The following is a 52,253-nucleotide window of genomic DNA, read 5'->3' as shown; positions in this document are numbered from 1 at the left end:
CGCAGCGCGAAATCCGGCGCTTTCTTTCGGTCTGGACCCAGACCGTTCTGGCGCCTCTGGTCACGGCTGGCCTGTTCCTGCTGATCTTCACCATCGCCATTGGGCCCAGCCGCCCTGACGTCATGGGCGTGCCGTTTGTGGTCTTTCTGGCACCGGGGATCCTGATGATGACTGTGATCCAGAACGCCTTTGCCAATACCTCCTCTTCGATGGTGATTGCCAAGGTGCAGGGCAATATCGTCGACACGCTGATGCCGCCGCTGTCCCCGCTCGAGATCCTGCTGGGGTATCTCGCCGGTGGCATCGCCCGTGGCCTGATGATCGCGCTGGTGATTTCAGTTGCGTTGCTGGTTTTGCTGTCCATCGCGCCCCAGCACCCGTTGATTGCACTGATCTTTGTTGTTCTGGGGGGCGCCTTCATGGGCGCACTGGGCCTGTTTGCCGGGATCTTTGCAAACAAATTCGATCAGATGGCCGCGATCACCAACTTCATCGTCACGCCATTGGCCTTCCTGTCGGGCACCTTCTATTCGGTCGAGGCGCTGCCTCCTGTCCTGAACCGCCTGACCCATCTGAACCCGGTCTTCTACCTGATCGATGGGCTGCGTTACGGCATGATCGGCGTGTCCGACAGCTCACCGTGGTTGGGCATGGCGGTTTGTGGCTTTGCCACGCTGGCCATCGGGTTGATCACCTGGCAAATGCTGCGCACCGGTTATCGGCTAAAGGCTTAACCGGTCTCTGCCAACCTGTCGGGCGGCAGGGAAGGCTTGGATTCGCCCAGCCGCGGATGCAAGCGGGCCGACACAGCCCAAGCGCCAAACAGGGCAATCCCGCCTGCCGCGAACACACCGGCCACCGGCGCCACCAACAAGACCAGAGATGCAACACCGGGCGTCAGAATGCCCGAGACATCGCGGTAACTGGAATAAATCGCCGACATCTCGGTTCGCTCAGACGGTTTAACGGCCATAAGGAAGGGCAATCCGGCGCAGATATCCAGAACGATCAGCCAGACAGACCCCAGAACCAGCGCAGCCACCGAGGCAACCGGCCATCCCGCGACCAATCCGGCTGCGAAAAAGCAGGCCCCCGCGGCGGCAAACCCGATGCGAACAGCCGACCTGAGCGACCGCGTCTGGACCCAGCGCAGGATCAACGGGGCGGCCAGCAGCATGGCGTTAGTGCATGACAGAAGGATGCCGCCCAGTTGTTCTCCCAGCCCGTTTTGGATGGCGAAAATGGGCAGGTAGACCACATATATCCACCACCCGCAGGACCGGATCATTGCAAACAGATATCCGGCAACCAGTCGGGGTTGGACAAAGAACCGGGGAAGAAAGGCCAACGGGTTCTTGGCCGGACCACGAGCCTTGGTGATCAGCTTGCCATTGCCCAGACGCATGCGCCAGAACTGCGCCAGCATGACCAGCGCCGCTCCGGCACTGATGACAAACGGGGCAGGGCGCCAAAGCTCCATCAGCAGAACACCGGCCATTGGGCCGCCCGTCCATCCCAAAGCGCTGTAGAACATGCGGCTGGTCTCGCACCGGCCAAGTTCGATCTTGCTGATGTAATCCAGCACATAGGTGTTGAAGCAGATGAAAGTGACAACCGCGGCCATGGTATTCAGGGCCAACGCGCCGACCACGGCCTCGGGGCTGCCCACGATCGCCAGCGATGCACCGCAGATGAACATGACGCAACCGGTGGAATAGGCCCATCTGCGCGGTACAAAACGGATCAGGAACGGCACCATCAACCCGACCAGCAGGGACAGGATGCCAATCAGGAAATACAGGAATGACACGGACGAGGCATCGCCCAGCGCCCGGTACATCGCCAGCGGAAAGACCGAAATCAGAATACCGCGCACCACGGCTTCGATTCCGGCCAGAATCCCGAAATCGCGCACCGATGGGGCAGGCGCGTGGCGTACCCATTCAGGTATTCGGCGTTCATGCATAACAAACTCGCAAATCAACTCAGCCCAGAATGCGCCGGTCACCTCGCCATTCATGGGGATTTGCGACACAAAGGTCGCCCCTGAACCGCAAGGGCGGTTTTTTCTGTCAGGTCCGGCGGTTTACCGCCTCGCGCCAGACCAGGATCAGCCCTCCGGTCAGGATCGTGACCGCGCCAATCAGGCTGATCCGGTCGGGGATCACATCAAACACCGCAAAATCGTACAGCGCGGCGAAAATCAGTGTGGCATAGCTGATCGGGGCCACGAATGACGCGTCCGCACGTGCCATGCCGTTGATGAAACAAACCTGCGCGCAGGCCATCAGCAGGCCGATCCCCACCAGCGCAACCCATTGCTGTGGCGTAGGCATGTGAAACACAAAGCTGACCGCGACCGTGGCGATCACCAGCCCCATCGTGTTGTTGATCAGCAGAATCTGGATCGGGGCCTCGCGCCCCGACAGTTTCTTGATAAAGATCAGCTCCATCCCGATAAACGCCGCCGCAGCCAGCGCCAGAAGGGCGGCGGGCTGAAAACTTGCAGGTGTCGGGCGCAGCAGGATCACCGCACCCACAAGGGCCACGGCCGCCGCCAGCCAGCGCCACGGGCCGACGCGTTCCCCCAACAGCGGAATGGCCAGAACCATGCCAAAGACCGGGTTCAGAAAGGAGATCGCCGTCGCATCCGCCATCGGAATGAACGCAACAGACGCGAACATCAACGTCACCCCGGCCCAGCCAAAGCTGGTTCGCCCGACATGCAGCCCCCAATGGGGCCGCCCCAGCCGGGGACGAAGCACTGCGACCGCCGACAGGATGGCAAGCAGGGCAAACAGAAACCGCCCGTGACTGATTTGCATCGCGTGCAAGGGTGGCCCGAGTGTATCCGTCCCCAAGGCCTTGGCCAACAGCGTCGTCGCCGCGATAAAGGCGGTCGCGACAAAGATCAGCCCTGCGGCCAAAGCAGGATTTTGCGCCTTCGGGGTGAACATGGGCGAAAGCGGTGCGCCAAAACGGGTGCCTTGGCAAGACGCAATTCTGCGCTCAGCGCAAAACCGGTGGGGCCGCCAGCGCCGCCTTGGCTTGTTTGAGGCTGTCCAGAAACCGCTCTGCCCGCACAATCCGCGCTTCGACCTCGTCAATCCGGTCCTGCAAAAACGCCTCGCCGTCAAAGCTGTCGGGATCGGCGGCTTCCAACTGCCCCAGCAACATGACCAGTTCTGCAATGCTGATGCCTGCCGCCTGTGCATCGGCTACCTGTTCCAGCGTGATCAGCGCGTCTTCGGGATAGTCGCGATAGCTGTTTGTGTTGTCCGGCCCCGGGCCTGACCGGATCAGCCCTTGGCGTTCATAAAACCTCAGCGTGTCACGGCTCAGCCCGCTGCGCCGCGCAAGTTCCCCGATCCGCATGTTTCAAAACCGTTGACTCAACTCCATGGTTTTGATCCTATGTCAGACAGTCATTCTCTGCAAGGACATGCACCATGGGTCCCAAATGCCAAAGTTGCGGCATGCCGCTGTCAAAAGATCCCCAGGGCGGCGGGTCCGAAGCTGACGGCGGGCGCAGCACGCGTTACTGCTCGCTGTGTTACGAAAACGGTGCATTCCGCCATCCCGACGCTTCGCTGGAAGAGTTCCAGTCTCATTGCGTCGATGCCCTCGTCGCCAAAGGCATGCCCCGCATCCTTGCCTGGGCTTTCACCCGCGGTATGGGCAAGCTCGACCGCTGGCGCCCGGCGAAATGATCCGGCGGTAATTTTGACGCGGCGGCAATAATAGGGTTTTCAGGCTGTCTTTTCACGTCTATAGAGCGGCCATGATCAAACGCGCACATATCCAGCTGCTCCGACGCCGACGCCTCTTTGCGTAATCGGCCTGTTTGATCCCATGTGCCTGCCAAATTGGCACAAATCTCACCAAATCTGTTGACGAACCGGGCCTTCGTGTATCACTCACGAGGCTCAAACGACCCGAAAAGGATGATCCCATGATCCCGTCCGTTCTGCCGACCTATAACCGCGCGCCCCTGTCATTTGTAAAGGGCGAAGGCGCCTGGCTGACCGAGGCGGATGGCCGACGTTTTCTGGACCTTGGCGCAGGGATCGCGGTGAACGCACTGGGCCACGCCCATCCGGCACTGGTGGCCGCCCTTACGGAACAGGCCCACGCGCTGTGGCATGTCTCGAACCTCTACAACATCCCGCAACAGCAGGCACTGGCAGACAAGCTGGTCGAACACACCTTTGCGGATACGGTATTCTTTACGAATTCCGGTACCGAAGCCTGTGAACTGGCCGTGAAAATGGCCCGCAAGTATTTCTATGACAAAGACCAGCCCGAACGGGTTGAGATCATCACCTTCGACGGCTCCTTCCATGGCCGGTCGTCGGCGGGCATCGCAGCGGCCGGGTCTGAGAAGATGACCAAAGGCTTTGGCCCGCTTCTGCCGGGCTTTGTCCACGTCGCCTTCGGTGATCTCGACGGTGTCACCGACGCCATCACCGAAGATACCGCAGCCATCCTGATCGAACCGATTCAGGGCGAGGGAGGCATCCGCCCCGTGCCTGACGCCGAACTCAGGGCCCTGCGCGCCATTTGTGACGAACACGGTCTGCTGCTGATCCTGGACGAGGTGCAATGCGGCGTCGGTCGTACCGGCAGGCTCTTCGCCCATGAATGGGCCGGGATCACCCCGGATATCATGATGGTCGCCAAAGGCATCGGCGGCGGTTTCCCTCTCGGTGCCGTGCTGGCAACCGAAGATGCGGCTTCCGGCATGACCGCAGGTACGCATGGCTCCACCTATGGCGGCAACCCGCTGGGCTGCGCCGTGGGCTGTGCTGTGATCGATCAGGTCGCCACACCCGCCTTTCTCGAAGGTGTCAACCGCAAGGCCGGCCTGTTGCGCCAGAAACTCGAAGGCTTGGTTGCCGATCACCCCGAGGTCTTCGAAGAGGTGCGCGGATCGGGCCTGATGCTCGGCCTGAAATGCAAGGCGCCGAATATTGATGTGGTCAATGCGGGCTATGACAATCTGGTCATCACCGTCCCCGCCGCCGACAACGTCATCCGCCTGCTGCCGCCCCTGACCCTGACCGAGGATGACATCGCCCAGGCCATGATCCGCCTCGAAAAGGCCGTCAATCAGATCGAAACCCAGCTCGCAACTGCCTGAGCTTCATCTTTTCCCAAATACTCCGGGGGTGTGGGGGCTGGCCCCCACCGCCCGACCAGCCAAAAGCGAAGCGATATGAACCATTTTCTCGATATCCACAAAACCGATGCCACCGCGCTGCGGTCCATGATCGATCAGGCGGGCGCGATGAAACTGGCGCGTCTGGGCCGTCCCAAGGCCGCCCCTGACGACGAACAGCCGCTGAAAGACCGTATGGTCGCGCTGATCTTCGAAAAGCCCTCGACCCGGACGCGCGTGTCCTTTGACGTGGGTGTGCGCCAGATGGGTGGCCAGACCATGGTGCTGTCGGGCAAGGACATGCAGCTCGGTCACGGCGAAACCATTGCCGATACCGCCCGTGTGCTGTCGCGCTATGTCGACATGATCATGATCCGCACCTTCGATGAAACCATCCTGACCGAGATGGCCGAATATTCCGACGTGCCCGTCATCAACGGCCTGACCGACCGCACCCATCCCTGCCAGATCATGGCCGATGTTTTGACGTTCGAGGAGCACCGCGGCCCCATTGCGGGCAAGAAAGTGGTCTGGACCGGCGACGGCAACAATGTCTGCGCCTCCTTCCTGCACGCCGCCGGTCAGTTCGGCTTCGATCTGACCTTCTCCGGCCCGGCCCAGCTTGATCCGGAAGAAGAGTTCATGGGGTTTGCCCGCCAGAAGGGGTCCCGAGTCGTCATCGAACGGGACCCGCACAAAGCGGTCGAGGGCGCTGATCTGGTGGTGGCCGACACCTGGGTTTCGATGCATGACAGCCAATCCGCCAAAGAACGCCGCCACAACATGCTGCGCCCCTATCAGGTCAACGCGGAACTCATGTCACATGCCAAACCCGACGCGCTGTTCATGCACTGCCTGCCCGCGCATCGTGAGGAAGAAGCAACCTCCGAGGTCATGGACGGACCGAACTCGGTCATCTTCGACGAGGCCGAAAACCGCCTGCACGCACAAAAGGCCGTCATGCGCTGGTGTCTTGGCGTTTAGGATCACCTTGCAGTTTCGAGAGGGCCATCAGGCTCTCTCATGACCTTCGGAGCATTCAATGCCTCACGTCACACTGGAATTTTCCAAATCTCTGGACGACACTCATGATTTCCAGATGATTTGCGAGCGGCTGCATGCTGTTCTCGCAAAACATGATGAAATCGACGCCTCAGCGCTCAAGATCCGCGCCGCACCGATTGCCTATTCCTACATCGGAACGCAACCACAGACCTTCGTGCATGCCACGCTGCTGTTGATGCGTGGCCGGGATGAGGCCACACGGGCCGAGCTTAACGCCATCATTCTGGACGTTCTGGCCCAGACCTTGCCCGAGGTCGGCAGCATCACCGTGCAGGATGTCGAGATGACCCGCGCCACCTATGCAAAGCGCCTGGCAGGTTGATGGCGCGGGTACTCTCCGGGTCCGTCAGCCGTGTATCGGCGCGTTGTTGATCGCGCTGAGGTCTTCCATGATATCAAAGACATGATCCGAGGTCACTGCGACCCCGATGGCCTCAAGGCGTTTCAGGTGCATCGCCTTGTAGGTCTCCAGACTGGCGCGATCGCGAAACAGATAGGTCGATCCGAAATGGTTCGTGCCTTCTTCGACGGTCCAGATTTTCCAGACGACACCGGGTTCCTGGGCGATGCTTTCAGCCAGTTCCTTTGTTCCGGCCAGAAACTCTGCGGTTACGGGTCCGTCATAGGCCAGATGCAGATCCCAGATTTTCATCGTACTCATGGTCAAATGCTCCACGTTCAGGGGGGGAGGGGGTGTGATCAGCGGTTCTTGCCAAGCTGCACAAAGCTCAGAATGGCAAGCAGCGCAAAGAAGATGGGGTCGGACCAGCCAAAGCCGGTGAACACCCCGGTCAGACAGGCATAAAGCGTGATGACAACGCCCAATATGTTGGTCCCCATCAGACCTTTCAGGATGTTCTGTGCCGTCTCGGTACCGGTTTCAGTGTTTCGAAACAGGAAGCTGATAAGGCCGATGCCACCCAGAAAGATCGCATTATGCTGCGACAGAAACACGGCATACCGATCGTTCAGTTGCAGTCCATAGTTGGGCCAAAGGATGGTTGGCGCAAAAAACAGCGCCAATGCGAAAAACATATAGATCACACCATGCGCGGTCAGGAAGGTTTTGTTGGTCATGTCTCGCCTTTCTGTGGTTGGGGCAGCTTTTTGCGAAGCTGGTTGAGCGTTCTGATTGTCTCGCGTCTGGTTTCGGTGCTCAGGCGTCCGAATATCTGCTCCAGCGCCTGATTGTGGACGGGCATGAACGCGGCCACTTTCTGTTTTCCGGCTTCTGTCAGGCGTAAAACGCGGGCGCGCTTGTCGGTTTCATCAACGGTCTTTTCCACCAGACCGGCCTGAATCAGGTTTTTGACGACAACATCCAGATTGCCGGATGTGGACAGCGTCAGGCGCAACAGGTCATTGATCGACAGCGCGCCTTTGGTGTTCAGGGTTTCCAGCGCATCCCACTGAGGTGCCGTCAGACCCCCGGCGCGAAACACCGGTCCCATGGCACGCATGAACAACTGCTGGCTGCGCAACAGGGCCAATACCAGGGCCTGATTTTCTCGGTTTTGAGTCTCGTGTGTCATGGCAGTCATTTATCCCTAGTTAGGGGTTATATCAATATGCACCACCACGCGCGAATGCCGCAAATATGCACGTCCCCCGTGCAGGGCTGCACTGACGCCGGGCCCGGGCCTGCATATATTTTGACTTAGCGAATGCAGACCTGCTTTGGATGATCAAAAAGGCCGAGGATACGAATGTGAGCTGGAACCCGTCCCACACCACCGACGCAGCTGAAAACGGCGCGCTGGAAACACTCATCATTCCCCGCGCCCGCGATCTGGGCGGGTTCGAGGTGCGCCGCGCGCTGCCCTCGGTCAAACGCCAACTGGTTGGCCCATTCATCTTCTTCGATCAGGTCGGCCCGGCAGAATTCGTCACCGAAGGCGGCATTGATGTGCGTCCGCACCCGCATATCGGGCTGGGAACCGTCACTTACCTCTATCAGGGCGAATTCGAACACCGCGACAGCCTCGGCACTCACCAGATGATTTACCCCGGCGAGGTCAACTGGATGGTTGCAGGCCGTGGCGTGACCCATTCCGAGCGCACCAGCGAAGAAACGCGCGGCAAAGGCCACAAGCTGTTCGGCATTCAGACCTGGCTTGCCCTGCCCGAAGCGCAGGAGGATATGGCCCCCGAGTTCGAACACCACAAGCAAGGCGCGCTGCCCCATATCCAAGACAAGGGCGTCAGCGCACGGCTGATCCTCGGCAACGCTTATGGCGAAACCAGCCCCGTGACGATGCTGTCCGAGACCTTCTATCTGGATGTTCAGCTTGCCCCCGGCGCGTCCTTCCCGCTGCCCGACGACCACGAGGATCGCGGTGTCTATGTCACGCAAGGATCGATCGAGATTGCAGGCGACATGTTCGACGAAGGCCGCATGATGGTGTTCCGCCCCGGTGACAGGCTATCGGCCCGGGCAGGCCCGCAGGGTGCGCGGCTGATGCTGCTGGGCGGCGCGACCCTGAATAAGGATCGCTATATCTGGTGGAACTTCGTCTCATCCTCGAAAGAAAAGATCGAGACGGCGATTCATGAGTGGAAAAGCGCCGATTGGGTCAATGGCGCCTTCCACCTTCCGGCAGGGGATGACCGCGAATTTATCGCCATTTCAGAACAGTTTGAGCGTACTAAGCCCCGGCTGGCCCGCCCGCGTACGGCGTCGGGGCCGGGTGGGCTTGTGTAACCGTCCGTTTGCGGTGATCCTTTCTGGTATACCAGAGGGGGTATCATGAAACTTGTCATCGCAGGCGCGGGCAGCATCGGCTGCTACTGCGGCGGTTTACTGGCCCGCTCAGGGCATGCGGTGACCTTGCTGGGGCGTGCCCGTGTACTGGACCCGATTCGCGAACATGGGCTGACGGTCACGGATTACGATGGCCTCAATGCCCATGTTGCGGCGGAAGCCCTGACACTCAGCGCCGATCCTGCCTGCCTGGATCAGGCCGAGCTGGTCATTGTCACCGTCAAATCCGGGGCGACGGCGGATATGGCCGGTCATATCGCGGACGCCGCCTGTCGGGACGCGCCCGTCCTGTCCTGGCAAAACGGGATCGAGAATGCGGCAACCCTACGCAAGGCCCTGCCCGGTCGGGATGTGCGCGCGGGCATGGTCCCCTTCAACGTGGTCCCGAACGGCCCCGCCACCTATCACCGGGCCACATCAGGCGAAATTGTCATCCAGAACGGCCCAGGCGATCTGGCCACCGCCCTCAGCAGCCCGGACCTGCCCGTTATCGCGACTGACCGGATCGAGGCGGTGCAATGGGGCAAGCTGGTGATCAACCTCAACAACGCGCTGAACGCACTGTCGGGCCTGCCACTTGTGGATCAGCTGCTCAGCCGTGACTGGCGCAACCTCATGGCCGATCAGATGGCCGAGGCGCTGTCCGTTCTCAAGGCGGCCGGGCATCCGGTGGCCTCGACAACGCCGCTTCCGGCGTGGATGACGCCGCATATCCTGCGGCTGCCGACACCTTTGTTCAGCCGGATCGCGGCGCGGATGCTCACCATCGACCCCACCGCCCGGACCTCGATGGCCTATGACCTGATGGCCGAGCGGCAAACGGAAATCGACAGCCTTCAGGGCCATATCATTCGGCTGGGGCACGAAACCGGGGTGCCCACCCCCCTTTGCACGAAAGTGTCTGACCTGATCAAACACGCGCCCGATCATCCGCTGTCCCCGGAACAGATCAGGCTCTGATAGCAGTCGTCAGACGAATCTGGTCAATATCCAGAAAATCACGGCCGACATGGCGGCTGCGGCAGGCACGGTCACGACCCAGGCCGCAATGATCGTCATGAAATGCGACCGCCGCACCAGCTTGCGCCGCCGGTATTCTTCCGGGGCCAGCTTCTGCGCTGTCGCGTTTCGCCCATTGTTCTGTTTCCGCCTGCGATCCGACTGCCACTCACGATAGAATCCGACGCCGAAAATTGCGCCAACGGCGATATGCGTGGAACTGACCGGCAAGCCCAGCCAGCTGGCGACAATGACCGTGATCGCCGCTGACAACGCCACGCAAAACGCCCGCATCGGGTTCAGTTTGGTGATCTGACTGCCGACCATCCGGATCAGCTTGGGCCCGAACAGGAACAGGCCGAACGAAATCCCGAACGCGCCGATGATCATCACCCATAACGGGATCGAAACCTTTTGGGCGAAATCCCCGAACTCCGCCGCGTGAACAATCGCTGCAAGGGGGCCGACCGCGTTGGCCACATCATTGGCGCCATGGGCAAAGCTCAGAAACGCGGCCGATATCACCAATGGCAGGCCAAACAGGGTTTTCAGCGACCGGGTCCGGTTCTCCAGTCCCTCGGACTTGCGACGCACCCAGGGAACCGTCAGCGCCCAGACCAGCACACCGCTGCCCAGACCGATCAGCAGCGCCATCTGCAGATCAATCTTGACGATCCGCTTCAGACCCTTGACCGACAGGTAGGTGGCAAACGCCGCCGCCATCACCGCCACAAGGATCGGCACCCAACGCCGCGCGGCGGCGATCTTGTCGTCCTGATACTGGATCTTGGTCTTGATCAACGCCAGAAATGCCGCCGCAATGACGCCGCCAAGAACCGGAGAGATCACCCAGCTGGCCGCAATTGCGCCCATCGTGCCCCAGCTCACCGCGCTCAGACCGGCAGCGGCAATCCCCGCGCCCATGACCCCGCCCACAACCGAATGCGTTGTCGACACCGGCGCACCGATCCAGGTCGCCAGATTGACCCACATGGCGGACGAGATCAGCGCCGCCATCATGGCCCAGATGAACACGTTACTGTTCTGCACCGAGGCCGGGTCGATGATCCCCTTCGAGATGGTCGAGACCACATCGCCCCCCGCAAGCAACGCGCCCGCGCTTTCGGCAACGGCGGCAATCACGATGGCACCGCCCATGGTCAGCGCGTTCGCACCCACCGCGGGACCCATGTTGTTGGCCACGTCATTGGCGCCGATATTGATTGCCATATAGGCCCCGAACGCGGCCGCAGCCACGACGATATAGGTGCCGTCGGCCCGTCCAAACAGCACCGCCGCCATCAATCCGGCAAGCACCATGAACGCCAGTGCAATTCCTGGCGCCAGCAGCGGGCGGGCGACATGAAGATTGGCAATTTCGACGCGCGAGATGCGTTGCAGGTCGGTGTCAAGCGCCTGCCAGCGCGGTTTTGAATTTGTGTCAGACATGGGCTTGGTCAAAGATTGGCAGATCGCCCGCAGCTAACGGTTTCCCGGTTCAGGGGCAAGCGCGCAGCCATCAAATTGTTGCGAAACGGCTACATCTGTCGCAGCAGCGCCTGCAACTCGGGCTCCTGCACCCGTTTGGCGGCTTCTGCCGGTGAAAACCACTGACGTTTGCGCTTGTCCACTTCGGGAAAATCATCGGCAAGTTCTCGCACGGAAACCCGGTAGACGCGGGTCAGGACCGACTGTGCCGATCCCCCCTTGAAGATCTTGTCATAGGTGAATTGGCCGATGGGCTCCTTGTCGACCGCTTCTGCACGCACGCCAGCCTCTTCCCACGCCTCCAGCAGGGCCGTCTCCAACCCGTCCAGACCATTGACAGGCCAGCCCTTCGGGATGATCCAGCGCCCGGTTTCGCGGCTGGTGATCAGCAGAACCTCGTCTTGATCCTCGTGCCTGCGCGTGCACAGGGCCGCAAACTGCACCCTTTGGGGACGCAGGAACAAGGGGCGTCCGACCTCTTCCCAGATATTTCGCAGCCAAGCACTCATGAGATGTTCTTCAAATCCTGTTTCTGTCTTCGAAACCTGTGTGACGTAACAACAATAATGCCAGACTTCAATGAAATGTCCGCTTATTTCTGATTATGACCGGATTTTCGGTCAATTTACTGTGATTTGTGAGATTTCGCGCAACAACCCCGAAAGCCCGAGCCGCTTGCCGGAAGCGACGCGGCAATGGGTCTAATCCCGCCTGCGTTTGGCCCTCAGCGTCGGGTCGGCCTGTGTCGGGTCTTCGGGCCAGGGGTGTTTGGGGTATTGCGCCCGCATATCCTTGCGCACATCCGCATAAGACCCGGCCCAGAACCCCGGCAGATCGCGGGTAATCTGGATCGGGCGCTGCGCCGGGGACAGCAGGGTGATCTTCAGGGGCTGTCCGCCGACCACCGGATGCCGGGTCACGCCGAACAGCTCCTGCAACCGAACCGATATTTCGGGGACCGCCGCGCCATAGTCGATCGGCACCTTGCGCCCCAGCGGTGTTTCAAACGATCCCGGCGCGCGGCGGTCCAGCTCCTGGGTCTGGGTCCAGTCCAACCGCGCGCGCAAGGCGGGCAGCAGGTCAAACCGTTTCCAGTCCTCTGCGCTTTTGACACCGGACAGCATCGGCAACAGCCAGTCGTCCAGCTCGGCCATCAGACCTTCGACCGAAAAGTCGGGCAGATCCACCCCGTCGGCACGCACCAGTTCCACCCGCGCGGCCAGCCGTGCGGCGGCCCCGTCCAGCCGCAACCCCAGATCACGCACCCCGTCCAGCATCGCGCGCGCCACGGCGTTGTCCGGGACATCCTTCCAGATGCGGTCGTCCAGCGTGATCGCTCCGAACCGCTCCTGCTGCCGTGACACGACCCGCCGTTCGCGTTTCGACCAGGCGCAAACCTCGACCCAATCGATCTGATCGGCGAACAGTTCGCGGATCTCGCGTTCCGAAATCTGGGTGGCCATCCGCACCTTTGCCTCGCGCGGGTTGCCATCGGTGTCAGTGACAACCAGAAAAGGCGCGGCGGCCAGTGAATCGCCGCTGTCCAGCACGACACCTTTGCCCCCCGACAACACATAACGCGGCGCATCGCCCTTGCGCCGCTGCCCGATACGGTCGGGATAGGCGAGGGCGGCCATGGCAGCAGCGCTCAGATCATCCGTCTTGCTTCCGGCCTGTTTGTTCAACCGCTTGGCCTCGGCATTGATCCGATCCACGGCCCCCAAGTTCACCTGCCAGACCCGATTGCGCTGAAAGGTGCGCACATCCCGCAGTGCCTCTTGCCGCAAGGCGATATCCACCGGCGCGCCGCGCAGGGGGTCGCGCTCGGCCATCAAAGCGGCCAATGGCGCGGCACTCGGTCCGGCCCGCACCAGCATATGCCCCAGCCGGGGATGCAACGGCAGCGCCGCCAGCGCCCGCCCGTGTTCGGTGATCCGCCCGTTGCTGTCCAGCGCGCCCAGCATCATCAGAAGGGCACGCGCCTCGGCCATCGCGCCTTCGGGCGGAGGGGTCAGAAAGGCCAGATCGGGGGCATCCGCGCCCCACAGCGCCAGCTCCAGCGCCAGCCCGGTCAAATCGGCGGCTTCGATCTCGGCAGGCGGGTACGCGGCCAGCGCGCCATCCTCCCCCTTTGACCACAGCCGGTAACACAGCCCCTCGGCCACACGGCCCGCACGACCTGCGCGTTGCGTGGCCTCGGCCCGTGTTACCCGCTCGGTCACCAGCCGGGACATGCCCGAGCCCGGATCAAACCGCGCCCGCCGTGCTTGCCCCATATCCACCACCACCCGGATATCGGGGATCGTCAGCGAGGTTTCGGCAATCGACGTCGCCAGCACCACCTTGCGCCCGGTCTCATCCGGGGCAATCGCCGCGCGCTGGGCCGCAAAGGGCATGGCCCCGAACAGCGGGCGCACCGTGCAACTGGCGGGCAGGCGTCCGGTCAAAGCTGCCTCAGCCCGCCGGATTTCACCCTCACCGGGCAGAAACACCAAGATCCCGCCGCCGGTGGCGCGGGTCTCGCGCTCGGCTTCAACGACCAGATCGACCAATGCATCCAGCCGCCGCGCCTGTGGCCCCAATGGCCGATCCAGCCAGCGCATCTCGACAGGAAAACTCCGCCCTTCCGACGTAACAAGCGGCGCGGCCATCAGGCGCCCCACCGGGTCTGCATCCAGCGTGGCCGACATGGCCAGCAGAATCAGATCGTCCCGCAGCGCGCCCGTGACCTCAAGGCACAGCGCCAAGCCCAGATCCGCGTTGAGTGAGCGTTCGTGGAATTCATCAAAGATCACCGCCCCGATGCCCGGCAGGTCAGGGTCCGATTGCAGCATCCGGGTCAGAATACCCTCGGTCACCACCTCGATCCTTGTGTCTTTTGACACTTTCGCATCGCCCCGCACGCGATAGCCAACACTCTGGCCTGCGCGCTCTCCCAGTGTCTCTGCCATCCGCTCTGCCGCGGCCCGCGCCGCCAGCCGCCGGGGCTCCAGCATCACGATCCTGCCGCCGCACAGACCCGCCTCTAGCATCGCCAGCGGAACCCGCGTGGTCTTGCCCGCACCGGGCGGCGCTTGCAGCACGGCCCGTCCCTGCGCGCGCAGGGTGTCCAGCAGGCCGGGTATGGTATCGTCTATGGGCAGGCGTAGGATCATCCGGCCCTTATCCGCGATCCCGCAGGTGGCGTCCAGTTTCCGCGCTCACATCAGCAAATCGCCCCGCACGAAATGACGCAGGCTGCGCGATCTTCGCAATTCCTGCCGCCTCCGGTCTGGACAAACACCCCTCAAGCACGGCAACTGTTCCTGCCTCTAGGATCGGGACAAGAATGCAGACAGACAGCCTGAGCGACAGAATTCTGAAGGGCGAGCGCCGGGCGCTGGCGCGTGCGATCACCCTTGTTGAAAGCAACCGCGCCGATCACCGGGCACAGGCCAGCGACCTTCTGGCACAGCTTGCCGGTTCGGGCCGACAGGCGCTGCGTATCGGTTTGTCCGGCACGCCCGGCGTTGGCAAGTCCACCTTCATCGAAAGCTTTGGCATGATGCTGACCGGGCAGGGGCTGCGCGTCGCGGTTCTGGCGGTCGATCCCAGCTCGGCCCGCTCGGGCGGCTCGATCCTGGGCGACAAGACCCGGATGGAACGCCTGAGCCGCGAGCAGAACGCCTTCATCCGGCCCTCTCCCAGCCAAAGCCACCTTGGAGGCGTCGCCCGCCGCACCCGCGAGGCTATCGCCCTGTGCGAGGCCGCAGGCTATGACGTGGTGCTGATCGAAACCGTGGGTGTGGGACAGTCGGAAACAGTGGTGTCCGAACTGTCTGACCTGTTTCTGCTGCTGCTGGCCCCGGCGGGCGGGGACGAGTTGCAGGGCGTCAAACGCGGCATCATGGAAATGGCCGATATCATTCTGGTCAACAAGGCCGATGGCGACTTGAAAGCGACCGCCACCCGCACCTGCGCGGATTATGCCGGCGCCCTGCGGCTGCTGCGCAAACGCCCGCAGGACCCCGAAGGCTTCCCCAAGGCGATGACAGTATCCGCCGTCGAAGAACACGGGCTGGAACAGGCCTGGGACGAAATGCAAACCCTGACCAAATGGCGCCGCGACACCGGTATCTGGGAGGCAAACCGCGCCGCCCAGGCCCGCTACTGGTTCGATCAGGAGGTCCGCCACGCCCTTCTCGCCCGCCTCGACACACCGCAGGCCCGCGCCGAGATGGAGCGCCTGAACGACGAAGTCTCGCAAGGGCGACTCAGCCCGGCGGTCGCTGCCGGTCAGCTTCTGGACACGCTCGGCTAAAGGGCCGCCATAGACGTTTCACCTTTTGCCAAATACTCTTGCCAACGGCATGGCCCGTCCGGGCCATTCCTGCATGGCAGGCAAAATGAAAGATTTCGCGTAGCCCGTCTTGACCCCCCGCGCGATTCCCACTACACGCATCCAACCAGTTTTCGGGCGCGACTTCGGGTTGCGCCCCTTGTGATTTGGCCGCGGGTATCCAGCCCGGCCTCCAGAAACAAAGGAAGAAACCATGTCGCGCCGTTGCGAACTGACCGGAAAAGGCCCGATGACTGGCAACAATGTCAGCCACGCCAAAAACAGAACTCGTCGTCGTTTTCTGCCGAACCTGAATGACGTTACCCTGCAGTCCGAAACTCTGGGCCGTGGTGTCAAGCTGCGCATCTCGGCGGCTGCGCTGCGTTCGGTTGACCACCGCGGTGGTCTGGACGCGTTCCTGGCTAAAGCCAAGGATGATGAGCTGTCGGCAAACGCTCTGAAAGTGAAGAAAGAAATCGCCAAGGCGCAAGCTTCGGCCTAAGGTCTTTCAACCAACAGAATTTCAGGCCCTGCACCCTCTCCGTGCGGGGCCTTTTCTGTTGGGCCAGCCCCTTTCGGCCCCCATTGTTCTCAATCTGGAACTAATTTTTCGCCATTGGTGAACTTCTTCACATACAGGTTTCCGAATCTGACCTAACGTCACTGTCATTCATCAGGCGGGGGCCACATTATGACGTTAAAAAGTTTTTATCTTTTCCTGTTTCTGGCCGCGGTATTCCGCAAGGCGATTGCAACCTGCACGCGGATGCAGCGCTGGGTGAACCGGTCCCATACCAGCTTCACCGCAGACACGGTAAAAAGACCCGGACTGGATTACTGAAAAACAGCTTCAAGCGCGACCCTTTGGCGCTTGAAGCTTTTCCCGCTGCTGACCTATAGCTGGGTCAGAATGAGACCTGCTGTTACCAGATTTCTGCCTTATGCGCTGTCCCTGCTGCTGGTTCTGACCGGGCAGGGGCTGGCCATGTCGCGCGGCATGGACAAGGCCGTGGGCCAGATGGTGCTGTGTACGGGCACCGGCCCGGTCGTCGTCTATATGGACGAAAACGGGCAACCCACTGCACCGCCGCATTTTTGCCCGGACTATGCAATATCCCTGCTGGGGGCCGTGGCTGTCGCGCAACCAGCACTGCCAGCCGCGCCGGAACGGGCGCAGCCAGCTCCGCTGCGGCATCTGGGCAACCAGATCGCCCTGCCGGTTCCCGCAGCCCCGGCCCGCGCGCCTCCTGTCAGCGTTTGAAACCCACCCTTTTCAAACCTTTATACAGGAGAGGCACGATGTCCCTCAATACCACTCTGCTTGCAACTCTGGCCGCCGTGTCGCTGGCCATCCCCGCCTTTGCCGAAGGCCCCATCAAGGTTGACGACGCCTATGCCCGGTCCTCGGGCAAGACCGCCATCGCCGGTGCCGCGTTCATGATGATCCACAATCAGGGCAACGCCGATGACCGGCTGATCGGTGCAACCTCGGACGCGGCAGCGCGTGTGGAATTGCACACCCACAAGGTCGATGAAAACGGCGTGGCCAAGATGGTGCATGTCGAAGAAGGCTTTGCAATTCCGGCCGGTGAAACCCACATGCTGAAACGCGGCGGCGACCATGTGATGTTCATGGGTCTGACGGCCCCGTTCGAACAGGACGCCATGGTGTCGGTCACGCTGATCTTTGAAAAGGCAGGCGAGGTCGAGATCGAGATCCCCGTCGATCTGGAACGTCAGGACAAAGGCGGCCACGGATCACATTCGAACTAGGGCAACGCCTGTCTTCGGGCCGCGCTGCGGCCCTCATCCATGCGTCAGGTCGGGCTTTGCCCGGCCTGTTTTCCACGCGGCTGCGGATAGTGCTATTTGTTGATGGTTTTCATACCGACGCGGTCGCCCGCCTGCCGGAACCGCGAGGCCAGCCAGAACATCACAGCGGCCATGGCCAGCGCCGAGAAAGCGATACCCCATCCCAGCGCAACCAGCGCCACCGCCGGCCAGATCATCAGGACAAGCCCGACGACAAGCGCGACAAATCCCGAGACGCGCATGGAACCGCGTTGCGGGTCACTTGGATGCATCTGCCCGGCAGCCGCCAGGGATCCGATCCCGATGATCAGCGCCCATGCGCCCAACAGGAAAAACGCCAGTTTCACCGTGCCTTCCGGCCAGATCAGCAAGATAAGCCCGATCAGAAGCGCGCCGATCGCGGCACCACCCAGCACCCCGCGACGGCCAACACCCAAAAGCGTCAGCCCACCGTCGAGGATCAGCAAAACACCGACCAGCCGCAGCAGCAGCGCGATGCTGCCCGATGGCCAGAACAGCGCCGCGATGCCCACAAGCCCGGCCAGCACCCCGCGCAGCAGAAAAGTCCACCACAGGCTGGAAAGCTGTTCCCCCAGCATGTCGCGCCCGGCCATGCTGCCGTCATCCAGGATTTCACCGGTGCGGGGGTCTTGATCAGTCATGGCGCATCCTCCAGTCGCTATCGCAGATAGTGTACACAAATTAAGCCAGCGTTGTCTGTAGCTTAAGAATTTTCCGCAAGAAGCTGACCGACCCATCGCGGAACCGTTTCGGATGCCCTGCCGACAATGCGCTCATCAAAGCCCGAGGGCCCGGTCGTCGGTTCCAGATTGATCTCGACCGTCCGCGCACCCGCCGCCTGCGCCTCGTGGACAAAGGCCGCCGCCGGATAGACCTGACCCGAGGTGCCGATGGCGGCAAAGATCGATGCGCTGGCAAGGTGGTCGTAGATGTCGTCCATGTAATAAGGCATCTCACCGAACCAGACCACATCGGGCCGGGCGGTGGGCTGGCCGCAGGCGGGGCAGGGCTCGGCAACGGCCATCTCGGGCGGTGCCGGCCAGCGATGATCACACCCGGAACACAAGGCACCCGCCAATGTGCCATGCATGTGGATGACACCCGTCGCACCGCCCGCTTCATGCAGGCTGTCGACGTTCTGGGTCACGATCACGACCTCTGCGGGCCAGCCCTGCTGCAATCGGGCCAGCGCCATGTGGGCCGCGTTGGGCTGCACAGCGGCGGCCTGAACGCGGCGCGCATTGTAAAACCCCTGCACCAAGGCGGGATCGCGGGCAAAGCCCTCGGGCGTGGCCACATCCTCGATCCGGTGCTGCGCCCACAGCCCGCCTTCGTCGCGGAAGGTGCTCAGCCCGCTTTCAGCCGAAATCCCGGCCCCGGTCAGAATGACGATCTTTCCCATATCCCCTCCGCGCGTTACACCTTGGCCATGACACACCGTATCCTCTTTGTCTGCCTGGGCAATATCTGCCGCTCTCCCGCGGCCGAAGGCGTCTTTCGCGCCCGCGCGCCGCATCATGCAACCGACAGTGCCGGAACCATGGGCTGGCACGCGGGCAATCCGCCCTATGGCCCGATGCAGAAGGCCGCAAACCGCAGAGGCATCGACCTCGGCGACCTGCGCGCGCGCCAGTTCACCGTCGCGGATTTCAACCGGTTCGACCTGATCATCGGCATGGATGCCCAAAACATCGCTGATATCGAAGACCTGCGCCCACCGGGCAACGGCACACCGGTTCGCCTGTTAACGGATTTCGCCCCTCAGACCGGTGCCGATCACGTACCCGATCCGTATTACACGCGGGATTTCGACGGCGCGCTGGACCTGATCGAAGCCGCAGTTGACGGGCTTGCCGCCCATCTGGACACCTAGCCGCCGGTCACCCGCAACTGGCCGCTCAGCCAGGGCAGCTTGGCAAGCGCCGGGTCCACGATCTGGTTCTGCATCAGACGCCGGGTCATGCCCGCAACCTCCTGCGGGACCTGATCGGACCACTCGGTGCGCGCCAGCAGCGATATGTTGCGCGAGAAATCCCCGAACGGGGCAGGGTGCGCCTCCAGCCCCTCATGGAACCGCGCCGCGCGCATGAAGCCCAGCGGCGTGGTGATCGCCCAGCCCAAACCCCGCGCCACCATGGCCATCAGCGCCATGTGCGAGCCGATCTCGAACCGTTCCTCGAACACCTGCGAGCGGCGCGCCAGATGCGCCTCGATCTGGCGGCTGATCAGCTGCTCGCGGGCATAGCGCAGAAACGGCAGCCGCTCCTGCACGGCCTCGACGCCCCCCGATCCCTGTGGGGCCACCAGAATGAACGGATCGTGGACCAGCGGGTATTCGACCACCCCCTCCAGCACTTCGCCGCTATGGGCGGTGACCGCCATATGCAGGCGCTGCTCGGCCAGGGCCTCGAACAGATCAAGGCTCGACAGGGTGATCAGCTTGAATTTCGACCGGGTCAGGCTGTCGGCCAGCAAGGTGGCCAGCCGCGGCGTCAGATCATTGTCGAAATCGTCGATCAGCCCGATCGACAGCGTGGTCAGATGGCCCAGATCCATGACCGACAGCTCGCTCTGGGCCATGTGCAGCTCGGACAGAACCGCCTCGGCCCGCGCAAGGAAACTGCGCCCCGCCTGCGTCAGCCGCATCGGTCGCCGCCCGTGATCGACCAATTCGGTCCCCAGCGCGTTTTCCAGATTGCGCAATTGCTGCGAAACGGATGGCTGGCTGAGCCCCGTGATCTCGGCGGCCTGCGCCACCGATCCCGTCCGCGCCAATGCCTCGAACACTTCAAGGCCCCGCAGGGTCAGCCCTTTCATTACCATGCAATACACCTTTCGCTGCGCCTTTCTGGGACGCAGCGTGGATCAGGTCAAGCATTCTGAACGGGTTAGCTGCAGATCGCCTGCGCCATCTGGCCAAAGTTCTGGTACCGGTCCCACAGCGCATCATCGCGCGCGGATTTCGACATCTTCAACACCTGCGCCTGATGGGGGTCCTTGAACCATTTCGCCACGGTTTTCTGATCACTGCGCGTCAACGCCTGATCCGCCACGCGCTGAATGCAGCTGCACCGGTCCCGCGTCGCCGCCGAGCGGTCCGACGCCATGCACGCCTGCCTGATCTGCGCCGCATCCGCGACCTGAGCCACCGCCGTCAGCGATGCCGCACAAATTGCGATAATGAGGAACTGTTTCATACTCGAGCCTCGTTTTTGCCTGCCCGGACGGGTCTTGCGCCCCTCTCGGTCTGCGGCGGAGTATGAATCAAACGGGCCCGCGGATCAATTGTTTTGACAGGCAAATCAAACGGTGTTGATTTGACGAGGACAAAAGCCGCGCATCGGGAAATGCCGGAAGCGAATTTGAGCGGCGAATACAAGGGGTAGGGCAGTGATTTCGATAAAAAAGCTGATTCTGTCAGCCGCAGTTTGGTTTTATCCAATGGTGGCTTTGTCGGAAGTGCCCTCTTTGCAAGGTCAAGACGCGCCGGAATTCAGAGAAGCGGTTCTAGCTTGGTTGGGTGGCGAAGATCTGGCTGCATTGCAAAGCCTTTCTGCTCAGGCCCAAAATGGAAATGCTGCAGCTCAAATATTGCTGGCGAACATCGCAAGTCGAAGTAGTTTTCATGCGCATGTGACGTCCGAAATGGATCGCAAGGATCGCATAGCTCTACTGCGAAAACCTGGTGGTCTGTCGGGCAAATCATGGCTAACGGAAGTGCAAAACTCCGAGCCTCTGGCCCTTGCCCTGCTACAAGTTGCCAAATTCGAGAATAAAGCTCCTGCGATTGCAGTGTTGGTCGAACTTGGTGAACCAATTACCGCGATGCTTGCAGCGCAATCTATGCTCTACGATGGTGAAGGGGCTGATTTGGTTGAGGTTTTGCAAGGCCTCGACCACAAACTACCCCAAGACGCCAGTGTCTTTTTGTTCTGGGCATTGTACCTGCAGAAACATAATTCGGAGGGTTCCAATCTGGGAGGTTCGGCATCGCTCGCTTGGCTGAATACTGGAGATGATCGCTTCTTATCTTCCGAACTAGCTTGGGGCCTATTTACTCCAAGAGAATTGATTAGTGACGCCGGCATCAGGGAAAAAGCAACGAAACTTAGCTCAGAGATAGTGGCCTGGACCCCCATTCGTAACTTTTGTAGCATTTACTGTGCGGATGAGGTCGCCGATTGTACGGTAACTGCTGCTGCGTTGCTCGCCTCACCTTATTCTCCAAGAAGCCCGCTACAGAGCTTGATCGCCAATGAAGACTATTGGTCGAGTGATCGCATTGAAGGCGACGTTGCGCGTTCAATTCTTGACATCCGGGATGTGGAGTTTGCTTCAGAGTATACGTACAATCAGTGCTTTACATCCAACATGCAGGCCCTTCAGCGAGCGCATTGGCCTTGAAACGGTGTTTCGCCGCAATGCAAGTTTATCTCCTGCATCAAGTTTGGTGCTAAGTACATTCCTTGAAGCGATTTGTATGCGATTGGCAATGAAGTTGTATTGGTCGCGGCAGATCATCTTGAACCATTGACCACAGCCCATTTCCGACGCATATCCCCACTCCATGACAGACCTCGCTCATATCCGCAATTTCTCCATCGTCGCGCATATCGACCATGGCAAATCCACCCTTGCTGACCGGCTCATCCAGGAGACCGGGACAGTGCAGGATCGTGACATGAAGGAACAGCTACTCGACAGCATGGATATCGAGCGCGAGCGTGGCATCACCATCAAGGCCAACACGGTTCGCATCGACTATACCGCCGAGAATGGCGAGACATATGTGCTGAACCTGATCGACACCCCCGGCCACGTGGATTTCGCCTACGAGGTCAGCCGGTCGATGCGCGCGGTCGAAGGCTCGCTGCTGGTTGTGGACAGCACCCAAGGGGTCGAGGCGCAGACGCTGGCGAACGTGTATCAGGCCATCGACGCCGATCATGAGATCGTGCCGGTCCTGAACAAGATCGACCTGCCCGCGTCCGACTGTGACCGCGTGGCCGAACAGATCGAGGACGTGATCGGTATCGATGCAAGCGACGCCATTCAGGTCAGCGCCAAGACCGGGCAGGGCATCCACGAAACGCTGGAGGCGATCGTGCACAAACTGCCCGCGCCGCAGGGCACTCTGGACGCGCCGCTCAAGGCGATGCTGGTGGATTCGTGGTACGACGCCTATCTGGGCGTCATTGTTCTGGTCCGCATCATGGACGGCACGCTGAAGAAGGGGATGCGGGTCAAGTTCATGTCGAACGGCACTCTGCACCATGTCGACCGCGTCGGTGTCTTCCGCCCGGAAATGCAGATGATCGACAGCCTCGGCCCGGGTGAGATCGGCTTTCTCACCGCCTCGATCAAGCAGGTCCGCGACACCCGCGTCGGCGACACCATCACCAATGACCGCAATGGCACCGAAGTCGCACTGCCGGGCTTCAAACCCGCACAGCCGGTGGTGTTCTGTGGCCTCTTCCCGGTGGATTCAGCCGAATTCGAAGACCTGCGCGACGCGATCGAAAAGCTGGCCCTGAACGACGCCTCATTCTCGTATGAAATGGAAACCTCGGCCGCGCTTGGCTTTGGCTTCCGCTGCGGCTTCCTTGGCCTGCTGCACCTCGAGGTCATCCGCGACCGGATCGAGCGTGAATACGATATCGACCTCATCACCACCGCGCCCAGCGTGATCTATCACGTCTACATGAAAGACGGCGCGATGATCGAGCTGCACAACCCCGCCGATATGCCCGACCTGTCCAAGGTCGACCACCTTGAGGAACCGCGTATCAAGGCGACCATTCTGGTGCCCGACGAATATCTCGGCGACGTGCTGAAACTCTGCCAGGACCGCCGCGGCATCCAGATGGACCTGACCTATGCGGGCCAGCGCGCCATGGTCGTCTATGACCTGCCCCTGAACGAGGTTGTCTTTGACTTCTACGACCGCCTGAAATCGGTGACCAAGGGCTATGCCAGCTTCGACTACCAGATGACCGGCTACCGTCAGGACGCGCTGGTCAAGATGTCGATCCTTGTGAATGACGAACCGGTCGACGCGCTGTCGACCATGGTTCACCGCGACCGGGCCGAGATGCGGGGCCGCGCGATGTGCGAAAAGCTCAAGGACCTGATCCCGCGCCACATGTTCAAAATCCCGATCCAGGCCGCCATCGGAGGCAAGGTCATCGCCCGCGAGACCCTGTCCGCCCTGCGCAAGGACGTGACCGCCAAATGCTACGGCGGCGACGCCACCCGGAAACGCAAACTGCTGGACAAGCAGAAGGCGGGGAAAAAGAAGATGCGCCAGTTCGGGAAGGTAGATATCCCGCAGGAGGCGTTTATTTCAGCGCTGAAGATGGATGGATAATTCTTAGTTCGTGTAGTTGAAATCATATTCTGACAACTATATATTTTTAAAAAATATTTTTGAGGACAGAGTATGGATGACGGCCCATCGTTAGGAGTGTACGACTACTATTCTGCGGTTCTTGATGACTTCGATGCGTTCATTGAACGCGGCATGTCTCGTTTTGATAGGCAGGCTTTCGCGTCGCTGCGAAGACGAACTTTTGCGCAACATATTTGGGCTGAAGCTGCTAGTGTATCGGCAGGAACTATCAGTAATTGGGAGCGCGGAGTTACCGTGCCCGATAGAGCTTATCGGAGAGCATTGATTTTGGCAGCGGAGGAACTCCGCGAAGAATATCGGTCGATGATCTTGTTTGATGATGTTGACCAAGGTCTCTTAATCGATCCAATCCAGACAAAACAGGAACTCAAACGGTCCATCCTTCGAGCTGCGCTAACTGATTTTGACTTGGATGCTGATGGTCGCCAAATTGTTCCAATTCCGTTCCGATCAGACTCACTGGACTATGAAGCCGATGAGTTTGTGTCTGATCGTTCGAACCTCCTAGAATCGCTAAACAAGCAAGCTGACGCCTTAATTGAAGAGTTGGCTGTCGGCTCAAATGTCGAATCCGATAAATTCATCAGACAACTGGAGCGCTATAAATCGGAATGTGCTCAAGATGAACCGAACCCGAGGCTATTGAACCGTTGGGGGCAGATCATCTCGAGAGGAGCGAACTCCGAAGATTTCAAAGCCGCCGTAAATCACTGGGACGATGAAGCGTTCCAAGGGTTTGAGCGAGATCATCTGGAGCTGATGCGGCTATACTTCCGCGAAGCGCTTGCTCGTGCTCAAGAGATCGACGCGGCACAACTTATTGCTGATGCGGAGATTGATGATGGGACACAATTCTCTGAGATTGCGAGCATGATGGAGAACGCAGTTGCTGCTGATGGAGAACCGCTTGTAGACAATTCTGTTCCAACTATCCTTAGGGATATTGCCAACGAAATGCGCGAATTGTCTGACGGAATTGTCTTCACTCAAAGTGAAGAGCGTAAAAAAGTTCTTAGACGGCGGCTTTCTGAGGCGTTTAAAACTGGATCTATTTATGTCGGACGCTTTGTGTTCTGCACGGCGCTGGTTGCTGCGGTCGCGAACCCAGTAACCGTTGGCTACGTTGGGAGCATTGCTTCGATTATCGGTGTTATTGAGATAGCTTCTCCGGGAACGGTTCGTTCAAAGTACGAAAAACTGAGAGAGATGTTCCCGATTCTACCTCCTTTGCCTGAGATAAAGAAGAAGTAGCTAGCTTACTTGCTTATTTGTTAAAGCCATCCGCCCGGCGGCACCGCCGGGTCGCGCCGACTCGCCCCCGTCAAACCGAAGGTTTGCCTCCGGCAAAACGGGCGGTGCGTTTGCGCCGCTCTTCGGTTCCATCGACCACCCGTAGGGCGGGCTTCAGCCCGCCAATCCGCCACTCCCCCATTTCCCCGACCCCAAACCAATGCGCATGGATTGGCTGTGTCCGGTGGCGGGCTGAAGCCCGCCCTACGGGGTGGGGTTGGTTGGGCGGTTGTATCTGCGCTTGCGCCGTTGGGGTTCTGGCCGTTTGCGGCCCTCGGGTCTGCGGGTCAACCGTCTGACCCGCACCTCACCCGCGCGGCACCAAATGCAACCATTGCATCGGAAAACCGCGCCCTTCGGACAGGATCGGCCATTTGAAATCATCCCCCAACCGGATAATCTCATCCATCTCGGACGTGTCACGCACGCTTCCGTCCACATAGGCGATATCAAAATACCCGGCGCAAAACGCTTCGATCGCTTTCAGTTTCGCATCGCCATCCTCCACCATCTGGGGGTGCAGTTCGATCAGGAATTCCGATCTGCGGTAATGCGTCAGAAAATCTTCGGTCAACAGGCTGAATTCAACGCCCTCGATATCGATCAGAAAGAAGATGTCCGCCGGGTCGGGGGCCACGCTTGCGATGTTTTCAACCGTGTCCGTCAGCGCATCCCCAAACACCGTCACACGGTCGCCCACGCCGTTATGCTCCGCTGTTTCCCGGATCACATCCCGGCCTTTTGCCGAAACCTCAAAGCACACGCTTTTTTCGAACTGCCCGGCGGCCACCAGCCCGACGCCCCAAAAGCCGTCCGCCGCGCCGATATCCACCAGCACCGGCTTGTCCGAGCTGCTCAGCACCTTCAGGTTCTGCTGCTCATACAGGCCAAAGATTTTCGTGGCCGTATCCGAGTGCCCGCCCCAGAATGCGTTTTCGACAAAGCGAAACCCCTTCATCGGCCCGCACAGCACCTGTCCGCGGCTTTGTTCCAGCACGAACAGTGAAAACTCGTTGCGGAACCTGCGCACAACGCTCTTGAACTCTCGATGTTGTCGTTTTGGAAATCGCATGTTCTGTCTGGGGCTTTTCAAATTGGATCGGACGCCCCCGGATGAGGGCAGTTATTTGAAATCCCTGTTTAAGTTGTGGCGCGCGGTGTTGGAAGGAAAAACGCAATGCGCAATACCGGGCAGGGGTGGGGTTTTCTTCTTGCCCACCTTTCCCGCGCATGAACCCTTGATGAAGTTTCCTTCAGACAAGTTGTAACCGCCGCGCGCCCTTCCAATCTCAGTCACAGGCCACCACGGCCCGCATCCCAAAGGAGGGTGCCGATCATCAGATCAGAGATTTCCGTAGCCTGCGCACCGGGACTGTTTTCGACCCCGTTCCGGCCCGTCAGGTGAACCGAAGCGTTTCCGGCCCGGTCGGGTTGTTAAGGGGTATGAGCCGCCATTGCTCACGGATTGCGGCGGAGGGGGTGTTGGTACCACCGCCGGGCCGGAACGCTTCTCAGAAACGGAACCAGCGTCTCCATCGTGCGGAGGCAGGCCGGGCGGCCAGTTCACCGCCTGCGACAGGATCCAGACCGCCCCGCGCAAGAATGCGGCGTTCCTCGGCGCGGGTCATCTGGATCTCGCGGACCTTCAGCGCGGCCTCGCGTGCGGTGACATAGCGGCCGTCCGGTCCCGGTTCCATACCGGGGATGTTGCGCCCCTTCGACCACATCCCCCGCAGCCCCGACAGCGGGTGTTTCCATCCGATCTCCTCATCATCCTGCAACTGCCAGATCCGGTTGGCCTCGGTCATCGAGACCAGCGCGGCCAGCGGCTTGCCGTGCCGGGTCAGGATGATCACCTCGCGCGGGTCCTGGGCGCGGGTGATCAGCGGCCCCAGATGGGCGCGGGCATAGGAAATGGTGCAGCGCATCGGCGAATCTCCGTCTGTACGATTCGTAAGATTGGGGGTCCGAGCGTTGTACAAATCGCACAATTTCGGCCTAACGGTCCGCACGGAGCGTTTTGCACCCGCAGCATCGCGGGAATTTCGGGTGCCGGGGTCACGTCCGGTTTTTTCCGCCCTCAACCCTTCGCGGGATGGGCATTTCTCAGGTTATCCACAAAATTCTCCCGCCGGATATCAACATCTTATCCCCGTCTAATTTTCATGCTGCAGTGCTATTTTCTTGTCGGATGCAGGGCGTGGTGCAACAGTCATCTCACCGCACAGGGTCTTCGGAACCGGGGCGGGACGCAAAGGCCAAGGGGGTCTGGGCAGAGGAAGGCGGATCTTAGGATTTGCGTTTGACTGCAAAGGCTTACCGGTGGGTGATCAGCCAGATATGGGTCTCAGACCCAGGTCGGGTGGCCATCTTCTCAGACGGCCAATGCATGTCGCGATGAACCTTAGGGGACAAAGCGGCGGCTACAGTCTCTCAGGGGGCTGGGGCGACTGGATCGGAGTGCTCCTCGGGGTACGTCGACCCGGTAAGGCGTCAGGGCGTATCCGAAAGGGTACATGCAAAGACCGCGTCTGCGCACCTGACGCCTTTTCCTTTGCCGAAATTCGGTTTCATACAGGCTACCACTCACCCCTGCCGAATGGGAACGGGGCTCTTCTGCGTGCGCGAAAGAGCCCCGATTTAGTGTCAGATATGCAATGCCGCGTCTATGCACCTGTAGGGCTAGACTACTGCGTATGGGCGCACTCTTCAACCATATATTGCGTTTATGTTCGGGTTGCCCGCAAGATAAGCGCGCTTATAGGCTTTCCTGCACGTCCGAAGCTGCGTTCTGGATTGCATCCCCGGCCTTTTCGATATCTTTGCCCGCTCCTTTGGCGGTTTCGCAGGCGGTCAGTGCAAACAGGCTCAGGCCAATCAGAATTACGCGGATCATGTGTGTCTCCTCAGTGCTCGATACGGATTCGGTAGCACCTTTCTCGACACCAAGCCAGAGCTAGCCTCTGTCGTCACCGCAGAACAGCTCGTACACCACTTCAAGCATCCGGCGCGGGCGGTCATCGGCCAACCGGTAGAAGATGGTTTTGCCCTCTCTGCGCGGTATCACAAGCCCCTCCAGACGCAGGCGGGAAAGCTGTTGTGAAACAGCGGCTTGTCTGGCGGACAACAGCTCTTCCAACTCGGTGACAGATTTCTCACCGGACACCAGGTGACACAGGATCATCAGCCGGCCTTCGTGACTGATTGCTTTGAGGAAGTTGGACGCGCGTGTCGCATTATCGACCATACGATCCAGGTCGTGTTGCGACATGTCCTGAGACAGCTGTGGAAGTGCCATCGAATGTGTTCCTTGTGAACCCGTTGACCGGGCGTAGTTTCCGTTACGTAAAGCTCGTCGCCTGCGAGCCACTTCAGTACATGTTTCGATCAATTATTGCTATATGTATGAATCAAAAAACCGTGATGAAAAAAGGGGAACCCGCAGCCGTTTTCCCCGCAGCCCCTTTAGCGGGGCGCAATCATGGATAGCGTGCAGCTGCGGGACAGCGGCAGGTGTGACAATCTTATTGACGGCGATCCACATTCATTCCGCGTTCTCACCGACACCCCCTTGCAGCCCCCCGGAGCCAACACTAAGACTCAGGTAACACTTGTTGGGATAATGTCCCGATCCACAGCAAAACAGGCAGGTTACGAATGTTCGATCCCGTAGATACCTACATGAATACGCTTGTTCCCATGGTCGTTGAACAGACCAGCCGGGGCGAGCGCGCGTATGATATTTTCTCCCGCCTGCTGAAAGAGCGGATCATCTTCATCAACGGCCCGATTCACGATGGCATGAGCCATCTGGTCGTGGCGCAGCTGCTGCACCTTGAGGCGGAAAACCCCAACAAGGAAATCTCGATCTACATCAACTCGCCCGGTGGCGTGGTGACCAGCGGTTTGTCGATTTACGATACAATGCAGTATATCAAGCCGAAATGTTCCACATTGGTGATCGGTCAGGCGGCCTCGATGGGATCGGTTCTGCTGGCCGGTGGCGAGAAAGGGATGCGCTTTTCGCTGCCTAACAGCCGGATCATGGTGCACCAGCCCAGCGGCGGATATCAGGGTCAGGCCAGCGATATCATGATCCACGCAGCCGAGACGCAAAAGCTCAAGGATCGCCTTTATGACATCTATGTGCGTCATACCGGGCAGACAAAAAAGGCGGTTGAAAAAGCGCTGGACCGTGACAATTTCATGAGTCCGGAAGAGGCCAAGGAATGGGGCCACATCGACGAGATCGTGGAAAATCGCGCAAAAATGGACGCGGATGAGGTCTGAGTTTCGGAGCCTGTGCCTCCGGTGCAGGAACCATTTTGAGATTGTAGCGGCCAAAGCGCTGGCCTAAGCTGCACGAACAGGCGAAACGCATCCCCGCCGGGGGTGCTGGGATGAGGCCCGAAAGGTAGATCATGGCGACGAATTCAGGCGGTGACGGGAAAAACACGCTCTACTGCAGCTTCTGCGGCAAAAGCCAGCATGAGGTGCGCAAGCTGATCGCAGGCCCGACCGTTTTCATCTGTGATGAATGTGTCGAACTTTGCATGGACATCATCCGCGAAGAGACCAAGGCCAGCGGGCTGAAGTCTTCGGACGGTGTTCCGACGCCCAAGGATATCTGCGAAGTGCTGGACGATTACGTGATCGGTCAAGCCACCGCAAAACGCGTCCTGTCGGTTGCGGTCCACAACCACTACAAACGTCTGAACCACGCCCAGAAGGCGGGCAATGATATCGAACTGGCAAAGTCCAATATTCTGCTGATCGGCCCCACCGGCTGTGGCAAGACATTGCTTGCGCAAACGCTGGCCCGGATACTGGATGTTCCCTTTACCATGGCCGATGCCACAACGCTGACCGAAGCCGGCTACGTGGGTGAGGATGTTGAGAACATCATTCTCAAGCTGTTGCAGGCCAGCGAATACAATGTCGAACGCGCGCAGCGCGGCATCGTCTATATCGACGAGGTCGACAAGATCACCCGCAAATCCGAGAACCCGTCGATCACGCGCGACGTGTCCGGTGAAGGCGTACAGCAGGCGCTGCTGAAACTGATGGAAGGCACCGTGGCCAGCGTTCCGCCGCAGGGCGGCCGCAAACACCCGCAGCAGGAATTCCTGCAGGTGGACACCACGAACATCCTGTTCATCTGTGGCGGCGCTTTTGCGGGTCTGGACAGGATCATTGCACAACGCGGCAAGGGCTCGGCCATGGGTTTTGGCGCCGATGTGCGTGACAATGACGAGCGCGGCGTGGGCGAGATCTTCAAGGATCTGGAACCTGAAGATCTGCTGAAATTTGGCCTGATCCCCGAATTCGTCGGTCGTCTGCCGGTTCTGGCAACGCTGGAGGATTTGGACGAGGAAGCACTGGTCACCATCCTGACCAAGCCGAAGAACGCCCTGGTCAAGCAATACCAGCGCCTGTTCGAGTTGGAAGATGTTGAGTTGGGCTTTACCGATGACGCGCTGAAGGCGATTGCCAAGAAAGCCATCGAGCGCAAAACCGGTGCGCGCGGCCTGCGGTCAATTCTCGAGGATATCCTGCTGGACACCATGTTCGAACTGCCGGGCATGAAAAATGTCAGCGAAGTTGTGGTGAACGAAGAGGCGGTGATGTCCGACGCGCAGCCGCTGTTCATCTATGCCGATGCGGCCAAGGAATCGGCCTCGGCGGGTTGAGGCCGGTCATTTCGCGGCGGCGGGACTTCAGTTGAACAGGTTCAGGGGGCTCTGCCCCCGCTGCCCTTCGGGCATCTCCCCCGGGATATTTATAGCCAGATGAAGCTGGGGATCCGTCGCTCGTACGCGAAGGCATGCGCAATCAGGCAGCGGGAGCTTAAGCAAGCTTTCGAACAACAAAGGTGACGGGTTATGACAGTGAAGCGCATTTCTTCGGGCGGTGAGTTTGAGGCGAAAGTCGGCTATTGCCGTGCGGTGGTTGCGGGCGGCTGGGTTCATGTCGCCGGGACCGTCGGGCAGGGCGACGACGTGGTGGCGCAATGCCGGTCAGCGCTGGACATCATCGGCAAGGCACTGGCTGAGGCGGGCGCGGGTTTTGAAGATGTGGTTCGGGTCACCTACATGTTGCCGGACCGCAATGAGTTCGCGCCGTGCTGGCCGGTTCTGGCCGAGACGTTTGGCGCCAATCCACCGGCTGCGACGATGATCGAATGCGGTTTGATTGATCCGAAGTACCGGATCGAGATCGAAGTGACCGCCTTCCTGCCGCAGTGACACTGGAAGCCCAAGGGGCACTGGACCTTGGCGAGCCTTTGGTCCATACCTTCTCTCGACCGAAATGCCGGAGGCAGCCGATGGGAATCCTGAACAGTCTTTTACGAGCCGTGACCTGGTGGAACGGGTCAACACTGAACACGCAGCTTTATACGGCGCGCAAGGGTGTGAAAGTGGGCGAAGACAATGAAGGCAATGTGTTTTATCGCACCGCCGACGACAGCAGGCGCTGGGTGATTTTCAATGGCGAGGCCGAAGCCAGCCGGGTTGACCCCGAATGGCACGGCTGGTTGCACCGCACCTGGGACGAACCCCCGACCGACAAACCGCTGCCGCACAAAGCCTGGGAAAAACCGCATCAGGAGAACCTGACAGGTACGGCGCTGGCCTATGCGCCTGCCGGGTCGCTGCGGCGGGCCAAGCCGGTTGAGCGCAGGGATTACGAGGCCTGGAGCCCGGAATAAACGAGGCGAAGATGTCGACCCATAACTGGACCGAAGTTCTTGTCGGAGGCGTCGTATTGGCCGGTGCCATCGCGTTTGGCGTTTATGCCAGCCAATCGACCGGCCTGTCGCAAGGTGCCGCGGGCTATGAGCTGGGCGCCTCGTTCCGGTCGCTGGAAGGGGTCGGCGTTGGCACGGATGTCCGTCTTGCCGGGGTGAAAATCGGCACCGTTACCGGGGTCAAGCTGAACCCGGATACCTATCGTGCCGACACGACTTTCTCTGTTGCCGAAGGCGTGCTTGTGCCCGATGACAGCGCCATCGTGATCTCTTCCGAAGGGCTGTTGGGTGGAAACTTTGTCGAAGTCATGCCTGGCGGTTCACCCTTCTTTTTTGAACCCGGAGATGAGATTCAGGATACCCAGGGTGCGGTCAGCCTGATCTCGCTGCTGGTCAAGTTCGTAGCCGGAGATGGCGGCGAATGATGCGCGCCGCCCTGATTGCCCTGTTGCTGGCTGGAACCGGCGCCGCCGCGCAGCAGAAAGTCAACTCTGGCCCCGGCGCCATGCTGCGCGGGCTCGACAAAGTCAGTGGCCAGACGGTTGATATCGAATTGCAGACAGGTCAGACCGAAGCTGTGTTCGGGCTGGATGTGGCGCTGGGGGATTGCCGGTATCCGGTGGATAACCCGACAGGCGATGCCTTCGCCTATCTGACCATTTGGGAAACGGGCAAAGCGGATCAGCTATTTGATGGCTGGATGATCGCGACCTCTCCGGCGCTGAATGCGCTGGATCACGCGCGGTATGACGTTTGGGTCATCCGTTGTATCACGCCTTCTGCGGACTGAGTGATCGGCGCAGCAAAGTCGGCGCTCTGGTTCAGGGCTTCTTCCAGTTCTTTCTTGTAAGCGCCACGCGGGATTTCGATCGCCCCAAGGGATGCCAGATGCGCGGTCAGGAACTGCGTGTCAAACAGGTGAAAGCCGGTTTGCCGCAACCGGTCCACAAGATAGGCGAGCGCGATTTTCGAGGCATCCGTGCGGCGCGAAAACATGCTTTCGCCAAAGAACGCGGCCCCCAGCGTCACACCATATACGCCGCCCACCAGCGCCGCTCCGTCCCAGACTTCCAGTGAATGCGCATGACCGGATTGGTGCAACTGGCGATAAAGGGCGTGCAGTTCCGCGTTGATCCAGGTGTCGGACCGGTCAGCGCACCCATCAACAACGCCGGAGAAATCCCGATTGATTGAAATCTCGAACCCGCAGTTCCGGATGCGGCGCGCAAGGCTGCGCGAGATGTGGAACCCGTCCAGCGGAAATATCCCGCGAAACTTGGGATCAACCCAGAACAGTTCAGGATCGTCGCGGTGTTCGGCCATCGGGAAAATACCGATGGAATACCCGTGCAGCAGCAGTTCGGGGGTCAGGCTCATGCCGGTGATAGGGCGACCAGAGGGCGCGGGCCCTCTGGCACATGGCCCTTATTTTTCCATGTTCTCCGCAAGCCAGCGCTCCAGCCAGTGGATGTTGTACTCGCCGCTGTGCAGATCGGGCTCCTGCAACAGGGCGTGGAAAAGGGGTACGGTGGTGTCGATACCGTCGACGATCAACTCTCCCAGCGCGCGTTGCAGACGCGCCAGCGCCTCGGCCCGGTCGCGGCCCTGCACGATCAGCTTGCCAATCAGCGAGTCGTAATAGGGCGGGATCGAATAGCCGTCATAAAGCGCCGAATCCATCCGTACGCCCAAACCGCCCGGCGCGTGATAGGCCGTGATCTTGCCGGGGCAGGGCGAAAAGTTCGGCAGCTTCTCCGCGTTGATCCGGACCTCGATGGCATGGCCGTTGATCTCAAGATCGTCCTGACCGAAAGACATCGGTTCACCCGCTGCGACAAGGATTTGCTCGCGCACCAGATCGACGCCGAAAATTCCTTCGGTGACAGGGTGTTCCACCTGCAGGCGGGTGTTCATTTCGATGAAATAGAACTCGCCCTTTTCATACAGGAACTCGATGGTGCCTGCGCCGATATAGTTGATCTTGGCCACCGCGTCGGCGCAGATCTTGCCGATCCGGGCGCGCTCTTCGGCGGTAATGCAGGGGCCGGGGGCCTCTTCAAAGACCTTCTGGTGACGGCGCTGCAACGAACAATCGCGCTCGCCCAGATGCACCGCATTGCCCTTGCCGTCGCCAAAGACCTGAATCTCGATATGGCGCGGCGTGGTCAGATATTTCTCGATATAGACCTCGTCATTGCCAAAGGCGGCCTTGCCTTCGGCGCGTGCGGTCATGAAGGCGCTTTCCATCTCGTTCGCGTTCATCGCGACTTTCATGCCGCGCCCACCGCCGCCAGCCGTGGCCTTGATGATGACGGGATAGCCGAATTCCTCACCGATGCGCTTGGCGTCGGCCAGCGTGGGAACGCCACCGTCCGAACCGGGAACGCAAGGCACACCCAGCGCCTTCATCGTGTCCTTGGCGGTGATCTTGTCGCCCATGACGCGGATATGTTCCGCGGTGGGGCCGATGAACGTGATGCCATGATCTTCGACGATCTGCACGAACTCGGCGTTTTCGGACAAAAAGCCATAGCCGGGATGGATCGCCTGCGCGCCGGTGATCTCACAGGCCGAAATGATCGCGGGCACCGACAGATAGCTTTGCGGGCTGGGCGGGGGGCCGATGCAGACCGATTCGTCCGCCATGCGCACATGCATCGCGTCGCTGTCGGCGGTGGAGTGGACGGCAACCGTTTTTATCCCCATCTCGCGCGCGGCGCGGATGACGCGCAGGGCGATCTCGCCTCGGTTGGCAATCAGGATCTTGTCGAACATGGGCCCGCCTTACTCGATGATGACCAGAGGGGTGCCGAACTCAACAGCGTCGCCATCGCCCACCAGCACGCGCTTGACGGTGCCCGATTTGGGGGCGTGGATGTGGTTCATGGTCTTCATCGCTTCGACGATCAGCAGCGTGTCGCCTTCAGACACTGTCGCGCCGACGGAAATGAACGCGGGCGCGCCGGGTTCCGGCTGCATATAGACCGTGCCCACCATGGGCGAGGTGACAGCGCCCGGATGGCTGGCCGGATCTTCGGCGGCAGCAGGGGCCGCCGAGGGGGCCGCAGCCGGTGCCGCAGCAGGGGCGGGCGCTGCCGCAGGAACAGCCATCTGAACCGGAGCGGCCACGGTCTGTGTCATACGGCTGACGCGCACGTTCAGGCTGTCTTCTTCGCCATATTCACGTTTGACCTGCAACTCGGTCAGATCGTTTTCGCGCAGCAATTCGGCCAGAGCCTTGATGAATGCCACATCCGCTTCGTGTTTGGTGTCTGTCATGAGTATCCTCGACGGTTCCCCTTTGGCCCGTCTGTTTCTTGCGGGCTCTGATCAAATTACGCAGGGTTATAGGCTAAGCGGCGGTGCATGAAAAGCGCCGACTCGCACCATCTGGCATGCGTTTCACGCGTAATTTAAAGGGTCGGACGGGTCACAGGGGCATCCCCGATAATTTGGCGACCAGTTCAGACAGCTTTCGTGCGCCGAATTTTTCAAGCAAACGGGCGCGGTAAGCCTCGATTGTGCGGTAACTCAGGCCCAGCTCTGCTCCGATTTCCTTGGCCGACAGGCCGCGGCAGGACAGGATGGCCACTTCGCGTTCACGGATGGTCAGTTCAACCAGCGGTCGTTCCTCGGATATGTCGGAAAAGCTCCAGATACCGTGGCGGAACGGGTCGTCGGGCGTCAGCGACCGGCCCCGGGCGCGGCACCAGAACAGGTCGCCGCTGCGGCGGCGCATGACGCGCTCATCCGTGTAATATCCGGTGCCGCGCATCACCTGCAGGCTGCGTTCGCCAATCCTCTCCCAATCCGCGACCGAAGGGTAAAGGTGCAACAGCGGCATGTTGCGATAGTCGTTTTCTTCTCCGCCAAACGTGCGGGCAAATTGCAGGTTGCAGCGCCGGATGATCCGGTTTTCCAGCTCAACAAGCCCGATCGGCGCATATTCAAAGGCGGGGTCGCTCATGCGTGTATGGTGCCGGGAAAGCGCGCGGAAATGAAGGGGGGATGCGATGTCTTGCGCCAGATTGACGCCCGAAACCGATGCTGTGGTCTGCGCCAAGTTGTGAAAGTTGTAAATGTCAGCTGAAAAGAAATGATTAACCTGCGGAAACAGATGCTATAATCTGAAAACGAGCGTGAAATTCGACGGGTCTGAATTCAGGGAAAGTAAGCATGCGCGACACGTTGACAGGCAGTCGCATTCGCGAAAGACGGCAGATTGCCGGGCTGCGGCAGGCCGAACTGGCGCGGCAGGCCGGAGTATCGGCGTCTTATCTGAACCTGATCGAACACAATCGCCGCAGGATCGGGGGCAAGTTGCTGGTCGATATCGCGGCGGCGCTGGGCGTTGAACCTTCGGTCCTGACACAGGGGATCGAGGCAACTCTGGTTTCCGCCCTGCGCGAGGCGGCCGAGGATGCGGTCGGGCAGAAGGCCGAGATTGACGGGCTCGAGGAGTTCGCCGGGCGCTTTCCCGGCTGGGCCGGTGTTCTGGCGCAAATGCATCGCCGTGTCGTGTCTTTGGAGCGGAACGTCGAAACCCTGTCCGACCGCCTTACGCACGACCCGCAATTGGCCGCGTCGATGCACGAGGTTCTGTCAACCGCCGCCGCCATACGCTCGACCGCCGCGATCCTAGCGGATACCCAAGATATCGAGGCCGAATGGCGCGAGCGTTTCCACAAGAACCTGCATCAGGATGCCGAACGGCTGGCAGGCAGTTCCAAGGCGCTGGTGACCTTCCTCGACGAAAGCGACTCGGCGGTTGATCCGCGTGCCGTTCCCCTGGAAGAGGTCGAAGCCTTCTTTGAAGCCCGCGCCTACACGATTTCCGAACTGGAAGACGGGGGTGATGTGGACGCGGTTGACCTGAGCGGGCTCAATACCTCGGCGGCGCGCACCGTCGCGCGCGAAGTTCTCAGGATCTATCGCGCAGACGCGCAGGCGCTGCCGCTGGAGGCCGTCAAAGCGGTTGTTCAGCAGGGTGATCCGAACCCCATCGAACTGGCGCAGCGGTTCTCGGTTGATTTTGCCACCGTCCTCAGGCGCCTGGCCTTTCTGCCGGATGGTATCCTGTCGCAACCGGTCGGCATGGTGCTGTGCGACGCGTCTGGAAGTATCCTGTTTCTCAAGCCGATTCAGGGGTTTACCTTGCCCCGACACGGCGATGTCTGCCCGCTTTGGCCGCTGTTTACGGCCCTCAGCCGTCCGCTGGTGCCGGTGCGCAAGCAGGTCGTCCTGACCGGCAGGTCCTCGGCCGTGTTCGAATGCGTCGCTTATGCCTGGCCGCATGCGGTGTCGGGATACGATCAGGACCCGGCCTATCGCTCGGTCATGGTGGTGCGCCCGGTCAGGGACCCGTCAGACGAGGTGCCGGTCACTCAGGTCGGGCCAAATTGCCGTGTCTGCCCAAACCGCGATTGCAAAGCCCGGCGCGAGCCGTCGATTTTGAGCGAAGGTTTTTGACACGTTCATGACAGACCGCTTAATCTGGCGGGAACCGGTCTCGGGATGGAAGACCGGTTATGGGAGGAACTGAACATATGAGCCGAAAGGTTCTGCTGATTGAGGACGAACCGAACATCGCCGAGGCTATCCGGTTCCTGCTGTCGCGCGAGGGATGGCAGGTCGAAACGCATGGCGACGGAACGGATGCGGTTCAGGTGATCCAGGGGGCGCAGCCCGATCTGGTCATTCTGGATGTCATGCTGCCGGGCAAGAACGGTATGGATATCCTTCGGGAACTCAGAAAAATGGAGGAACTGGCAGGCTTGCCGGTTCTGATGCTGACCGCACGGGGTCAGTCGCGCGACCGGGAAATGGCCGAAAACGCAGGCGTCAGCCGCTTCATGACCAAACCGTTTTCCAATGCCGAAGTTCTGACAGCCGTGCGTGACCTTCACGCGCAGGCGACGCGCTTATGATGTCCGGCGAGGGCAACAAGACCAAACCACCGGGCACACGCCCCTCGCTTTTTCTGGAACGACAAAGCTATCGTCGTCACAGGCTGACGGATGCCGCCCGGATTTTGCCCTTTCTGGGTGCGGCGCTGCTGGCCCTTCCGTTGCTGTGGCCAGACCCGTCCGGCGGGGATGCGGCGGTGCCCCTGTCTTCGGCGATGTATTACATATTCCTCTGCTGGGGCGCGCTGATCCTGGCCGGGTTTGTCTTTGGGCTGGCCGCCCGCCGCATGGCCGCGCGCGAGGGATCGGACACGGGCGCTGAGTGATGGCCACCATAAACGTTCTGATTCTGGTTTGCCTTGCCTATGTCGTGTTCCTGTTCGCAGTGGCCTTCGCCGCGGATCGCATGGCTGCGGCCGGGCGCGGCAAATGGTTGCGTTCACCCGTGATCTACACGCTGTCCCTGTCGATCTATTGCACCGCCTGGACATTTTATGGCGCGGTGGGCAACGCCGCGCGGTCGGGGCTGGAATTTGTCACCATCTACCTCGGTCCGACGCTGGTGATGGTCGGCTGGTGGTGGGGGCTGCGCAAGCTGGTGCGCGTCGGGCGCAGCCAGCGGGTCACCTCGATCGCCGACCTGCTGTCGTCCCGGTATGGAAAGTCGAATACGCTGGCGGTCTGCGTGACCATTCTGGCGGTGCTGGGCGGCACGCCCTATATCGCGCTGCAACTGCAATCCATTACCCTGTCATTCTCGATCTTTGCCGAGGCTGACCCGTCAGGCCTCTATCGCGAAGGGTCCAGCGTGTTCTGGGTCGCGGCTGGACTGGCCGTGTTTGCCATCCTGTTCGGCACCCGCAATCTGGACGTGAACGAACGTCACCATGGCGTGGTCACGGCCATCGCGGTCGAGGCCGTTGTCAAACTGTTTGCGCTGATCGCCGTGGGCGTTTTCGTGGTGTGGGGGATCGCGGGTGGAATTGGCCCGATGATGGACCGGATCGACGCCTCGGAAATCGGCCAGTGGAACGTCGATGCCGGGCGCTGGACGACGTTCATCTTTCTGTCGGCCGCCGCCTTTATCTGCCTTCCCCGGATGTTTCAGGTGATGGTGGTGGAAAACGATGACGAAGGCCATCTCAGAACCGCTGCCTGGGCTTTCCCGCTCTACCTGCTGTTCATGAGCCTGTTTGTCGTGCCCATCGCCGTGGTCGGACTGGACCTGCTGCCCCAGGGCGCCAACCCCGACCTGTTCGTTCTGACCGTGCCGCTGTCCCAGGGCAATGACTGGCTGGCAATGCTGTCCTTCATCGGCGGGTTTTCCTCGGCAACCTCGATGGTCATCGTCAGTGCGATGGCCCTGTCGACAATGGTGTCGAACCATGTGGTCATGCCCATCTGGCTGAACACGCAGGAAGGCACCGGCTCGGTATCGGGCGATGTGCGCAACATTGTCCTGATGGCACGCCGAGTTTCCATTGCCGCCATAATCGCGCTGGGCTTTTTCTACTACCGGCTGTCCGGGGGCGGTGCCGCGCTGGCCTCGATCGGGTTGATCGCCTTTGCCGGTATCTCGCAGATTCTGCCAGCGTTGGTCGGGGGGCTGTTCTGGCGCAGGGCGACCCGGACCGGGGCGCTGGTCGGGCTGACCGTTGGCTTTGTGCTGTGGATATACACCCTGCTGCTGCCGGGAATGGGCGGCGCGTGGATGCCCGAAACCGTGCTGCAAAACGGCTTGTTCGGCCTTGGCTGGCTGCGCCCTCATGCCCTGTTCGGGATCGAGGGGATCGATCCGATGGTGCATACGGTGATGTGGTCCTTGTCCCTGAACACGCTTGCCTTCTGCGTCGCGTCCCTGCTCAGCTTTCCCAGCCCGTTGGAGCGGTTGCAAGGGGCGCAGTTCGTCAACGTCTTCGATCACTCGGTCGCGCCGCGCGGGTGGTCCGGGTCGGTGGCGCAAAGCGAAGACCTGATGATCATGACGCAGCGCATTCTGGGCACCGGCCCCACGCAGGAGTTCTTTCAGGCCGAGGCGCGAAAACAGGGTGGCCGTTCGCACCTGCCAGAGCCGACACCGGGCTTTCTTAACCGTCTGGAACGCGAGCTCAGCGGCTCGGTCGGCGCGGCCATGGCCCATGCGATGATCGGCCAGATCGTGGGCGGATCGTCGGTCTCGGTCGAGGATCTGCTGGCCGTGGCAGACGAATCCGCGCAACTGCTGGAATACTCCGGCCAACTCGAGGAAAAGTCCTCCGAACTCAGCCGAACCGCTCGGCAATTGCGCGAGGCCAACGCCAAGCTCACCCAGATTTCCGAACAGAAGGACAGCTTCCTGAGCCAGGTCAGTCACGAATTGCGCACGCCGATGACCTCGATCCGGGCGTTTTCGGAAATCATGCGCGACACCGATGGCCTCAGCCGCCAGGAGCAGACCCGCTATGCCGCGATCATTCATGACGAAGCCCTGCGCCTGACCCGGCTGCTCGATGATCTGCTGGATCTGAGCGTGCTTGAAAACGGGCAGGTCAGCCTTAATCTCAGCGATGACAGCCTGCGCTCGGTTCTGGACCGCGCCGTGCCCAGCGCTCTGGCCGGGGCGGACCGAAAGATCACCGTCCGCCGGACCCGCGCGGCCGAGCGTATTTTCCTGCATACGGATCTGGATCGGTTGGGGCAGGTGTTCATCAACCTGATCTCGAACGCGCAGAAATATTGCGACGCGGACGATCCGGTGCTGGTCATTTCCGCCCATGATGTCGGCGGGCGGGTCATCGTCGACTTCATCGACAATGGCAGCGGCATCCCACCGGGCGCGCGTTCGATGGTGTTTGAGAAATTTGCCCGCGTGGGCGGCGACAAGGCTGGCGGAGCGGGGCTTGGTCTGGCCATCTGCCGCGAAATCATGCAGCGGCTGGGGGGTGAGATTACCTATCTGCCGGGGCAGGGCGGCGCGGCCTTCCGGATCAGCCTGCCACAGGCCTATCAGCAGGCGGCGCAGTGAAGCGACCATAAAGGACTTGGTAACGCCCGAGGGTGTAAACCGGTTGCCAGGTGCTGGAACAATTGGTGATCGGGCGTCATGTCACAAGATGTCAATGCCGCGTTGGCGCGCAAACTGTCCGTTGGGCAAAAGGATCTGGGGGATCGCCCACGCTCGGTTCTGCGGGCGCTGCGCCTTGGGTTCGCCCGGGCGGCGGGCGACCGGCTGAACCTGCCGCTGGCGGTTATCGGGGCAAAGCAATCCAACCAGTCGCAGGAGGTGCCGGGGGACGCCGCAGGACAGGATTGGCTGCTGTTGGTGTTTGACGGCCCCGAAGGCCGCGCCGCGACCTGTCTCAACCCGAATGCGGTCTCGGCCATTGTTCAGGCCCAGACCATTGGTCAGGTCCTGTCCGGTGATCCCGGCGCACGCACGTTTACTGATACCGACGCCGCCATCGTGGCCCCCTTGATCGAAGCCGCGTTGACCGGTTCCGCCGCTTTGTTCGACGCCTCAAGCGATCAGATTTGCCTTGAAGGGCTGGAATTTACCTCGCGCGCCAAGGATTTGCGCACCCTGTCGCTGGCGATGACGGAAGAAGCGTATCGCATTTTCGAACTGACCGTCGATCTCGCGAACGGAGAGCAGCAGGGCCGCATCTCGGTCTTTCTGCCGGAACATCCTGCCGTCCCGGACGTGGCCGAAGATGCCGGGGAAAAGGTTGATCTGCGTATGGAGCAGTGTTCAGGCGTGATGCGGGCGGAACTGACCGCCGCGCTGTGCCGCATGTCGCTGCCGCTGTCCGACCTGTCCGGAATGCGGATCGGGGACATTCTGCCGTTGCGCGGGGCGCGTCTGGACCGGACCGAGGTTCTGACGATTGACCGGACACGCGCCGGTATCGGTCGCCTTGGGCAATGCGGCGGCCTGCGGGCCGTGCGGCTGAATGAAACCGCTGCACTGCCGGCCCTGACCGGCGCTGACGCGCAGGACTTCATCGCCAGCAAAAGTGGAACACCGCCGCAGGATTATCCGGTTGAACCAGCTGAGCATGATGCGTACGCCCAGACCGTCCCGGCCGGGGTGTCAGATCTGACAGATAGCGATCTGATCGTGAACGATTCCGAACGGATGGTCGCTGAAATCACGCAACTGGCGGGGTTGGCACCCCCGGAGTCCACCAGCTAGGTTGAGGGGCACTCAGCCGCCAGTGCCGCGGATCTGGTCCAGCATGGGGCGCAGATTGTCCAGCTGATACCCGGCTTTGCCGGTCGCACTCAGGATGTCGTCCGTGCTCATGTGGTCGCACTGGCCCAACGCCCAAACCACCGAACACCGCGTGCCCGAGGCGCAATAGGCCAGAACAGGACCACTGCCGTTTTCCGCCATGTCGCGCTGCCGCTTCACGTTCTCAGGCGTCATCGTCTGGTGGGTCAGCTCCAGCACCTCATATTCCATACCGGCGGCCCGCACCGCTTCGCCGATCGCGTCGGATTGCATGGCCGGGGGAACTTCGGCATTGGGCCGGTTGCAGATCACCTTGGCAAAGCCAGCCTCGGCGATGGCCGGAACATCCTCGACCGTGATCTGCGGCGAGACAGCATAGCGGGGGGTAATCTGACGAATCTCCATGCCAATTCCTTAGGCCGCGTTTGCCGCCCTGTCCAGTTGCGCGCCCAGCGGTGGTGCCACGAACATCCCGGCCGCCATTGCAACCAGAAAGACCAGCCCGCCCAGCCCGCCATAGCTCAGCGAGGCCATCGCCGGTCCGGGGCACAGTCCGGCCAATCCCCAGCCCATCCCGAACAGAACCGAACCCACGATCAGCCTGCGATCAACCTCGGGCTTGGCAGGGGGTGGAAAGGCTCCGCCGGTCAAGGCGTTTTGGCGACCTGTTGTCATCCGCCATGCCACAAGCATCGGCAGAATGGCACCGCCCATCACAAAGGCCAGCGTCGGGTCCCAGTTGCCAAACACATCCAGCCAGCCCTGAACTTTTGTGGTGTCTGTCATGCCCGAAATCAGCAACCCGGCGCCGAACAGTGACCCGGCAATCAACGCAATGATAAGACGCATCAGATCACTCCCATCACATGACGCAGCAGCACAAGGGTGACGCCCCCGGCAAGGATATAGAAAACGGTGGCCACGATGCCGCGTAGCGAGAACCGAGAGATACCGCACACCCCGTGCCCCGAGGTGCAGCCATTGGCGATCCGTGTACCGATACCGACCAGCAGCCCGGCCAGAATGACAACGCCCAGATTGCTGGTAAGATGCGTCTGGGCCTCGGGCGCGATCAACGGGTGCAGAAGAACGGGCATTCCGACAAGTCCCGCAATAAAGGCCAGCTTTTCGGCCATGCTCCCCTTGGCACTGCCATCGACAAGGCCGCCCAGAATGCCGCTTGCGCCCATGATCCGGCCATTGCCCAGCAGGTAGACCGCCCCGGCCAGACCGATCACCAGACCGCCGCACAGCCCCCAGATCCACTCAATATTCATGTGGGAATTCCCTTTGTGATTTGTTGTGCCCGCGTCACAGCTTGTTGACCGGCAGTTTCAGGAAAACATCGCCCTGTTCATCCGCCGGGGGCATCTGACCGGCCCGCATGTTGACCTGCAAAGACGGCAGGATCAGGCGCGGCATAGCCAGCGTGGCGTCCCGCGCGTCGCGCATTTCCACGAAGTCTTCGATGCTGCGCCCCTGTCCGATATGGACGTTCAGCGCCTTCTGCTCACCCACCGTTGTCTCCCACGCGTATTCGTCGCGGCCCGGTGCCTTGTAATCATGCCCGACATAGATGCGGGTATTGTCCGGCAGCGACAGAATCTTCTGGATCGACTGGAACAGTGTGGCCGACGATCCTCCGGGAAAATCGCAGCGCGCCGTGCCGAAATCGGGCATGAACAGCGTGTCACCAACAAATGCCGCATCGCCAATCACATAGGTCATGCAGGCCGGTGTGTGGCCGGGGGTGTGCAGCACGTCGCCCCGCATCTGGCCGATGTGAAAACTGTCGCCTTCCTTGAACAGCGCATCAAACTGGCTGCCATCGCGCTGAAACTCGGTTCCTTCGTTGAAAACCTTGCCGAACGTGTCCTGCACGGTGACGATCTGATCGCCAATCCCGATCTTGCCGCCCAGCTCCTGTTGCAGATAGGGGGCCGCCGACAGGTGGTCGGCATGGACATGGCTTTCCAGAATCCACTCGACCTTAAGGTCCTGCGCGCGCACAAAATCGATGATCTTGTCCGCCGAGGTTGTCGACGTCCGCCCCGAGGCATGGTCGAAATCCAGTACGCTGTCGATGATGGCACAGGCCCGTCCCTGAGGTTCATGAACCACGTAGGAAACCGTAAAGGTCTGCTCGTCAAAAAACGCTTTCACTTTCGGTGTCATGATCTTCTCCGTTTCGGTCTCGCATATCATATATGTGAATTGGAATGTGATGCAATATCGAACCTGAATTTGATGCCGGTCAAAGCAACCGCTGTAATTCTGGCTTAATCTTTAACCTATCCGCGTCAGATTGCCGAAACTTCGACCATGGCAGGCAATTTCCCGCACAAGGCTACGATATTATCTGCGGGTCGTAATCCCGTTACGTATATTGGGGATACTGGCGCCACTTGGGAGGATAGTTATGACACCGACTGGTCTTTATTCCGAAGCCGAGCAGCTTGAACGTAAGCTTGTGAACGCGGGTCTGGAAACGCGTTTGGCGCTTCAGCCGAGTGTGAGTAAGATTGTTGACCGGATGCGGCAGCAGGGGATGGAGGTGCCTTCGCGCCTGCGTCGTCTGGATGCGGCCTTGTGCGAAGATGCGATTGAAGCGCAGTTTGATAACTTGCCGGTGTGAACCGGATGGTCATCCAAGGGAAATCCCGAGGATGACCAGCATCAATCCAAGCACCGACAGAAACAGCGAGGCCAGGTTCCAGGGCAAGACCCCCTGAACCACCGCGCGCAGCTCGTCATCCGACAGACCGGCCTTGCGCGCCCGCATCACGCGAAGAATGCACCAGACCAGACCGGCAAGCCCGGCCACAGACAGGGCTGCACCGCCCCAGGTGATGAATTCAAACATGGTTCCCCGCATATCCTCGTGACCTGATCACGCGCTTAACGGATCGGTTGGGGTCATACAAGTGCGCCAGCCCATTGGGTGCTTGCGACCCGGGCGGCAGCACTGTATCCGGCATTCCACACCAGGGTTTCAGCCTCTGGGGCAGGCGTGTTTCGAAGGTGCTCCCGTTGATCGGGCCACCGCCGTTCACCGCCAGCCGCAGGCTGACCTCTTCTGGTTGCAGGTCCATAACCGGGAACAAAAAAGATGAGCATGTCTGAAGAAGCAGAAGCAAATTACAAGGTCACCGCGGGCGAGCTGCGCCAGTTTGTGGAACGTATCGAGCGCCTTGAGATGGAAAAGAAAGACATCGCCGACCAGATCAAAGAGGTCTACGCTGAAAGCAAGTCGCGCGGTTATGACGTAAAGGCCCTGCGCAGCATCATTTCGCTCAGAAAAAGGGACAAGGATGACATCGCCGAGCAAGAGGCCGTCATCGAAATGTACAAAGAAGCGCTGGGCATGACCTAAGCCCGACCGTCACGAAACGACCTATGGCTCTGGAATGGGTTCAATGCCCTGAAAGAGCCGCTGGCCGGGGGGATGCAACGGGCGCGCAGCGGCTCCCCTTGCCAAGCGCATGGTACTACCACGCGCAGCGCTCGACGCCTCCGGGCTGTATCGAACCGCCCATAAACCAAACGCGCACCACAAAAGTCTCTGACACGCCAATAGCCAAAGACGCCGGAACACCCAAACCCTTCCGGATAAAAGCGCGCTTTTTCGCAGGAATATGAAGGATGGTGCTGCTGGAGAGAATTGAACTCTCGACCTCTCCCTTACCAAGGGAGTGCTCTACCTCTGAGCTACAGCAGCGCTGTGGGCGGGTGATTAGACTCAAACGAAACGCGGCGCAAGGGTGTCTGGACGGTTTTTTTCGCCTCCTGTAGAGAAAGATCATGACGGATAAAAATTCACCCAAAAAACAAGGTAAACCCGGCGATGCGCGCGAGGCGCGGCTGAAGGCGGCGCTCAAGGCCAACATGGCGCGTCGCAAGGCGCAGGCCAAGGCGCGCGCGGCCGCGGGGGACAAGCCTGACAAGGACGAGGGATAAGAGCAGATGGATTCGATTCTGGTAACGGGCAACGGCCCGCTGAACGGTCAGATACCGATTGCGGGGGCCAAGAATGCGTGCCTGACGCTGATGCCCGCAACATTGTTAAGCGAAGAACCGCTGACGCTGACCAATGCGCCGCGGCTAAGCGACATCAAGACCATGACCGCGCTGCTGCAATCGCTGGGGGCCGAGGTGTCGTCGTTGCAAGACGGTCAGGTGATTGCAATGTCCAGCCACAGCCTGACCAGCCAGACCGCCGATTATGACATCGTACGCAAGATGCGCGCCTCGAACCTTGTGCTGGGTCCCTTGCTGGCGCGGTTCGGGCAGGCGGTTGTGTCACTGCCGGGCGGTTGTGCGATCGGCGCCCGTCCGATGGACCTGCATGTCGAAGGGCTCGAGGCGCTGGGCGCCGAGATCGAGCTGAAGGACGGCTATCTGCACGCCAAAGCTCCGGGTGGTCTGAAAGGGGCCGTGCATCAGATGCGCTTTGCCTCGGTCGGGGCCACCGAAAATATCGTCATGGCCGCCACGCTGGCCAAGGGCACCACGGTGCTCAAGAACGCCGCGCGCGAGCCCGAGATCGTCGATCTGGTTGAATGCCTGCGCAAGATGGGGGCGCAGATTTCGGGCGAAGGCACCCCGACCATCGAAATTCAGGGCGTCGACCGGCTGCACGGGGCCACCCATCAGGTTGTCACCGACCGGATCGAGCTGGGCACCTATATGCTGGCCCCGGCGATTTGCGGTGGCGAGGTCGAACTGCTGGGCGGTCGCATGTCACTGGTCGAATCCTTTGCGGCCAAACTGGATGCGGCAGGCGTCAGCGTTTCGGAAACCGCAGGCGGTCTGAAAGTGGCGCGCAAAAACGGGCGTGTGCGCGCGGTGGATGTGGTGACCGAACCTTTCCCCGGCTTCCCGACCGACCTGCAGGCGCAGATGATGGCGCTGATGTGTACGGCCGAGGGCACCTCGGTTCTCGAAGAACGCATTTTCGAAAACCGCTTCATGCACGCCCCCGAACTGGTGCGCATGGGCGCGCAGATCGAGGTGCATGGCGGCACCGCCACGGTGACCGGGGTCGAGCGTCTGAAAGGCGCGCCGGTGATGGCGACCGACCTGCGGGCTTCGGTCTCGCTGATCCTTGCCGGATTGGCGGCAGAAGGGGAAACAACGGTCAGCCGGGTCTATCATCTGGACCGCGGATATGAACATGTGGTGCGCAAGCTGGAAGGTGTGGGCGCAAAGATTGAACGGATCAAGGGCCAATGACAGACGCAAGTTTTGAAGACGGGCGCGAGGCGCCGCTAAATCTTGGGGCCGAGGATGCAGATGACCTTCAGGTGATCTCGACCCTCGCGCAAGATGCCGTGTTTCCGGTGACCGAGATGAAGTGGCAACCGGCGCAGCGCCGCTTTGGCTTGCTGCTGAACCGCTTTCGCTGGGAAGACAAGGATGCCGCCGCCCGCCGCGACCGCCCGTTTGAACGGGTGCAGTCGGTGCTGGTCTTCGGTTCGGTTCTCTCGGTGTCCAGTCAGGGCATTGATCGCGGTGACACCGACATGATCATGTCACTGCTGTCGGTCGTTTTCGAACCCGGCGAGGATGGCGCGGGCCATGTCCTGCTGACGCTGGCCGGTGACGGCGCGATCCGCCTGACGGTCGAGGCGCTGGATGCCACCCTCAAGGACGTCACGCGCCCTTATCAGGCCCCCTCCGGTCAGGCCCCGTATCATCCCGAATAGATGCAGAACAAGCGCGGCATATCTCAGGCGTTTTCGAAGGTGCCCGAAGGTGTCACTCTGCGTCGCGCCACCGTTTTCGACGTTTTCGACATCAGTCGGGTTCTGATCCGTTCGATCACGCAGCTCTGCGGGGCCGATCATCAGGGTGACCCGCAGGCCATCGCGCAATGGACCGATAACAAGGACCCGGCCTCGATCCGGGGCTGGATCAAACCTGGATCGCAGATCTGGCTGGCTGAACGGGCCGGGCAGGTGGCCGCCGTAGGCGGTTTGTTGGAAACCGGAGAGATCACTCTGCTTTACATCGACCCGGATCATAAGGGCTGTGGTCTGGGGGCGGCGGTTTTGAATCGGCTGGAACGGGAACTGCTCGCGGCGGGATGTTCCTCAGCCTCGCTTGAGGCAACAAAAACCGCGCAGGATTTCTATCTGCGCCACGGCTGGCAGGCTACCGGCCGGTGCTGCGGCCACGGGGATCTGTCCTGCTTTGCCATGCACAAATCGCTGCACCCCGTGGGCTGAGGGTTGAGGCCGCGCGCTCCGGGCGATATGTCCCAATGCGCAACGCCCGGAGTGCCAGATCATGCCCGTTTTCCTTGATACCACATCGCCCGATTTCGAACCCGCCTTCCGGACCCTGCTCTCGGCCAAGCGCGAGGACAGCCCGGATGTGGATGCGGTTGTGGCGCAGATCATCGACGACGTACGCAACCGGGGTGACGCGGCGGTGATCGAACTGACGGCCAAATTCGACCGGCTGACGCTGACGCCCGAAACGCTGGCCTTCAGCGCGCAGGAGATCGCAGAAGCGGTGGCGCTGGTCGGGGCCGAAGATCGCACGGCGCTGGAACTGGCTGCTTCCCGTATCCGGGCCTATCACGAAAGGCAATTGCCCGAGGATCAGGAATGGACGGATGCGACGGGCGCAACACTCGGCTGGCGCTGGTCTGCCGTCTCGGCCGCGGGGCTTTACGTGCCGGGTGGGCTGGCATCGTACCCGTCATCGGTGCTGATGAACGCCATCCCGGCCAAAGTGGCCGGTGTGGAACGGCTGGCAATCGTGGTGCCCACGCCCGACGGGCAGGTGAACCCGCTGGTGCTGCTGGCGGCACAGCTGTCGGGTGTGGACGAGGTCTATCGCATCGGTGGCGCGCAGGCCGTGGCGGCGCTGGCCTATGGCACCGACACCATCGCGCCGGTCGACAAGATCACCGGACCGGGCAACGCCTTTGTCGCCGCCGCCAAGCGGCGCGTCTTTGGCAAGGTCGGCATCGACATGATTGCCGGCCCCTCGGAAATTCTGGTCATCGCCGACAAGGACAATGAGCCTGACTGGATTGCGCTGGACCTGCTCAGCCAGGCCGAACATGACGAAAGCGCGCAGTCGATCCTGATCACTGACGACGCGGCATTCGGCCAGTCCGTCGCGCAGGCGGTCGAAAAACGGCTGGAAACCCTGCAACGCCGTGCCATCGCCGGGGCCAGCTGGCGCGACTACGGCGCGGTGATCACTGTGCGCAACCTAGACGAGGCCGCAGCCTTGTCCAACCGCATTGCCCCGGAACATCTGGAACTATGCGTGGCCGACCCGCGCGCGTTGAGCAAAAAAACCATCCACGCCGGAGCCATCTTTCTGGGTCAGTACACCCCCGAAGCCATCGGCGATTATGTGGGCGGCCCCAACCACGTGTTGCCCACCGCCCGCTCGGCACGGTTTTCGTCTGGCCTCAGCGTGATGGATTTCCTCAAACGCACCACGCTTAGTCAGATGACTCCCGAAGCCCTGCGTGCCATCGGCCCTGCTGCCGAACAGCTGGCGCAATCGGAAAGCCTCGAGGCGCATGGCCTCTCGGTCACCGCGCGCCTGAACCGCCTGAATGGCTGAAATGACGCAAAGACCGGGCGCATATGGCGTTTCTGTGCGTTGCCCGTTGAATATCATTGTTATAGGTCTGTGCTGACGCAAGGAATGTGACTGTAAAGATGACCCGCATCTCGCATATCGAACTGGATGATAGAAATCTGCCGCCGCCCACGCCCGAGATCGAGCAGGAGCGCAAGGTCGCCATCTATGATCTGCTTGAAGAAAACAGCTTCTCGCTGCCCAAACGCGACGACCGCGTTGTGCCCGAAGGCCCCTATCGCCTTCAGCTTTCGATCCGCGACAAACGGCTTGTCTTCGACATTGAAACCGAGGCCAACGAAAAAGCGGCCGAGTTTCATCTGTCGCTCGGTCCCTTCCGGCAGGTGGTCAAGGATTACTTCCAGATCTGCGAAAGCTATTTTGACGCGGTGAAATCGCTGCCGCCCAGCCAGATCGAAACCATCGACATGGCCCGCCGGGGTATCCACAACGAAGGCAGCCGCGTGTTGCAGGAACGGCTGGAAGGCAAGGCAGATGTCGACACCGACACCGCCCGCCGCCTGTTCACGCTGATCTGCGTTCTGCATTTTGGGGGCTGACGCGTGAAGCCTCTGCCGCAGTCGGTCTTGTTCTGTTGCGACCACAACGCGGTTCGGTCCCCAATGGCCGAGGGGCTGATGAAGAAATTCTATGGCACCGGCACCTATGTCCAGTCCGCCGGTGTGCATAACGATCTGGAAATCGACGGCTTCAGCATCGCTGTCTGCCACGAGGTCGGCGTGGAACTGTCCCGCCACCGCTCGCGCTCCTTCGACGAGATGCAGGAATGGGGCGACGACCTCAGCTCGTTCGATCTGGTCGTGGCGCTTTCACCCGCCAGCCAGCGGCAGGCGCTGGAACTGACCCGTGTTTTTCACCTCGATGTCGATTATTGGCCAATAATGGACCCTACCGGGATGGGCGAGACCCGCGAACAAAAGCTACATCACTACCGACAGACCCGCGACCAGATCATTCAGCATCTGAAAGACCGCTGGGGCGAACCAACGGAGGGGACATGAACCAGACCGTCAAAACCTATTTCGATGCCTTCAACGCCGGTGACGTCGATGGCATGCTGGCCTGCCTGTCCGATGACGTGGCCCATCACGTGAACGAAGGCCAGATTCGCGTCGGCAAGGACAAGTTCGCCGCCTTTTGCGCCCATATGAACCGCTGCTACCGCGAAAACCTGACCGACATCGTTGTGTTCGAGGCTCAGGGCGGCACCCGCGCTGCGGCCGAGTTCATCGTCAACGGCACCTATCTGGAAACCGACGAGGGCCTGCCCGACGCGCACGGCCAGACCTACCGCCTGCCTGCCGGGTCGTTCTTTGACCTCAGGGACGGCAAGATCACCCGCGTCACCACTTTCTATAACCTTGCAGACTGGACCAAACAGGTCTCGAATGGCTGACGTCAGTGACGTCCGCCCCCTGACCGGAGCGGCACTCGGGGCCGCTCTGGATGATGTCGCCCGCCTGCGGATCAGGGTATTTCACGCCTGGCCCTATCTCTATGACGGCGATCTGGAATACGAACGCAAATACCTGCAATCCTACCGCGACAGCGACCAGGCCATCGTGGTCGGCGCCTTCGATGGCGACCGCCTGATCGGCGCCTCGACCGGTGCGCCGCTGACCGACCACGCCGACGATTTCGCCGCGGCCTTCGCAGACACCGGGCTGGACCTGTCGCAGATCTTCTATTGCGCTGAATCCGTCCTGCTGCCGGACTATCGCGGGCAGGGCGTCGGCCACAAATTCTTCGACACGCGCGAGGGGCACGCCCGCGAACTGGGCTTTGCCAAATGCGCCTTTTGCAGCGTGCAGCGCCCCACCGACCACCCCCTGCGCCCAGACCACTACCGCCCGCTGGATACCTTCTGGCGCGCCCGCGGATACAAGCCCTTACCCGGCGCAATCGCCCAATTCTCGTGGAAGGATATCGGGGAGGAGGGAGAAACGCTGAAGCCGTTGCAGTTCTGGATGCGGGATCTGTAGGGTTCGGGTTGGGAAGGTGGAGCAGGGTTTTTCTGTGTGTTGCCGGAAGTGATTGTTCCGTGCAGCAGACATTCACCGCCTTCGCAAAATCGACTGCCTCAAATGGCAGCAATGCGCAGGGAGTGGCCTTTGGAAAGTTGGGTTATTCACCTGCGAGCCGTGCTTGTGAAATTTTCCTGGCTTGTTAATTTGAACCATGAGCAGAGAAGACGAGCACGATGCATTTGCGCCAAAAATCGGTGACTACGTATGGCTGACACCTGCAGCGCCGAGTAACGCCCTTGAGCAGATGGTGGCCGAAATTCTTGCTGAGAAATATGACAGGGAAACCATTATCAGATTGATGATTTTCCCATTGGGTCCGGAAGCTGGACCTGTCCCGTTTTTGTGCCGCCCCAAGTGCTCGTTTAAGCCACTTTCCTTTCGAATGCGACAGGGCTTTTCCAGCCCAATGCTG

Annotated in this window: 65 protein-coding genes and 1 tRNA gene (1 of these 66 running past the window's edge); 39 read left to right on the top strand and 27 right to left on the bottom strand. The window is 60.7% G+C overall.

The window, feature by feature from the left end; translation table 11 throughout:
• Positions 1-734, top strand: partial view of an ABC transporter permease gene (locus tag ACR0EK_RS13990; RefSeq protein WP_209505676.1) — the 3' portion only. The gene continues 70 nt to the left of window position 1, outside the view; 734 of the gene's 804 nt are visible here — the last part of the coding sequence; the start codon falls outside the window, past its left edge; its stop codon occupies positions 732-734.
• Here the strand turns inward: ACR0EK_RS13990 and ACR0EK_RS13985 are convergent.
• From ACR0EK_RS13985 to ACR0EK_RS13975, 3 genes are all read right to left on the bottom strand, one after another.
• Positions 731-1,966 carry an MFS transporter gene (locus ACR0EK_RS13985; protein ID WP_480484540.1) on the bottom strand — a complete coding sequence of 412 codons (1,236 nt, stop codon included), beginning with the start codon at positions 1,964-1,966 and terminating at the stop codon, positions 731-733. The genes ACR0EK_RS13990 and ACR0EK_RS13985 overlap by 4 nt on opposite strands.
• A 106-nt stretch (positions 1,967-2,072) precedes the next feature.
• Positions 2,073-2,957 (bottom strand): DMT family transporter, encoded by an 885-nt coding sequence (locus tag ACR0EK_RS13980; RefSeq protein ID WP_480900261.1) that lies wholly within the window; start codon positions 2,955-2,957, stop codon positions 2,073-2,075.
• Positions 2,958-3,009: 52 nt separating this feature from the next.
• Positions 3,010-3,375, bottom strand: coding sequence for a MerR family transcriptional regulator (locus tag ACR0EK_RS13975; protein WP_209505680.1), 366 nt, complete (start codon positions 3,373-3,375; stop codon positions 3,010-3,012).
• Positions 3,376-3,449: 74 nt separating this feature from the next.
• Here ACR0EK_RS13975 and ACR0EK_RS13970 point away from each other — a divergent pair, with 74 nt between their 5' ends.
• The 4 genes from ACR0EK_RS13970 (at position 3,450) to ACR0EK_RS13955 (ending at position 6,545) form a co-directional block, all read left to right on the top strand.
• Entirely contained in the window at positions 3,450-3,710 is a 261-nt protein-coding gene (locus ACR0EK_RS13970; protein ID WP_480773905.1) for a zinc ribbon domain-containing protein, read from the top strand.
• Between the two features lie 242 nt (positions 3,711-3,952).
• Positions 3,953-5,140, top strand: coding sequence for an acetylornithine transaminase (locus tag ACR0EK_RS13965; RefSeq protein WP_480773904.1), 1,188 nt, complete (start codon positions 3,953-3,955; stop codon positions 5,138-5,140).
• Positions 5,141-5,215: 75 nt separating this feature from the next.
• Positions 5,216-6,142 carry an ornithine carbamoyltransferase gene (argF, locus tag ACR0EK_RS13960; RefSeq protein WP_480484533.1) on the top strand — a complete coding sequence of 309 codons (927 nt, stop codon included), beginning with the start codon at positions 5,216-5,218 and terminating at the stop codon, positions 6,140-6,142.
• Positions 6,143-6,200: 58 nt separating this feature from the next.
• Positions 6,201-6,545 (top strand): 5-carboxymethyl-2-hydroxymuconate Delta-isomerase, encoded by a 345-nt coding sequence (locus ACR0EK_RS13955; protein ID WP_480773903.1) that lies wholly within the window; start codon positions 6,201-6,203, stop codon positions 6,543-6,545.
• Positions 6,546-6,569: 24 nt separating this feature from the next.
• Here the strand turns inward: ACR0EK_RS13955 and ACR0EK_RS13950 are convergent, their stop codons facing one another.
• Genes ACR0EK_RS13950 through ACR0EK_RS13940 form a run of 3 tightly spaced genes read right to left on the bottom strand, consistent with a single transcriptional unit; the run spans position 6,570 to position 7,755 of the window.
• On the bottom strand, positions 6,570-6,884 hold the full coding sequence (locus tag ACR0EK_RS13950) for a monooxygenase (RefSeq protein WP_480473648.1): 315 nt from the start codon (positions 6,882-6,884) through the stop codon (positions 6,570-6,572).
• A gap of 38 nt (positions 6,885-6,922) precedes the next feature.
• Positions 6,923-7,300, bottom strand: a complete 378-nt coding sequence (locus ACR0EK_RS13945; protein ID WP_480900259.1) for a hypothetical protein — start codon at positions 7,298-7,300, stop codon at positions 6,923-6,925.
• Complete coding sequence (locus ACR0EK_RS13940; RefSeq protein WP_480473645.1) at positions 7,297-7,755, bottom strand: MarR family winged helix-turn-helix transcriptional regulator; 459 nt, start codon at positions 7,753-7,755, stop codon at positions 7,297-7,299. The genes ACR0EK_RS13945 and ACR0EK_RS13940 overlap by 4 nt, the downstream gene beginning before the upstream one ends.
• Positions 7,756-7,931: 176 nt before the next feature.
• Between ACR0EK_RS13940 and ACR0EK_RS13935 the strand changes: the two genes are divergently transcribed.
• Positions 7,932-8,924 (top strand): pirin family protein, encoded by a 993-nt coding sequence (locus ACR0EK_RS13935; RefSeq protein ID WP_480556001.1) that lies wholly within the window; start codon positions 7,932-7,934, stop codon positions 8,922-8,924.
• 45 nt (positions 8,925-8,969) lie between these two features.
• Complete coding sequence (locus ACR0EK_RS13930) at positions 8,970-9,944, top strand: 2-dehydropantoate 2-reductase (protein ID WP_480900256.1); 975 nt, start codon at positions 8,970-8,972, stop codon at positions 9,942-9,944.
• A 9-nt stretch (positions 9,945-9,953) separates the two neighbouring features.
• On the opposite strand, the gene ACR0EK_RS13925 is transcribed toward ACR0EK_RS13930, so the two are convergent.
• The 3 genes from ACR0EK_RS13925 to hrpB form a co-directional block, all read right to left on the bottom strand.
• Complete coding sequence (locus ACR0EK_RS13925) at positions 9,954-11,432, bottom strand: inorganic phosphate transporter (protein WP_480833036.1); 1,479 nt, start codon at positions 11,430-11,432, stop codon at positions 9,954-9,956.
• A gap of 89 nt (positions 11,433-11,521) precedes the next feature.
• Positions 11,522-11,980, bottom strand: coding sequence for an NUDIX hydrolase (locus ACR0EK_RS13920; protein ID WP_480473641.1), 459 nt, complete (start codon positions 11,978-11,980; stop codon positions 11,522-11,524).
• Positions 11,981-12,172: 192 nt separating this feature from the next.
• Positions 12,173-14,623 carry an ATP-dependent helicase HrpB gene (gene hrpB / locus ACR0EK_RS13915; RefSeq protein ID WP_480967889.1) on the bottom strand — a complete coding sequence of 817 codons (2,451 nt, stop codon included), beginning with the start codon at positions 14,621-14,623 and terminating at the stop codon, positions 12,173-12,175.
• Positions 14,624-14,799: 176 nt separating this feature from the next.
• Between hrpB and meaB the strand changes: the two genes are divergently transcribed.
• From meaB to ACR0EK_RS13890, 5 genes are all read left to right on the top strand, one after another.
• A complete protein-coding gene (meaB, locus tag ACR0EK_RS13910) occupies positions 14,800-15,771 on the top strand; it encodes a methylmalonyl Co-A mutase-associated GTPase MeaB (RefSeq protein WP_480967880.1) in 972 nt (323 codons plus the stop codon).
• A gap of 232 nt (positions 15,772-16,003) precedes the next feature.
• Positions 16,004-16,291 carry a 50S ribosomal protein L28 gene (rpmB, locus tag ACR0EK_RS13905; RefSeq protein ID WP_008756960.1) on the top strand — a complete coding sequence of 96 codons (288 nt, stop codon included), beginning with the start codon at positions 16,004-16,006 and terminating at the stop codon, positions 16,289-16,291.
• A gap of 189 nt (positions 16,292-16,480) precedes the next feature.
• Positions 16,481-16,630 (top strand): hypothetical protein, encoded by a 150-nt coding sequence (locus ACR0EK_RS13900; protein ID WP_209505706.1) that lies wholly within the window; start codon positions 16,481-16,483, stop codon positions 16,628-16,630.
• Between the two features lie 69 nt (positions 16,631-16,699).
• Entirely contained in the window at positions 16,700-17,050 is a 351-nt protein-coding gene (locus ACR0EK_RS13895; RefSeq protein ID WP_480488427.1) for a hypothetical protein, read from the top strand.
• 38 nt (positions 17,051-17,088) lie between these two features.
• Entirely contained in the window at positions 17,089-17,562 is a 474-nt protein-coding gene (locus ACR0EK_RS13890; protein ID WP_480967879.1) for a copper chaperone PCu(A)C, read from the top strand.
• A 92-nt stretch (positions 17,563-17,654) separates the two neighbouring features.
• Here ACR0EK_RS13890 and ACR0EK_RS13885 read toward each other — a convergent pair whose 3' ends face one another.
• Positions 17,655-18,263: an HdeD family acid-resistance protein gene (locus ACR0EK_RS13885; protein ID WP_209505712.1), complete on the bottom strand. Its 609-nt coding sequence runs from the start codon at positions 18,261-18,263 to the stop codon at positions 17,655-17,657.
• A 62-nt stretch (positions 18,264-18,325) separates the two neighbouring features.
• Positions 18,326-19,024, bottom strand: a complete 699-nt coding sequence (locus ACR0EK_RS13880; protein ID WP_209505714.1) for an NAD-dependent deacylase — start codon at positions 19,022-19,024, stop codon at positions 18,326-18,328.
• 27 nt (positions 19,025-19,051) lie between these two features.
• On the opposite strand from ACR0EK_RS13880, the gene ACR0EK_RS13875 reads away from it, so the two are divergent.
• A complete protein-coding gene (locus ACR0EK_RS13875; protein ID WP_480539524.1) occupies positions 19,052-19,495 on the top strand; it encodes a low molecular weight protein-tyrosine-phosphatase in 444 nt (147 codons plus the stop codon).
• Here the strand turns inward: ACR0EK_RS13875 and ACR0EK_RS13870 are convergent.
• Positions 19,492-20,445, bottom strand: a complete 954-nt coding sequence (locus ACR0EK_RS13870; RefSeq protein ID WP_267365618.1) for a LysR family transcriptional regulator — start codon at positions 20,443-20,445, stop codon at positions 19,492-19,494. The two genes, ACR0EK_RS13875 and ACR0EK_RS13870, sit on opposite strands and share 4 nt — an antisense overlap.
• Before the next feature lie 65 nt (positions 20,446-20,510).
• Positions 20,511-20,819, bottom strand: a complete 309-nt coding sequence (locus ACR0EK_RS13865) for a hypothetical protein (protein ID WP_480900250.1) — start codon at positions 20,817-20,819, stop codon at positions 20,511-20,513.
• Between the two features lie 193 nt (positions 20,820-21,012).
• Between ACR0EK_RS13865 and ACR0EK_RS13860 the strand changes: the two genes are divergently transcribed.
• The 3 genes from ACR0EK_RS13860 to ACR0EK_RS13850 all read left to right on the top strand — a co-directional run bounded on the left by ACR0EK_RS13860 (position 21,013) and on the right by ACR0EK_RS13850 (position 25,282).
• The gene (locus tag ACR0EK_RS13860) at positions 21,013-22,026 is read left to right on the top strand and encodes a hypothetical protein (protein ID WP_480484519.1); all 1,014 of its coding nucleotides are present in this window, start codon (positions 21,013-21,015) and stop codon (positions 22,024-22,026) included.
• Positions 22,027-22,189: 163 nt separating this feature from the next.
• A complete protein-coding gene (gene lepA, locus ACR0EK_RS13855; RefSeq protein ID WP_480967878.1) occupies positions 22,190-23,989 on the top strand; it encodes a translation elongation factor 4 in 1,800 nt (599 codons plus the stop codon).
• Positions 23,990-24,061: 72 nt separating this feature from the next.
• A complete protein-coding gene (locus ACR0EK_RS13850; RefSeq protein WP_480900246.1) occupies positions 24,062-25,282 on the top strand; it encodes a helix-turn-helix domain-containing protein in 1,221 nt (406 codons plus the stop codon).
• A 346-nt stretch (positions 25,283-25,628) separates the two neighbouring features.
• Here ACR0EK_RS13850 and ACR0EK_RS13845 read toward each other — a convergent pair whose 3' ends face one another.
• From ACR0EK_RS13845 to ACR0EK_RS13830, 4 genes are all read right to left on the bottom strand, one after another.
• Positions 25,629-26,393 (bottom strand): hypothetical protein, encoded by a 765-nt coding sequence (locus ACR0EK_RS13845; RefSeq protein ID WP_480967877.1) that lies wholly within the window; start codon positions 26,391-26,393, stop codon positions 25,629-25,631.
• A gap of 439 nt (positions 26,394-26,832) precedes the next feature.
• Positions 26,833-27,249 carry a type II toxin-antitoxin system Phd/YefM family antitoxin gene (locus tag ACR0EK_RS13840; RefSeq protein WP_480518955.1) on the bottom strand — a complete coding sequence of 139 codons (417 nt, stop codon included), beginning with the start codon at positions 27,247-27,249 and terminating at the stop codon, positions 26,833-26,835.
• Between the two features lie 830 nt (positions 27,250-28,079).
• Positions 28,080-28,217: an entericidin A/B family lipoprotein gene (locus tag ACR0EK_RS13835; RefSeq protein ID WP_209505735.1), complete on the bottom strand. Its 138-nt coding sequence runs from the start codon at positions 28,215-28,217 to the stop codon at positions 28,080-28,082.
• A gap of 60 nt (positions 28,218-28,277) precedes the next feature.
• Complete coding sequence (locus ACR0EK_RS13830) at positions 28,278-28,619, bottom strand: ArsR/SmtB family transcription factor (RefSeq protein WP_480900242.1); 342 nt, start codon at positions 28,617-28,619, stop codon at positions 28,278-28,280.
• Positions 28,620-28,978: 359 nt separating this feature from the next.
• Between ACR0EK_RS13830 and ACR0EK_RS13825 the strand changes: the two genes are divergently transcribed.
• From ACR0EK_RS13825 to ACR0EK_RS13800, 6 genes are all read left to right on the top strand, one after another.
• On the top strand, positions 28,979-29,611 hold the full coding sequence (locus ACR0EK_RS13825; RefSeq protein WP_209505739.1) for an ATP-dependent Clp protease proteolytic subunit: 633 nt from the start codon (positions 28,979-28,981) through the stop codon (positions 29,609-29,611).
• 131 nt (positions 29,612-29,742) lie between these two features.
• Positions 29,743-31,011: an ATP-dependent Clp protease ATP-binding subunit ClpX gene (gene clpX / locus ACR0EK_RS13820; RefSeq protein WP_209505741.1), complete on the top strand. Its 1,269-nt coding sequence runs from the start codon at positions 29,743-29,745 to the stop codon at positions 31,009-31,011.
• Positions 31,012-31,203: 192 nt separating this feature from the next.
• Positions 31,204-31,566: a RidA family protein gene (locus ACR0EK_RS13815; protein WP_480560320.1), complete on the top strand. Its 363-nt coding sequence runs from the start codon at positions 31,204-31,206 to the stop codon at positions 31,564-31,566.
• Between the two features lie 80 nt (positions 31,567-31,646).
• Positions 31,647-32,030 carry an NADH:ubiquinone oxidoreductase subunit NDUFA12 gene (locus tag ACR0EK_RS13810; protein WP_267364687.1) on the top strand — a complete coding sequence of 128 codons (384 nt, stop codon included), beginning with the start codon at positions 31,647-31,649 and terminating at the stop codon, positions 32,028-32,030.
• Positions 32,031-32,041: 11 nt separating this feature from the next.
• Positions 32,042-32,494 carry an outer membrane lipid asymmetry maintenance protein MlaD gene (mlaD, locus tag ACR0EK_RS13805; protein ID WP_480488409.1) on the top strand — a complete coding sequence of 151 codons (453 nt, stop codon included), beginning with the start codon at positions 32,042-32,044 and terminating at the stop codon, positions 32,492-32,494.
• On the top strand, positions 32,491-32,859 hold the full coding sequence (locus ACR0EK_RS13800; RefSeq protein WP_480488407.1) for a DUF2155 domain-containing protein: 369 nt from the start codon (positions 32,491-32,493) through the stop codon (positions 32,857-32,859). The genes mlaD and ACR0EK_RS13800 overlap by 4 nt, the downstream gene beginning before the upstream one ends.
• On the opposite strand, the gene aat is transcribed toward ACR0EK_RS13800, so the two are convergent.
• The 4 genes from aat to ACR0EK_RS13780 all read right to left on the bottom strand — a co-directional run bounded on the left by aat (position 32,805) and on the right by ACR0EK_RS13780 (position 36,036).
• Complete coding sequence (gene aat, locus ACR0EK_RS13795) at positions 32,805-33,446, bottom strand: leucyl/phenylalanyl-tRNA--protein transferase (RefSeq protein ID WP_245222579.1); 642 nt, start codon at positions 33,444-33,446, stop codon at positions 32,805-32,807. The two genes, ACR0EK_RS13800 and aat, sit on opposite strands and share 55 nt — an antisense overlap.
• Positions 33,447-33,494: 48 nt before the next feature.
• A complete protein-coding gene (accC, locus tag ACR0EK_RS13790; RefSeq protein WP_480539510.1) occupies positions 33,495-34,844 on the bottom strand; it encodes an acetyl-CoA carboxylase biotin carboxylase subunit in 1,350 nt (449 codons plus the stop codon).
• A gap of 9 nt (positions 34,845-34,853) precedes the next feature.
• Positions 34,854-35,348 carry an acetyl-CoA carboxylase biotin carboxyl carrier protein gene (accB, locus tag ACR0EK_RS13785; RefSeq protein WP_480967876.1) on the bottom strand — a complete coding sequence of 165 codons (495 nt, stop codon included), beginning with the start codon at positions 35,346-35,348 and terminating at the stop codon, positions 34,854-34,856.
• Positions 35,349-35,499: 151 nt separating this feature from the next.
• Positions 35,500-36,036: a LuxR C-terminal-related transcriptional regulator gene (locus ACR0EK_RS13780; protein WP_209505755.1), complete on the bottom strand. Its 537-nt coding sequence runs from the start codon at positions 36,034-36,036 to the stop codon at positions 35,500-35,502.
• A 209-nt stretch (positions 36,037-36,245) separates the two neighbouring features.
• On the opposite strand from ACR0EK_RS13780, the gene ACR0EK_RS13775 reads away from it, so the two are divergent.
• The 5 genes from ACR0EK_RS13775 to ACR0EK_RS13755 all read left to right on the top strand — a co-directional run bounded on the left by ACR0EK_RS13775 (position 36,246) and on the right by ACR0EK_RS13755 (position 42,146).
• On the top strand, positions 36,246-37,538 hold the full coding sequence (locus ACR0EK_RS13775) for a helix-turn-helix domain-containing protein (RefSeq protein WP_480539506.1): 1,293 nt from the start codon (positions 36,246-36,248) through the stop codon (positions 37,536-37,538).
• Positions 37,539-37,615: 77 nt separating this feature from the next.
• Complete coding sequence (locus ACR0EK_RS13770) at positions 37,616-37,996, top strand: response regulator transcription factor (RefSeq protein ID WP_480484506.1); 381 nt, start codon at positions 37,616-37,618, stop codon at positions 37,994-37,996.
• Complete coding sequence (locus ACR0EK_RS13765; RefSeq protein ID WP_209505761.1) at positions 37,993-38,301, top strand: hypothetical protein; 309 nt, start codon at positions 37,993-37,995, stop codon at positions 38,299-38,301. The genes ACR0EK_RS13770 and ACR0EK_RS13765 overlap by 4 nt, the downstream gene beginning before the upstream one ends.
• A complete protein-coding gene (locus ACR0EK_RS13760; protein ID WP_480833025.1) occupies positions 38,301-40,979 on the top strand; it encodes an ATP-binding protein in 2,679 nt (892 codons plus the stop codon). The genes ACR0EK_RS13765 and ACR0EK_RS13760 overlap by 1 nt, the downstream gene beginning before the upstream one ends.
• Before the next feature lie 78 nt (positions 40,980-41,057).
• Positions 41,058-42,146, top strand: coding sequence for a FliM/FliN family flagellar motor C-terminal domain-containing protein (locus tag ACR0EK_RS13755; RefSeq protein ID WP_480495070.1), 1,089 nt, complete (start codon positions 41,058-41,060; stop codon positions 42,144-42,146).
• 12 nt (positions 42,147-42,158) lie between these two features.
• On the opposite strand, the gene ACR0EK_RS13750 is transcribed toward ACR0EK_RS13755, so the two are convergent.
• Genes ACR0EK_RS13750 through ACR0EK_RS13735 form a run of 4 tightly spaced genes read right to left on the bottom strand, consistent with a single transcriptional unit; the run spans position 42,159 to position 44,360 of the window.
• The gene (locus tag ACR0EK_RS13750; RefSeq protein WP_267366616.1) at positions 42,159-42,590 is read right to left on the bottom strand and encodes a protein tyrosine phosphatase family protein; all 432 of its coding nucleotides are present in this window, start codon (positions 42,588-42,590) and stop codon (positions 42,159-42,161) included.
• A gap of 9 nt (positions 42,591-42,599) precedes the next feature.
• On the bottom strand, positions 42,600-43,034 hold the full coding sequence (locus tag ACR0EK_RS13745) for a DUF6691 family protein (protein WP_209505770.1): 435 nt from the start codon (positions 43,032-43,034) through the stop codon (positions 42,600-42,602).
• A complete protein-coding gene (locus ACR0EK_RS13740; protein WP_209505772.1) occupies positions 43,034-43,462 on the bottom strand; it encodes a YeeE/YedE family protein in 429 nt (142 codons plus the stop codon). The genes ACR0EK_RS13745 and ACR0EK_RS13740 overlap by 1 nt, the downstream gene beginning before the upstream one ends.
• 34 nt (positions 43,463-43,496) lie before the next feature.
• Positions 43,497-44,360 carry an MBL fold metallo-hydrolase gene (locus ACR0EK_RS13735; RefSeq protein ID WP_209505774.1) on the bottom strand — a complete coding sequence of 288 codons (864 nt, stop codon included), beginning with the start codon at positions 44,358-44,360 and terminating at the stop codon, positions 43,497-43,499.
• Positions 44,361-44,604: 244 nt separating this feature from the next.
• On the opposite strand from ACR0EK_RS13735, the gene ACR0EK_RS13730 reads away from it, so the two are divergent.
• Positions 44,605-44,820, top strand: coding sequence for a hypothetical protein (locus tag ACR0EK_RS13730; protein ID WP_209505776.1), 216 nt, complete (start codon positions 44,605-44,607; stop codon positions 44,818-44,820).
• Positions 44,821-44,829: 9 nt separating this feature from the next.
• Here the strand turns inward: ACR0EK_RS13730 and ACR0EK_RS13725 are convergent, their stop codons facing one another.
• Complete coding sequence (locus ACR0EK_RS13725; RefSeq protein ID WP_209505778.1) at positions 44,830-45,048, bottom strand: hypothetical protein; 219 nt, start codon at positions 45,046-45,048, stop codon at positions 44,830-44,832.
• A 246-nt stretch (positions 45,049-45,294) separates the two neighbouring features.
• Between ACR0EK_RS13725 and ACR0EK_RS13720 the strand changes: the two genes are divergently transcribed.
• On the top strand, positions 45,295-45,558 hold the full coding sequence (locus ACR0EK_RS13720) for a DUF2312 domain-containing protein (protein ID WP_209505782.1): 264 nt from the start codon (positions 45,295-45,297) through the stop codon (positions 45,556-45,558).
• Between the two features lie 270 nt (positions 45,559-45,828).
• Here the strand turns inward: ACR0EK_RS13720 and ACR0EK_RS13715 are convergent.
• Positions 45,829-45,903 (bottom strand) — tRNA-Thr (locus ACR0EK_RS13715).
• Positions 45,904-45,986: 83 nt separating this feature from the next.
• Between ACR0EK_RS13715 and ACR0EK_RS13710 the strand changes: the two genes are divergently transcribed.
• From ACR0EK_RS13710 to ACR0EK_RS13665, 10 genes are all read left to right on the top strand, one after another.
• Positions 45,987-46,142, top strand: coding sequence for a hypothetical protein (locus ACR0EK_RS13710; protein WP_209505784.1), 156 nt, complete (start codon positions 45,987-45,989; stop codon positions 46,140-46,142).
• Positions 46,143-46,148: 6 nt separating this feature from the next.
• Positions 46,149-47,417: a UDP-N-acetylglucosamine 1-carboxyvinyltransferase gene (murA, locus tag ACR0EK_RS13705; RefSeq protein WP_480507463.1), complete on the top strand. Its 1,269-nt coding sequence runs from the start codon at positions 46,149-46,151 to the stop codon at positions 47,415-47,417.
• Entirely contained in the window at positions 47,414-47,890 is a 477-nt protein-coding gene (locus tag ACR0EK_RS13700) for a DUF2948 family protein (protein ID WP_480473608.1), read from the top strand. The genes murA and ACR0EK_RS13700 overlap by 4 nt, the downstream gene beginning before the upstream one ends.
• The gene (locus tag ACR0EK_RS13695) at positions 47,891-48,412 is read left to right on the top strand and encodes a GNAT family N-acetyltransferase (RefSeq protein WP_480495062.1); all 522 of its coding nucleotides are present in this window, start codon (positions 47,891-47,893) and stop codon (positions 48,410-48,412) included. It begins immediately after the preceding gene.
• 61 nt (positions 48,413-48,473) lie between these two features.
• Entirely contained in the window at positions 48,474-49,775 is a 1,302-nt protein-coding gene (hisD, locus tag ACR0EK_RS13690) for a histidinol dehydrogenase (RefSeq protein WP_480900228.1), read from the top strand.
• A 98-nt stretch (positions 49,776-49,873) separates the two neighbouring features.
• Positions 49,874-50,353 carry a UPF0262 family protein gene (locus ACR0EK_RS13685; RefSeq protein WP_171722821.1) on the top strand — a complete coding sequence of 160 codons (480 nt, stop codon included), beginning with the start codon at positions 49,874-49,876 and terminating at the stop codon, positions 50,351-50,353.
• A 3-nt stretch (positions 50,354-50,356) separates the two neighbouring features.
• Positions 50,357-50,815, top strand: a complete 459-nt coding sequence (locus ACR0EK_RS13680; protein ID WP_209505795.1) for an arsenate-mycothiol transferase ArsC — start codon at positions 50,357-50,359, stop codon at positions 50,813-50,815.
• On the top strand, positions 50,812-51,210 hold the full coding sequence (locus tag ACR0EK_RS13675; RefSeq protein ID WP_480488382.1) for a ketosteroid isomerase-related protein: 399 nt from the start codon (positions 50,812-50,814) through the stop codon (positions 51,208-51,210). The genes ACR0EK_RS13680 and ACR0EK_RS13675 overlap by 4 nt, the downstream gene beginning before the upstream one ends.
• Positions 51,203-51,796 carry a GNAT family N-acetyltransferase gene (locus ACR0EK_RS13670; RefSeq protein ID WP_480900226.1) on the top strand — a complete coding sequence of 198 codons (594 nt, stop codon included), beginning with the start codon at positions 51,203-51,205 and terminating at the stop codon, positions 51,794-51,796. The genes ACR0EK_RS13675 and ACR0EK_RS13670 overlap by 8 nt, the downstream gene beginning before the upstream one ends.
• A gap of 196 nt (positions 51,797-51,992) precedes the next feature.
• Positions 51,993-52,253, top strand: a 261-nt coding sequence (locus ACR0EK_RS13665; protein WP_480967875.1) for a hypothetical protein, incomplete at its 3' end; no start/stop codon positions are given.

It is taken from the genome of Ruegeria sp. AE4, from assembly GCF_056542185.1.
Note: the sequence above shows the minus strand (reverse complement) of the source record. Positions and strands in the feature narration are given on the sequence as shown.

What these genes read in the sequence shown, in the direction of transcription:
- rpmB (WP_008756960.1), top strand. Translation starts at nt 16,004, where the DNA reads ATGTCGCGCCGTTGCGAACTGACCGGAAAAGGCCCGATGACTGGCAAC.
- meaB (WP_480967880.1), top strand. Translation starts at nt 14,800, where the DNA reads ATGCAGACAGACAGCCTGAGCGACAGAATTCTGAAGGGCGAGCGCCGG.
- ACR0EK_RS13980 (WP_480900261.1), bottom strand. Translation starts at nt 2,957, where the DNA reads ATGTTCACCCCGAAGGCGCAAAATCCTGCTTTGGCCGCAGGGCTGATC.
- ACR0EK_RS13760 (WP_480833025.1), top strand. Translation starts at nt 38,301, where the DNA reads ATGGCCACCATAAACGTTCTGATTCTGGTTTGCCTTGCCTATGTCGTG.
- ACR0EK_RS13735 (WP_209505774.1), bottom strand. Translation starts at nt 44,360, where the DNA reads ATGACACCGAAAGTGAAAGCGTTTTTTGACGAGCAGACCTTTACGGTT.
- ACR0EK_RS13970 (WP_480773905.1), top strand. Translation starts at nt 3,450, where the DNA reads ATGGGTCCCAAATGCCAAAGTTGCGGCATGCCGCTGTCAAAAGATCCC.
- ACR0EK_RS13765 (WP_209505761.1), top strand. Translation starts at nt 37,993, where the DNA reads ATGATGTCCGGCGAGGGCAACAAGACCAAACCACCGGGCACACGCCCC.
- ACR0EK_RS13955 (WP_480773903.1), top strand. Translation starts at nt 6,201, where the DNA reads ATGCCTCACGTCACACTGGAATTTTCCAAATCTCTGGACGACACTCAT.
- ACR0EK_RS13890 (WP_480967879.1), top strand. Translation starts at nt 17,089, where the DNA reads ATGTCCCTCAATACCACTCTGCTTGCAACTCTGGCCGCCGTGTCGCTG.
- aat (WP_245222579.1), bottom strand. Translation starts at nt 33,446, where the DNA reads ATGAGCCTGACCCCCGAACTGCTGCTGCACGGGTATTCCATCGGTATT.
- ACR0EK_RS13900 (WP_209505706.1), top strand. Translation starts at nt 16,481, where the DNA reads ATGACGTTAAAAAGTTTTTATCTTTTCCTGTTTCTGGCCGCGGTATTC.
- ACR0EK_RS13920 (WP_480473641.1), bottom strand. Translation starts at nt 11,980, where the DNA reads ATGAGTGCTTGGCTGCGAAATATCTGGGAAGAGGTCGGACGCCCCTTG.
- ACR0EK_RS13895 (WP_480488427.1), top strand. Translation starts at nt 16,700, where the DNA reads ATGAGACCTGCTGTTACCAGATTTCTGCCTTATGCGCTGTCCCTGCTG.
- ACR0EK_RS13875 (WP_480539524.1), top strand. Translation starts at nt 19,052, where the DNA reads ATGACACACCGTATCCTCTTTGTCTGCCTGGGCAATATCTGCCGCTCT.
- ACR0EK_RS13825 (WP_209505739.1), top strand. Translation starts at nt 28,979, where the DNA reads ATGTTCGATCCCGTAGATACCTACATGAATACGCTTGTTCCCATGGTC.
- ACR0EK_RS13775 (WP_480539506.1), top strand. Translation starts at nt 36,246, where the DNA reads ATGCGCGACACGTTGACAGGCAGTCGCATTCGCGAAAGACGGCAGATT.
- argF (WP_480484533.1), top strand. Translation starts at nt 5,216, where the DNA reads ATGAACCATTTTCTCGATATCCACAAAACCGATGCCACCGCGCTGCGG.
- ACR0EK_RS13985 (WP_480484540.1), bottom strand. Translation starts at nt 1,966, where the DNA reads ATGCATGAACGCCGAATACCTGAATGGGTACGCCACGCGCCTGCCCCA.
- ACR0EK_RS13830 (WP_480900242.1), bottom strand. Translation starts at nt 28,619, where the DNA reads ATGGCACTTCCACAGCTGTCTCAGGACATGTCGCAACACGACCTGGAT.
- accC (WP_480539510.1), bottom strand. Translation starts at nt 34,844, where the DNA reads ATGTTCGACAAGATCCTGATTGCCAACCGAGGCGAGATCGCCCTGCGC.
- ACR0EK_RS13755 (WP_480495070.1), top strand. Translation starts at nt 41,058, where the DNA reads ATGTCACAAGATGTCAATGCCGCGTTGGCGCGCAAACTGTCCGTTGGG.
- ACR0EK_RS13770 (WP_480484506.1), top strand. Translation starts at nt 37,616, where the DNA reads ATGAGCCGAAAGGTTCTGCTGATTGAGGACGAACCGAACATCGCCGAG.
- ACR0EK_RS13815 (WP_480560320.1), top strand. Translation starts at nt 31,204, where the DNA reads ATGACAGTGAAGCGCATTTCTTCGGGCGGTGAGTTTGAGGCGAAAGTC.
- ACR0EK_RS13685 (WP_171722821.1), top strand. Translation starts at nt 49,874, where the DNA reads ATGACCCGCATCTCGCATATCGAACTGGATGATAGAAATCTGCCGCCG.
- ACR0EK_RS13745 (WP_209505770.1), bottom strand. Translation starts at nt 43,034, where the DNA reads ATGCGTCTTATCATTGCGTTGATTGCCGGGTCACTGTTCGGCGCCGGG.
- ACR0EK_RS13870 (WP_267365618.1), bottom strand. Translation starts at nt 20,445, where the DNA reads ATGGTAATGAAAGGGCTGACCCTGCGGGGCCTTGAAGTGTTCGAGGCA.
- ACR0EK_RS13850 (WP_480900246.1), top strand. Translation starts at nt 24,062, where the DNA reads ATGGATGACGGCCCATCGTTAGGAGTGTACGACTACTATTCTGCGGTT.
- ACR0EK_RS13835 (WP_209505735.1), bottom strand. Translation starts at nt 28,217, where the DNA reads ATGATCCGCGTAATTCTGATTGGCCTGAGCCTGTTTGCACTGACCGCC.
- ACR0EK_RS13695 (WP_480495062.1), top strand. Translation starts at nt 47,891, where the DNA reads ATGCAGAACAAGCGCGGCATATCTCAGGCGTTTTCGAAGGTGCCCGAA.
- ACR0EK_RS13800 (WP_480488407.1), top strand. Translation starts at nt 32,491, where the DNA reads ATGATGCGCGCCGCCCTGATTGCCCTGTTGCTGGCTGGAACCGGCGCC.
- ACR0EK_RS13700 (WP_480473608.1), top strand. Translation starts at nt 47,414, where the DNA reads ATGACAGACGCAAGTTTTGAAGACGGGCGCGAGGCGCCGCTAAATCTT.
- ACR0EK_RS13940 (WP_480473645.1), bottom strand. Translation starts at nt 7,755, where the DNA reads ATGACACACGAGACTCAAAACCGAGAAAATCAGGCCCTGGTATTGGCC.
- ACR0EK_RS13750 (WP_267366616.1), bottom strand. Translation starts at nt 42,590, where the DNA reads ATGGAGATTCGTCAGATTACCCCCCGCTATGCTGTCTCGCCGCAGATC.
- ACR0EK_RS13720 (WP_209505782.1), top strand. Translation starts at nt 45,295, where the DNA reads ATGAGCATGTCTGAAGAAGCAGAAGCAAATTACAAGGTCACCGCGGGC.
- ACR0EK_RS13810 (WP_267364687.1), top strand. Translation starts at nt 31,647, where the DNA reads ATGGGAATCCTGAACAGTCTTTTACGAGCCGTGACCTGGTGGAACGGG.
- ACR0EK_RS13670 (WP_480900226.1), top strand. Translation starts at nt 51,203, where the DNA reads ATGGCTGACGTCAGTGACGTCCGCCCCCTGACCGGAGCGGCACTCGGG.
- ACR0EK_RS13865 (WP_480900250.1), bottom strand. Translation starts at nt 20,819, where the DNA reads ATGAAACAGTTCCTCATTATCGCAATTTGTGCGGCATCGCTGACGGCG.
- accB (WP_480967876.1), bottom strand. Translation starts at nt 35,348, where the DNA reads ATGACAGACACCAAACACGAAGCGGATGTGGCATTCATCAAGGCTCTG.
- ACR0EK_RS13925 (WP_480833036.1), bottom strand. Translation starts at nt 11,432, where the DNA reads ATGTCTGACACAAATTCAAAACCGCGCTGGCAGGCGCTTGACACCGAC.
- lepA (WP_480967878.1), top strand. Translation starts at nt 22,190, where the DNA reads ATGACAGACCTCGCTCATATCCGCAATTTCTCCATCGTCGCGCATATC.
- hisD (WP_480900228.1), top strand. Translation starts at nt 48,474, where the DNA reads ATGCCCGTTTTCCTTGATACCACATCGCCCGATTTCGAACCCGCCTTC.
- ACR0EK_RS13840 (WP_480518955.1), bottom strand. Translation starts at nt 27,249, where the DNA reads ATGCGCTGCACCATTTCCTATGCCCGCGCCCATCTGGGGCCGCTGATC.
- ACR0EK_RS13965 (WP_480773904.1), top strand. Translation starts at nt 3,953, where the DNA reads ATGATCCCGTCCGTTCTGCCGACCTATAACCGCGCGCCCCTGTCATTT.
- ACR0EK_RS13710 (WP_209505784.1), top strand. Translation starts at nt 45,987, where the DNA reads ATGACGGATAAAAATTCACCCAAAAAACAAGGTAAACCCGGCGATGCG.
- mlaD (WP_480488409.1), top strand. Translation starts at nt 32,042, where the DNA reads ATGTCGACCCATAACTGGACCGAAGTTCTTGTCGGAGGCGTCGTATTG.
- clpX (WP_209505741.1), top strand. Translation starts at nt 29,743, where the DNA reads ATGGCGACGAATTCAGGCGGTGACGGGAAAAACACGCTCTACTGCAGC.
- murA (WP_480507463.1), top strand. Translation starts at nt 46,149, where the DNA reads ATGGATTCGATTCTGGTAACGGGCAACGGCCCGCTGAACGGTCAGATA.
- ACR0EK_RS13725 (WP_209505778.1), bottom strand. Translation starts at nt 45,048, where the DNA reads ATGTTTGAATTCATCACCTGGGGCGGTGCAGCCCTGTCTGTGGCCGGG.
- ACR0EK_RS13975 (WP_209505680.1), bottom strand. Translation starts at nt 3,375, where the DNA reads ATGCGGATCGGGGAACTTGCGCGGCGCAGCGGGCTGAGCCGTGACACG.
- ACR0EK_RS13885 (WP_209505712.1), bottom strand. Translation starts at nt 18,263, where the DNA reads ATGACTGATCAAGACCCCCGCACCGGTGAAATCCTGGATGACGGCAGC.
- ACR0EK_RS13950 (WP_480473648.1), bottom strand. Translation starts at nt 6,884, where the DNA reads ATGAGTACGATGAAAATCTGGGATCTGCATCTGGCCTATGACGGACCC.
- ACR0EK_RS13930 (WP_480900256.1), top strand. Translation starts at nt 8,970, where the DNA reads ATGAAACTTGTCATCGCAGGCGCGGGCAGCATCGGCTGCTACTGCGGC.
- ACR0EK_RS13675 (WP_480488382.1), top strand. Translation starts at nt 50,812, where the DNA reads ATGAACCAGACCGTCAAAACCTATTTCGATGCCTTCAACGCCGGTGAC.
- ACR0EK_RS13880 (WP_209505714.1), bottom strand. Translation starts at nt 19,024, where the DNA reads ATGGGAAAGATCGTCATTCTGACCGGGGCCGGGATTTCGGCTGAAAGC.
- ACR0EK_RS13845 (WP_480967877.1), bottom strand. Translation starts at nt 26,393, where the DNA reads ATGCGATTTCCAAAACGACAACATCGAGAGTTCAAGAGCGTTGTGCGC.
- ACR0EK_RS13780 (WP_209505755.1), bottom strand. Translation starts at nt 36,036, where the DNA reads ATGAGCGACCCCGCCTTTGAATATGCGCCGATCGGGCTTGTTGAGCTG.
- ACR0EK_RS13945 (WP_480900259.1), bottom strand. Translation starts at nt 7,300, where the DNA reads ATGACCAACAAAACCTTCCTGACCGCGCATGGTGTGATCTATATGTTT.
- ACR0EK_RS13730 (WP_209505776.1), top strand. Translation starts at nt 44,605, where the DNA reads ATGACACCGACTGGTCTTTATTCCGAAGCCGAGCAGCTTGAACGTAAG.
- ACR0EK_RS13740 (WP_209505772.1), bottom strand. Translation starts at nt 43,462, where the DNA reads ATGAATATTGAGTGGATCTGGGGGCTGTGCGGCGGTCTGGTGATCGGT.